Genomic DNA, 47,593 nt, shown 5'->3' on the forward strand with positions numbered 1-47,593 from the left:
TCGCTCGAAGTCACCGCGCCGAACGAGATGACCGCCACCGTGGTCTTCAAGGTCGGCCCGGTGAAGGCGACGTTCAGTGGCAAGGTGACCCTGTCCGATCTCGATCCGCCCAACTCCTATCGCATCTCGGGCGAGGGCTCCGGCGGCGTCGCCGGCTTCGCCAAGGGCGGTGCGGTGGTGCGGCTGGAATCCGAGAGCGCGGAGATGACGGTGCTGCACTACGAGGTCGATGCGCAGATCGGCGGCAAGCTCGCGCAGTTGGGCGCGCGGCTGATCAACTCGACCGCGACGAAGCTTGCGGGGGAGTTCTTCAAGTCGTTTGCGGACGTGGTGAGCGCGAAGGCCGAGGCGGGCTGAAGCTCACGCTTCGGTCCGCTCCGGCTTGAGCAGCCGGTAGTGCAGCCGCGCATAGTTGCCCAGCCACCGGACGGCGGCATTGAGCCCGAGCGCCAACAACGCGCCGAAGCCTGCGCCTGTCGTCACCAGCGCGACGCCTGCCAGCCCGCGCACGATGAGCGCGACGAGATGTCCGTCGCCAACATGCTTGTAGACGCTGATCAGCAATCCGATGCCGACGATCCCGAGCACGCACATCACGAAAGCGATCACCAGCAGGATGAGCAGAACGGCGAGCAGCAGCGGCAGCAGCACGATGATGTCGACCACGGCGAGGCCGCTGAGCGCAAACAGCGCGGCTGTGGAGTTGCGGAAGGAGTGGTGGTTCTCCCACCGTCGCAATCCCGTCTCGGCGCGCAGTTCGCGCGCCAGCCGCCTGGGGTCCCCGAGCGCGGAGGCGACCTCTTGTTCGGTCCGCCCCGAGGCGCGGGCTTCTTCGAAATGGGCGGCGTAGTCGGCCAGAATGTCGTCGATCTCGGTCGCCGGTAGCCCCGCGAGCCCATCGCCGAGGATATGAAGGAAGTCGGCGCGGTTCATTTGGCGTCTCCGAGCAGCCTGTCCACGGCATCCGAAAAACTTCGCCATTCGCGCTTCTGCGCGGTGAAGGCGGCGCGGCCGGCCGGCGTCAGCCGGTAGTATTTGCGCGGCGGACCGCTGCTGGATTCCTCGAGGCGGGTGTCGACCAGCCCGTCATCCTGCATCCGCCGCATCAAGGGATAGATCGTTCCTTCACCCATGCCGACGCCGGCCGACAGCGTGCTCGCGATCTCATAGGCATAGCTCTCGCCGCGCGCGAGCAGAGCGAGCACGCAGAGCTCCAGCGCGCCCTTCTTGAGCTGAACCTGATTCGTCGAGTCGGCCATTTCCTCCTTGACTACACCGCTTTCAAGGGAGCTTATATAGCAAGGTACTGTGTATTGCAAGGTACAGAGTATTGCAAGGTAACTCGAATATCCCATCCCGGAGGAAACGAGCCATGGCTTCTCTCAACCGTCGTCATCTGCTGGCTGGACTTGGTGCTGGACTTGGCGCGAGCGTGGCTCTGCCATGTGCGTTCCCTTGGACCATGCCTGCCGTCGCCGCATCGTCTGATGCCGCCGAGCGTCTCGCCGGACTGGAGCGGGCCGGCAAGCTGCCCGGCCTTCATGCGTTCCTGGTGAGCCAGGGCGGCAAGCTCGTACTCGAGCATTACGGGGAGGGCGCAGACCAGGGGTGGGACCGGCCGCTCGGCCATCTCGTGTTCGGCCCTGACGTGCTGCACGATCTGCGCTCGGTCTCGAAGAGCCTCGTCGGTCTCGCCTATGGCATTGCGCTCGCGGAGGGCAAGGTGCCGCCACCGGACGCAAAGCTCTACGCGCAGTTTCCGGAATATGCCGATCTCGCCGCGCAGCCCGGCCGCGACAGGATCACGATCCATCATGTGCTGTCGATGACGCTCGGCCTCGAATGGGATGAGCTCACTATTCCCTACGGCGATCCGCGCAACAGCGAGATGGCCATGGAAGCCGCGCCCGATCGCTATCGCTTCGTCCTGGAGCGCCCGATTGTCGGCGAGCCTGGCGTGAAGTGGACCTATTGCGGCGGTGCCACGGCGCTGCTTGGCCGGCTCATTGCCAAAGGCACTGGCGAGGCTCTGCCGGCCTATTGCCGCCGCGTGCTGTTCGACCCCCTCGGCTTCGGCCCATCCGGCTGGAGCATCGGCCGCGACGGCGAACCGCGCGCGGCATCAGGCGCGCGTCTGCTGCCACGCGATCTCGTCAAGATCGGCCAGCTCATGCTCGCGGGCGGCAGCTGGAATGGAAAGGCCATCGTTCCGGCCGACTGGGTCAAGCATGTGACCACGCCGGTCGTCCAGATCAGAGTTGGCCGCGACTACGGCTATCAATGGTACATGGGCGACTTCGCCACTGCGCAGCCGCTGCATTGGTTTGGCGGCATCGGCTGGGGTGGCCAGTATCTGTACGTGATTCCGGCGCGTGATCTCGTCTTCGTGATCCACTGCGGAAATTATGGACGATCAGGGCAGGAGCAGGCCGCCGTGCTGATCGCACTCCTGAATGACGTGGTGCTGCCGAGCTTTGGCTGAATTCACTCTCACCCCAGCGACACGCCCGCCTTCGCCCGGCTGATCCCGAGCGTCAGGATGCGGTGCAGGAGCTCCTTGTATTTGAGCCCGTCATGTTGAGCCGCCGTGGCGAACTCCTGGCTCTTGGCGATTTCCGGATTGGGGTTGGCTTCGATGAAATACGGCGTGCCGTCGGCGGCGAGACGAAAATCGATGCGCGCGTAGCCGTCGAGGCCAAGCGCCCGGTAGATGCGCTTCGCGGCGCGCTGGATGCGCGCGGTGACTTCGGGTGCGAGGTCTTTCGCCGGCCCGTCGACGATGCCGACGCGCTCCTGATAGTCGGTGTCGTGCTTGGCCTTTTCGGTCGCGATGTGGCGTGAGCTGCGTCCGCCCATGCTGCCGAATTTCAATTCCCACACCGGCAGCACGCGCAGCCGGTTGTTGCCGAGCACGCCGACATAGAGCTCGCGCCCCTCGATGAACTGCTCGGCGATGGCGGCGGTCTCGACGCGATCGTGGATGAAGGCGACCCGTTCGACCAGCTTCTCGTCGGTATCGACGATGGAGGCCTGCGAGATGCCGAACGACCCGTCCATGTTGAGGGCCTTGACGATCAGCGGCAACGCAAGGCGCGTCGGCCGTTTTACCTTGCGGCGCATCGGGAAGACGGCAAAAGCGGGCGCCGCGATGCGGCGGTGATGCACCAGCGTCTTGGACAGGTCCTTGCCGCGCGCCAGGATCAGGCCGCGCGGATTGCAGCCGGTATAAGGCACCTTCATCAGCTCGAGATAGCTGGCGATGTGCTGGTCATAGGCGACGTTGTTGTGGAATTCCTCCAGCAGCGTGAAAACCACGTGCGGCTTGAACTCCTCGATCGCTTCGCGGATCGGCCTGATTTCCTCCTGCGCGCCGAGCGGGCGGACCTCATGGCCGGCCGCACGCAAGGTGCTGACGACGTCGTATTCCGTCTTCCAGTTGTTGATCTCCTGGGGCGTGTATCCGTCGGTCGAATCCGGCGGCAGGAAGTCCGGATGCATCAGCACGAGAATACGGAGTCGTCTCATAGCGCGATCCATTTGCGCCGAGACGGGCCGAACAGCGCGTGCATCGTCTTGGCGGTCACGAGGACAGTGAAATCGAGAACGAGCTTTTGCTCCGGGCCGACCGCGCGCAAATCGAGCTCGCGGCAGCGGGAGATCATCTCGTCGAGCACGGCATCGAGCGTGAGCTGGTTTTCGCCCGTCCACCGCGCGACCAGTTGCCTGATCTGGGCGCGATGCCGCCTGATCAGGCTCGAAGCGGGTTTGAAGCGATGATGCCGTGGATCGGCGGAAAACAGCCGGGAGAGGTCGCGGTCGTAGGTCTTCGGCGGCGTGAAGGCGTAGAAGGCCTGCTTCTTCTTGTAGTGGTCTTCGAGCGTCTGGCTGAGCTTGCTCAGGGGATCGACACGCTCTCGCGTCGTGATCAGCGGCCGCTTTCCCGCGATCTCGCCCATCAGCTCGTCGACATATTCGAGCTTCTTCAGTGCCGGCCAGCCGGCATATCGGGTCCGCCAGTTCGAGCGCGGCCGCAGCCACACCGCGAAGGTCTCGGCAAAATCCTCGTCCGGGTGGCTCTGCGCGTACCAGAGCCGGAGATGCTGGACGTAACGCCGGCTCGCCGGGTTGGGCCGGTAGTAGCGCGGATAGTGCTTTGACGACGGACCGAACAGCTGCTGCCAGCGCCGGCGGCGCTGCAGCTGGTAGCCGTGCTGCAGCGCATGGCCGGCCTCGTGACGGAGGATGGCCATGCACTCGCGCCAGGTTCCGCCCTCGACGTCGAACATCATCTTCTTCTCGAGCTTCATCAGGCGGGGATGGGCGAGATAGAAGGGCAGCGCGATGCCGGGCACGTCTCCCGGACTGAACCATTCGCTCGAGATCCAGGTGTGCGGCCGCAGCCGGATGCCCCGCTCTTCGAGCTCCTCGTGGAGCGTGGCAACGCAGTCTTCGAGCCAGGTGCCTTCGACCGTGACCTTCAGGCTACTCAGGCGCTGCTGGAGCAGTTGCTCGTCCGACAGCTTTTCCCAAGCGAATTTCCGGCGCGGCATCAGGCATCCCGGTGGTGACTCGATATCCGGATGATGTCATGGGCGGCGGCGGGCAACAACCCACGGGGCCTGTGAGGCGTGCTGCGGCGCGTCGGAGTGAGGGATGGGAGACGCGCGCACTCCCTCGCCCCGCTTGCGGGGAGAGGCGAAGAAATCAGTCGAACAGGCTCGACACCGACTCTTCCGCGGCGGTGCGCGCGATCGCGTCCGAGATCAGGCTGCCGATCGGCAGCGTGCGGATGTTCGGGGCCTTTGTCACCGCCTCTGTCGGCAGGATCGAGTCGGTGATGACGAGCTCTTTCAGCTTCGAGCCGGCGATGCGGGCAGCCGCGCCGCCGGAGAGCACGCCGTGGGTGATGTAGGCGTAGACGTCCTTGGCACCCTTGGCGATCAACGCGTCGGCCGCGTTCACCAGCGTGCCGCCGGAGTCCACGATGTCGTCGACCAGGATACAGCTGTAGCCGGAGACGTCGCCGATCACGTTCATGACTTCGGATTCACCCGGACGCTCGCGGCGTTTGTCGACGATCGCGAGCGGGGTGTTGATGCGCTTGGCGAGGCCGCGGGCGCGGGCCACGCCGCCGACGTCGGGCGAGACCACCATCACCTTGCCGAGGTCGAAACGTTCGCGGATGTCGCGCACCATCAGGGGGGCCGCGAACAGATTGTCGGTCGGGATGTCGAAGAAGCCCTGGATCTGGCCGGCATGCAGGTCGAGCGTCATGACGCGGTCGACGCCGGCATGGCTGATCAGATTGGCGACGAGCTTGGCCGAGATCGGCGTGCGCGAGCCGGAGCGGCGGTCCTGCCTGGCATAGCCGAAATAGGGGATCACTGCGGTGATGCGGCGCGCCGAGGAGCGGCGAAGCGCGTCGGTGATGATCAGCAGCTCCATCAGATTGTCGTTCGCCGGAAACGAGGTCGACTGGATGATGAAGGCATCCGATCCGCGGATATTCTCCTGGACCTCGACGAAGATTTCCATGTCGGCGAAACGCCGGACCACCGCTTTGGTCAGCGGCATGTCGAGGCCCTGCGCGATGGCTTGGGCGAGAGCCGGATTGGAGTTGCCGGCGACAAGCTTGATGGAGCCGTTCTTGGCCGACATGGACGCTTCCTCCCGCGCTTTGCTGGATACGACGTTCAACATCAGAAAATACCCACTGACAGCACGGTTACGACGGCCGAGCAAATATCAGGCCGGGGGGCGCAATGGCAACCCGGGATGCTACGTTTTCCCTTTGAAAATCCTGAGTCGGGCCAACGGCTTGGCCGCAACTTGAGGCCGTGGTTGAGCGGAGGTTAGCGCTCGGCATAGCCAAGCGCGGAGGCCGGCAAGTCCGACGCCGGCGCCTCCGGGATCACGCTTGCCACCGCCGGTCCCCGCAGGCCCGGAACCGTGCCCGGGGCCTCCGGCGTTCCGTTGATCATGTTGGAAAGTCCGCTGAATCCGGCCTGGGCGATCTTCCGCAGCACGAGGTCGTCGGCCGCTTGCCAGGGATCACGCGCGGCATCGCGGCCACCCTTGGCGGTGGTCGGTTCCTCGCCGGAGAGGCGCAGCGCCCGCTGCTGGTTGGCGTCGTAGACGTCCCACACCCAGGCGATCACGGTCTTGCCCCGCACGACCTGGGCGGAGAGGTAGCTGCGCACGCGATAGGCGGCCGTTCCCTCGCGGGAGACGACGGACAGGCTGCGGAGCTTGGATTCACTGTCGAGCACGCCGACCATGCGGTCGAACACCTGCGGCGGCGGTCCGTCGATCGATTCGAAGGCGACGGTCGCGCCGGAGCCGGCACTCGGCGCCATCGCATAGGAGTTGGCGGCGTTACCGCCGCCTCCGGCGCAGCCGCCAAGCGCGGCCGCCGCTGCCAGCAGCATGACCGCCAGCACGCGCGAACCCGCGCGGCACAGGATGGATGACGCTTCCCTCATTGAGGGCAGCGATATCGTTAAAATCGATTAAGGTCTAGGGCAGGCGCGACACAGATCCGGGGCATTACGGGCACGATATTTATGCATCGCCCCGGAATGAGACGGCGTTGCCGGTGTGTTCACGCCTCCAGCGCAATCGCGTGAACGTGCCGGCCGTAATCCGGCTCCTTGCGATGCACCGAGCGGCGATAGCTGAAGAAGCGTTCGTCGGCGTAGGTGTCGAGGCCAAGGTCGTCGATCATCAGGATGCCGGCGGCCTCGAGCCGCTTGCGGATGAAGCCGGCGAGATCGAACATCGCGTGGCCCTCTCGCACCGACGGGATGAAGAACATCGCATTGTCCGCATCCGCCTCCATGAAGCGCGCCACGAACTCGTTGCCGACCTCGTAGCTCTCCTGGCGGATCAGCGGGCCGATCGCGGCGATGATGCCGCTGCGGGTGGCGCCGAGCTTTTCCATCGCCGCGATGGTGGATTCCAGCACGCCCGTGAGCGCACCCTTCCAGCCGGCATGGGCGCCGCCGATGACGCGCGCGTTGGGATCGACGAACAGCACCGGACCGCAATCGGCGGTGGAGACGCCGAGCGCGATGCCGGGTGTCTTCGTCACCAGCGCATCGCCCTTCGGCCGCGGACCGCTCGGCCACGGCGTCTCGGCGACGAGCACGTCCGGCGAATGGATCTGGTGCAGGCTGACGAAATGGTCCGGTGCGACGCCGACATGCTCGGCCATGCGGCGGCGGTTCTCCGCGACCAGGGTCTGGTCGTCGTTGGAGCCGAGCCCGCCGTTCAGCGCGGCATAGATGCCGCCGGAGACGCCGCCCTCGCGCGTGAAGAAGGCATGGCGCAGGCCGGGCACACCCGACAGCAGCGATGAAGCTATAGTCATCAATTGCCTCCGGAATGTTCGAGATCGCTGAGGCCGGCGATGCCCGACAATCGCGGCTCGGAAATGCAGAGCACCTTGAACATCGAGCCCATGCCGCTGCGTCCCGTCTCGGTCAGGCGCTTCAGTGCCACCGAAATGTCGGTGGCGACCTCCGGCGTTGCCTTCTGCATCAAGGCGGCGGCGCGGGTGTCGATCCCGACGCGCTTGAGGAAGTCGCCCTGCGTCACCGGCCCGTGCACGCGCGCGCCGACATCCTCCGCCGCGCGTGCGAGCGCCTGGAAGTCGACATGGGCGGTGACGTCGGCCTGGCCCGGCGCTTTCAGGGGATCGGTGAAGGTGTGGCGCGCGATCGCCTGGAAGGTGTCGCCGGCATCGCTGCGCAGATGGCCGTAGTCGATGATCAGCGCCGCGCCGTCCTGGTCGCGCACGCGCGTGGCGAGCTTCATGACCTCGCCGTCGGGGCGCCATTCGAACACGGCGCCGACGGGCGCGGCGCGCACCAAGGGCGGCAGCAGCACGTCGAAGCGCGGCGTCGGCTCGGGTGCCGCGCCGAATTGAAGCCTGCCGTTGGGATCGATCTCGATCACGCGCTCGTGCCAGCCGTGCTCGCGCTTCACCATCTGGTGGATCGGCAGCACGTCGAAATATTCGTTGGCGAGGATGATGCTCGGTCCTTCCGGCACGTCGTCGATGCTGTCGTGCCAGGCGACGTTGCGCACGCCCGACAGTGTCGCACTCTGCCGGTCGCGCAGCACCGGGTTGACCTCGACCATGTGGATCTGGAGCGCCTGGTAGAGCGGCGGCAGCACGCGGAGCGCGCGCAGCGCATCCGCCATCATGGTGCCGCGGCCGGGGCCGAGCTCGATCAGCCGCAGGAATTGCGGCGAGCCCATCTGCTTCCACACCGAAGCCGTCCACAGGCCCAGGAGTTCGCCGAACATCTGGCTGACCTCGGGCGCGGTGGTGAAATCGCCCTCCCGTCCGAGCGGGTCGCGCGAGACGTAATAGCCGTAGCGCGGATGCATCAGGCACAGTTCCATGTACCGCCAGACCGGCATGGGGCCCGAGGATTTGATCAGCGCCTTGATCTCGTTGAGTAGCGGCTGGTCGGTCACGGCGTGCTTTCTCGAAATGAATTAACGAACGGCCTCGATCGGCTTCGGCGCCCCGCGCCTCACTGCCAATACAATAAGTATGAGGCCTACGATAAGCATCGGGATCGACAACAGCATGCCCATGGTTAACCCGCCCCAGAGGTAGCCGAGCTGGACGTCCGGCTCGCGGAAATGCTCGCCGACGATGCGGGTCAGGCCGTAGATCAGGATGAAGCTGCCGAGGATGAGCCCCGGCCGCTTCAAGGCCCCCATCCGGATCATCACGGCCAGCACGATGAACAGCAGGATGCCCTCCATGCCCGCTTCGTAAAGCTGGCTCGGATGGCGCGGCACGTCACCGCCGGTCGGGAAAATCATGGCCCAGGGCAGGCTCGGGTCGGCTGCGCGGCCCCACAGCTCCCCGTTGATGAAGTTGGTCAGCCGCACCAGGAAGATCCCGATCGGGGCAACGCCGCAGGTGATGTCGCCGAGCGACAGGATCGAGATGCCGTTCCTCCGGGCGAACCACATCACCGCCACGACGCAACCGAGAAAGCCGCCGTGGAAGGACATGCCGCCTTCCCACAATTTGAAGATGGCAGAAGGATGCTCGATGAAGAACGGCAAATTGTAGAACAGGACGTACCCGGTGCGGCCACCGAGAATGATGCCGAGCGTGACCCACAGGATGAAATCGTCGATCTGCACCAGACTGATCGGCGATGCCCCGCCCCATAGCCTGTCTTTCTTGATCAGCGAGCGCGCATAGAGCCAGCCGAACGTGATCCCGCAGATATAGCCGAGCGCGTACCAGCGGATCGCGAACGGTCCGATCGCGACTGCGATCGGACTGAACGATGGAAAGTCGATGAGCAGGAACGGCATCAGGCCTTCTATGTCTAGACGAGGTTGCGGCGATAGAGCGCCAGCAGCCGCTCCCAATGCCGCTCGGCGGCGTCGCGGTCATAGACCGGGCGCTTGGGGAAGGCGAAGCCGTGATGCGTGCCGGGATAGATCTCGACCTCGGCCTTGGCGCCGCTCATGCCCTGCCTGACCTTCTCGATGATCTCGGCCGGCGCATAGATGTCGGTCTCGGCGCAGGCGAAATAGAGCTCGGCCCTGGTCTTGTTCGCGGCAAGATGCGGGCTGTCGTCCTGGTCGGTCGCAAGCTGCGTGCCGTAGATCGAGGCGGCGGCCTTGACGCGATCGGGGAAATGCGTGGCGGCGTTGACGGCGTAGCGGCCGCTCATGCAGTAGCCGACGGTGCCGACGATTTTCGTGTTCGCGGCGGCCTGGCCCTCGGCATAGGTGAGCAGCGCCCGCGTGTCCTCCATGATCATGGGGATGGTGAGCGAGCCCATCAGCGCGAACATGCGCTTGCGCTCCGGTGCGTTCGGATCGGCCGGCAGCGCGCCGAGCTCCATCACGCCGGAACGGTAATAGAGGTTCGGCAGCATCACGTAATAGCCTGACGTCGCGAGGCGGCGCGCCATGTCGCGCAGCTCCTCGCGGATCGCCGGCGCATCCATGTAGAACAGGATGACCGGAAACGGCCCGCCACGTTCGGGATGGGTGATGAAGGTTGCGGTATGGCCGTCCTTGGTGGGGATCGCAATCTGCTGGTCGATCATCTCGTGCGCCTTGTGATTCTTCTTATGCAGGGACGTTGAATACGATTGCAAGGAAACCGGGGCATGACAAGGATACCACCGATCAGCCCTTGAACCGTTCCGCGCGGATTGCCATTGTCTTTTCGAGCGTTCGCGCAAAGTTTATCGGAAGCCGCCAGGAGACCGATGAGGAGACCGAGATGACCCAGACCAACAACCGGTTTTTCGACGAGATCGGCCGCCTGATGAACGACGCCGCCGGTGCCGCCCAGGGCGTCAAGCGCGAGTTCGACACCGTGATGCGCACCCAGGCCGAAAAATTCCTGCGCGACATGGACCTCGTCAAGCGCGAGGAGTTCGAGGCGGTCAAGGACATGGCCCGCCTGGCGCGCGAGGAGAACGAGGTCCTGAAGGCGCGCATCGCGGCGCTGGAGGCGAAGGTTGGCGGGTAACGCCGGCGCCCCGTAGCCCGGATGAAGCGGAGCGCAATCCGGGAGCCGCACCCCAGGACCTCCCCGGATTTCGCTCCGCTCCATCCGGGCTACAGGGGATCACCCGGGTCCGCCCGGCAGCCCATTCTCCTTGTCATTTCCGCGTCTTCCGGGTAAAAGCCCGCCACGTTCACGGCCCCCGCACCCCTGGAGGCTTGCTGTGGACTATGCCATGGGCCGCGCTGCGGCCCATTAACTTTTGCAAAAACAAGGACTTAGACAATGGCGACGACCGTCAAGGAATTGAAGGCGACCGCACGTCCGAAGAGCGGCAAGGGGGCCGCCCGGGCTGAGCGTCGCGCCGGCAGAGTGCCCGGAGTGATCTATGGTAACAACCAGCCCCCCGTCACGATCTCGATCGAAGATCGTGAACTGCGCCAGCGCATCCTCGCCGGCCGGTTCCTGACCACGCTGGTCGACATCGACCTCGAGGGCAAGAAGCACCGCGTGATTCCGCGCGACTACCACCTCGATCCGGTCAAGGACTTCCCGATCCATGTCGACTTCATGCGGCTCGGCGAAGGCGCCACCATCCGCATCAGCGTCCCGCTGCATGTCGTGAAGGCTGAAGGTTCGCCCGGCGTGAAGCGCGGCGGCACCGTCAACATCGTCGCCCACGCGATCGAGCTCGAATGCGGTGTCGAGAGCATTCCGCAGTACATCGAGGCCGACGTCGGCTCGCTGGAAATCGGTCACTCGCTGCATCTGTCGGACGTCAAGCTTCCGGCCGGCGTGAAGGCGCTGACCCGCGAGGACGCGACCCTCGTCACCATCGTGCCGCCGTCCGGCTACGCCGAAGAGCAGAAGGCCGCGGCTGCGGCTGCTGCTGGCGCGGCTCCGGGCGCTGCCGCTGCTCCGGCGGCTGGTGCTGCGGCTCCGGCTGCGGGTGCTGCTGCGCCTGCCGCTGCTGCCAAGGCTCCCGCCGGCGGCGACAAGAAGAAGTAATCTCTCAAAGCTGGCGCGCGGTCCCTGACCGCGCGCCGAGCGAGGGGCGCGCCGCGTCATGCGACTCTTTGTTGGGCTCGGCAATCCCGGCGCGAAATACGCACGCAACCGGCACAATATCGGTTTCATGGCCGTCGACGAGATCGCGCGGCGTCATGGCTTTGCGCCGTGGCGTCGCAGGTTTCAGGGCGAGACCTCGGAAGGCACGCTCGGCACTGAGCGCGTGATCCTGCTCAAGCCGACGACCTATATGAACGATTCCGGTCGCAGCGTTCAGGAGGCCGCGAGCTTCTTCAAGATCGCGCCGGGCGACACCACGGTGTTTCACGACGAGCTCGAACTGCCGCCGGGCAAGGTTCGGGTGAAGATCGGCGGCGGTATCGCCGGCCACAACGGCCTGCGCTCGATCTCGGCGCATATCGGCAACGACTATCGCCGGGTCCGGCTCGGCATCGGTCATCCCGGCGTCAAGGAGATGGTGCACGGCCATGTGCTGTCGGACTTCGCCAAGGCCGACAACGACTGGGTGACGACGCTCTGCGACGCGGTTGCCGAGCACGCCGCACTGATCGTCAAAGGCACCGACGCGACCTTTGCCAACAGGGTGCATCTTGCGATGCAGGCGAAGGGATTTTTGACCAAGGACGAGAACGGCAAGGAATAACGCTCGTGGGATTCAAATGCGGAATCGTCGGATTGCCCAATGTCGGCAAGTCGACCTTGTTCAACGCGCTGACCGAGACGGCCGCGGCGCAGGCTGCGAACTATCCGTTCTGCACCATCGAGCCGAATGTCGGCGAAGTGGCCGTGCCCGATCCGCGGCTCGACAAGCTGTCGGCGATCGCCAAGTCGGCGCAGATCATCCCGACCCGGCTGACCTTCGTCGACATCGCCGGCCTGGTGCGCGGCGCCTCCAAGGGTGAAGGCCTCGGCAACCAGTTTCTTGCCAACATCCGCGAAGTCGACGCCATCGCGCATGTCGTGCGCTGCTTCGAGGACTCCGACATCACCCATGTCGAGGGCAAGATCGCCCCGCTCGCCGACATCGAGACCATCGAGACCGAGCTGATGCTCGCCGACCTCGACAGCCTCGAGAAGCGCGTCGACAACCTCTCCAAGAAGGCCAAGGGCAACGACAAGGACGCCAAGGAGCAGCTCGACCTCGTCAACCGTACGCTGGTGCTGCTGCGCGACGGCAAGCCCGCGCGGCTCGTCGAGCGCAAGGCGGAGGAGGAGCGGGCGTTCGCCATGCTCGGCCTGCTCTCGTCAAAGCCCGTGCTCTATGTCTGCAACGTCGAGGAAGGCTCGGCTGCCACCGGCAATGCCTTCTCCAAGGCGGTCGAGGAGCAGGCGGCGAAGGAAGGTGCCGTTGCCGTCGTCATCTCCGCCAAGATCGAATCCGAGATTGCCACCATCTCGCGCGAGGAGCGCGCCGACTTCCTGGAGACGCTGGGCCTCGAAGAGGCCGGCCTCGATCGCCTGATCCGCGCCGGCTACTCGCTGCTCCAGCTCATCACCTATTTCACGGTGGGCCCGAAGGAGGCGCGCGCCTGGACCATCCATCGCGGCACCAAGGCGCCGGGCGCGGCCGGTGTGATCCACACCGACTTCGAGAAAGGCTTCATCCGCGCCGAGACCATCGCGTATGAGGATTACGTCGCGCTGAACGGCGAAGCCGGCGCCCGCGATGCCGGCAAGCTCCGCCTCGAGGGCAAGGAATACGTCGTCGCCGACGGCGACGTGATGCATTTCAGGTTTAATACGTAAGGGTCTCGTGCCCCGGACGCAGCGCAGCGCTCTTGCGGTGCGCTGCAGAGCCGGGGCCCAGAAGTCTTGACTGCAGACGCATGGGTCCCGGCTCTGCGTCGGGTCATTTCATGCCGCGCCGCGTCCGGGACACGAGAGCCTCACTTCATCCCGCTGCCCTGGTCCCTGATCGCGCCGAGATGCTCGTTGATACGGAAGACGATCAGGATCAGCTCCGCGGCGATGCGCGAGAACACGATCCCGACGACGACGCTCGCAATCGACGACAGCAGCACCAGGAAGCCGCCGAACGGGCTGATCGCCATCGCCGCGAGGCCGGAGAAGATGCCGGAGAGGCCGAACAGGCAGATCAGCGCGATCACCAGCCAGTAGAAGGTCTTGATGATGGTGGGCGTGATGAAGCGGTCCCACTGAAACAGGTCGCTGAATGAAAACATTGCTCTCCCCAGGGCAAATCGGGACTTCAATTCGGGCCGTAATAGCGGGATCCTGGCCCCCGGTCGATCCGACTCGGACCACGCCGATACCGCGTATGTAGCACGAGCCATGCGGGCCGGCGGGTTGAGATTGCCGCAAAGTGCGGCCACAATCTGTCATTCCCGCTAGCCAATCCCAAGATGACCCTGACCTTCGAAGATTTCCCGCCCGGCCGGTTCGGAACATTCGGCCCGCGCCATGTCACCCGCGACGAGATCCTGGCCTTTGCCGCCGAGTTCGATCCGCAGCCCATGCATCTGGACGAGGAGGCTGCCAGCAAGAGCATGCTGCGCGGCCTGTCCGGCTCGGGCTGGCACCTCTGTTCGCTGATGATGCGGATGATGGCCGACGGCTTCATCACCCGCGCCGCGTCGCTGGGCTCTCCCGGCGTCGACGAGGTGCGCTGGCTGTCGCCGCTCCGGCCCGGTGACGATCTAACCCTCGATGTCGATGTGCTCGAGGCGCGTCCCTCGAAGAGCCGGCCTGAGCTCGGCATCGTCAAGTTCAAATGCACCGTGCGCAACGCGGCGGGGCAGGCGCTGTGCGAGATGACCTCGCCGATCCTGATCAAGCGGCGCGAAGGAGCGGTCTGATGCGGTTCTTCGACGACATCGCGATCGGCCAATGCCGCGAGATCGGCGCCTATACGTTCACCACCGAAGCCATCAAGGAATTCGCCGCCAAGTTCGATCCGCAGCGCTTCCACCTCGACGAGGAGGAAGGTAAGAACTCGCTGTTCGGCGGGCTCGCGGCGTCCGGCTGGCATGTCGGCTCGGCCTGCATGAGCCTGCTTGTCGCGGACGGCCAACGCCTGGCGCGTGAGGCCGCAGCGCGCGGCGAGGAGGTTGCGGTGTGGGGCCCGTCGCCGGGCTTTCGCGATCTGCGCTGGATCAGGCCGGTGCTCGCCGGCGACACCGTCTCCTACGTCAACGTCGTCATCGACAAGCGCACCTCCGCCTCGCGCCCCGGCTGGGGCATCCTGACGGCCCGCACCACCGGCACCAACCAGCGCGGCGAAGAGGTGTATTCCATCACCGCCAGCGCCTTCGTGCCGACGCGCGTGAAGGCTTAGACCTGTTCCAGGATGAACAGCCCAAATCAGTGGCGAGTGTTGCCCGCGCGCTATGGACGCGTTTCGGGGCGGCTGCCATAAGCCTGCGCAACATGGTTAGCCTGCGAAGCCGTCGGCGGAACCATCGAGTTGCTAACCAATTATGAACCTGTCGCTGCCTATTTGAAACGAACTGGGCAGAGTACAGGGGAATGAGGACCATGGCAGACCGCGGCGCACTCAAGCTGGTCGGATTTATCTTTGCTACCGCGACGCTGGCCGTGATGCTGGTTGCCGGCATGGTCGTGAAGGGTTACGCCGACGGCGCCTACACCCTGGAAGCCTCGAGCTTCGACGCGACCCGGTAAGGGTTCGTTAACTCCTGGGGCCGCGGTGCGGCCTCCACCCTCAGCGGCTATAGACGAACGCCAGCACCGCGATCGCAACCGCCAGCAATCCGACAAAGCGCAGCATGATCGTGCCGAACTGGTTCGGCGCAGGCCGCAGCGGTATGGGGTCCGTGGTGTCGGGCCGAATGCTTTCCATCTGAAATGTCCCCAAGCCTTGCCGTGGGCGGCAAGGACGCTAGGCATTGGTCGCAGCGGAGGAGGGGAGGGTTCAAAGCGCACCCTTCGCTGTCACGTCCCCGTGCCGCGCAAACTCCGCTGTCATGCCCCGCGAAGGCGGGGCATCCAGTACGCCGCGGCCTCTCGGTTCTAGCCCCGCTGTCTCTGGAATACTGGATCACCCGCTTCGCGGGTGATGACGCCTGCTTTGGAGAGACAGAGTGCCCCGTCACCCCCACAATCAAAACCGCCGCGCCCCTTTCGGGACGCGGCGGTTCGGTGATGCCTGGCGTCGGTGCTTAGCTGTTGCGCAGGCCGTCGGCGGCGCGCTTCCACTGGGCGACGTTGTCGGCGATCATGCGGGTCGACTTCATCGCGGCCTGGCTGAGTTGGGCGTAGCCGGAGATCTCGCGCTGGACGCGCTGGCCTTCGGCATGGAGCAGGTCGCGCAGGCTCTCGAGCTCGGAGATCAGATTCTCGATCTCGGCGAGCGAGGTGCCGGCGACGCGCTGGATCAGCGAGTTGACGTTGTTGACGGTGGCTTCCGCGTTCGGATCGAGCGGCGGCGTGTCGGTGGTGCTGGTCGCCGCCGGACGGCGCAGATAGGCGATGTCGTTGCGGACGAAATCACGGATGCCGGCTTCGACCTCGGTGACCGCGGCGAGGTTGCTGTCCACGGTTTCGGTCTCGGCGGCTTCGATCTTTTCCGGACGAATGGCGTTCATCGGTGTTCCCCTGTTCGCGTTGAGCGCAGCGCGAGTGTCCCCCGCACGACGGCGTCGGTCATCCGACTAGGGCGTCGGATTTTGACCGCAACTTGGCCGAGATACGGCAAGGGCAGACGATTCGGGGGCTTTGCCGTGGCGTATGGTTAGGAGAGTATGAACGCTGCTGTGAAGATGATCCTATCCCCGCATGGGGGGCGCATACTCGCCGCCAGCAGCATGGCCTCGATCCTTCGAGACACGCTCCTTCGGAGCGCTCCTCAGGATGAGGGGAGAGAGGGGAGCGTTGGACTGCTACCAGCTCTTCTTGAAGCCGGCCGTGACGCTCTTGTTGATCGCGCCCTGCGAGGTCTCGCCGACCGAGCCGGAGACGGTGACGTTGTCGAACAGCTTCTGCTCGGCGCCGACCTTGCGCAGCCATTTGTCGTCGGTGGTCGACAGCGTCTGGCCGGCGGTGACGCTGGTGCCGGTGTCGGTGATCGTGACCTTGGCGCTCTGGTCGGTCTCGTAATTGCGCGTGATGTGCCCGCCGATGCCGGGGACGGCGGTGGTGCCCTGCTGGTTGACGCTGTAGCCGTTCTGCAGCGTCAGCGACGTGTCGCCCGACAGCGGCACCGACTTGGTCAGCGAGGCCCCGAGCTTGCTCTGCTCGGAGCCGGGATCGACGCGGGCTTCCAGCGCGGTCTTGTCCCAGATCTGGCCCGCGCCCGGCGCGGTCGCGGTTGCCCAGGCGCTGCCGGAGGATTGCGGCAGGCTGCCGCCATTGGCCGCCTTCTGCGCCATCAGCTCGGACATCGTCCGCGGCTCGTTCGCGACCGTCATGTCGGCGCCGATCCGCGTGTCCCAGAACTCGAACACCGATTGTTTCACGGTCACGGCCGAGGAGCCGTTGGTGTTGGCGTTCGACGACCAGTTCAGCCCGTTGTTGGCCGCGGCCTGCGCCCGCTTCTTGGCGGCGATGATGTCGTTGAGCGTGCCGGCATCGATGGCGAGCTGGCCCCAGTCGAGCTTGTCGACGTCGATGCCCTTCATCACGTCGGGATCGTTGACGTCAGGAGCCTCCGCCGTCTCGGCCTCCTCGTCGGCCGCGGCCGGGCCGGGAGAGAAGGGCGGAATGATCTGCGCCGAGGCCGTCAGCACCGAGCCCAAGATGAACGCGGCCGCCAGCACCGGCAGCCTGGTCCAGCCAAAACCTGTCGAGAATTCCATCGTCCTGCCCGCGAAGCCCTGCGCATGCCGGCCGATAATATATATCGGCCATCGGTGATGACCATGCGCCATTCCGCGCTCAGAATGCTGATCTATCGTTGCGAAATTGTGGCGGCTCGCCCTCCGACTTTGGACGTGAACCAACGGGCCGCGCGAAAGGTGCGCGCCCGATGACGGCTTTGCCTGCAACGGCATCCGGCGGGGCTGGAGGCCAGGACGTCACAGCAGCCTTTGTCACCGGTCCCGAAAGCGGGACCCGTTGGCGTCCCCCTCAGCCGACGCTGGTCATCTTCGGCAGATGAATGGCGCGGCCGAGTGCCTGCTCAACCAGATCAAAGGTGTCGATCAGCACGCGCATGCTGATCAGCTTGCCGGCCCTGAACTGGGCGAACTGCGCCACCCGCAAGGAAATCGGCTTGTTGGAATCCAGCGCCGTCAGCGAATAGCGCAGCATCGAGGCGGCGGAATCGACGCCCAGCATGATGCTCTCGCGGTCGAAGCGGCGGACCTGGAAATTGTCGGCGAGCTGGTGGATGACGTCGAGCACGGCGTCCTTGCCCTGGCGCGCTCCGAGGAACGGAAACATGTCGATCGGGCCGTAGAGCGCCCACTCGACATCCTCGTCGATCAGGGCCTCGATGTCCTCGAAATGCCGGTCGTTGATCGCGCTGTGCAATGCGCGCGAGAAACGCCAGAGGCTGTGCTCTGTCATTTTGGGCAGTCCTGAAGCTGGCTTTACGGATAAAACGGAAAGCAACCCCATGCACTGCAATGTGCCCCGGGCCGCTCAACTCATTCGTATACAAACAAAATAGGATCTTTCGGCCAAAACGCAATTCACGTTTTTGCAATGCACAATTGATGGCTCTTTGTGAGATTTACAACAGAACCCCGTAATCTACCGGTCTCTCTTGGCTGCGGGTTCCCGTTCGATCGCGATCGCGTCGTCCCGCAGCGCCAGCAGGCCGAACGTCACCGCGCCGCCGATCCCGCCGATCGCAGCCCCGAGCGGCATGAAGGTGAAGAACACCAGCATGCCGCTATAGCCTTCGAAGCTCGTGGTGTGGGCGATCTCGACAAAGGCGAGCCCGGCCCCGACGCCCAGCGCCGCCCCGCCGAGCTCACCCAAAAACAGCCCCAGCAATGCAAGCAACACGACTTTCATCGACAAACCCCAGCCGGCGTGCACAACGCCCAGCGGATGGGTCTGGCACGCGGGGAGGGAGGTTCAAATCGGGGCGCTACACCCCGTCCACCCGCGCTCCCGTGATCAACGGCCCGATCTCGCGCTCCAGCACCTGCTGCACCAGATCGTAGGAATCGATGATCTCGCGAATCTGCGCCACCAGTCCGCCGCGGAAGGTGTAGAACACCGCCATGTCGAACTGCACGATGCGGTCGTTGCTGCGCTTCCTGAAATAGGTGTGCATGTAGGTCGCGACCTCGTCGCCGTCGGCGAGGATGTGCGGCGCCTTGTAGCGGACTTCCGAATAGCGCGACCAGATCGTCTCCCAGAGCGCGCGCAATTCGGCCTTGCCGTGGCGCGGCACCATGTGCGGCAGCGCGTCGATCGGCGCGTGGGTGAGGAAATCGACGTCGTCGGTGCAGCACGACAGCGCGGCCTCGATATCGCCGCGCGCAAAGCCGTCGAGCAGATGCAGCACCCGTTGCCTGTTCAGCTTTTCAACCGTCATGCCGCTCCCGCCCTCATTGGCCGTGGATTGCAAACGCTATCGTGCGGCTCGAGGGTCCATCAATCCGCAAGAACACAGGGCTCATTGCAGCTTGAGACGCGCGAGCACAATGCCCGGTTCATGGGGGTGCAATTGCGGGTTGCGAGCATATTCGCGTGCAAGAATTCGTGCGGCGTTCGCGCATCGCGATGACGCCGTGCGCATATCGTCTGACGCGCCCCGCCATGCCGCGCGCTAGGGAACCTGGACCTGTCGGCGTTCGTTGATGCGAAGACACGTATTGGACACCGCATCCGGAGACATCGACCCATGGAATCCAAGCTTCTCACTGCGGCCGCCGCGCTCCTCATGCTCGGCGCAAGCTCCGCCGCCAACGCCAAGGGCTGCATCAAGGGCGCCGTCGTCGGTGGCGTCGCCGGCCACTATGCCGGCCATCACGGCGTACTTGGCGCCGCCGCCGGCTGCCTCTACGGCCGCCATCACGCCAAGGAGCAGGAGAAGCAGCAGCAACAGCAGGGCCAGGTGAGCGGGCAGGGCAAGCTGTAGCTTCCCGTCATTCCGGGGCGCGCGTCAGCGCGAACCCGGAATCCATCCCACCTCCTTGTTCCGGCGCCGAAAAAGCGCGTGACCCGCCTCACATCGCGCCCCTCCCGCCGCGGCTAACGTCATGTCCATGTCATCTGGGAGACGTGCCATGGCCGCCATCGCCGCCGCGAGAAAGTCCCGCCTGCACAACACGCTGGAAGGCCTCGCGCTGACCGCGATCCTGCAGAGCTTCCCGACCTTCGCCGCCGCTGCCTTCCTGCTCAAGCTGGTCGGCAACCACGACCTCGTCGGCGACCCCGGCGTCGCCATCTTCGTCGCAATGGCATCGCTGATGCACGCGCTGTTTGCTGTGACCCTGGGCCCGAGCTTCCCCGCCTTCTTCAAGACCGTCTACGAACCAAAATTCTTCGAGGCTCACCTGTCGCTGTCCGACAAGATCACGGCATGGCGCACCCAGCCGGTCGCCTCGCTCCAGCTCGTGACCATCGTGCTGCTGCTGTCGGTGATGGCGGTGGTGACGGCGAGCGTGGGGTGAGCGCCATGCCCTTCATCACCGCGTCGAAATCCGCACCCCTCAATTGGCTCGAAGGCTTTGCGCTCACCACGATCCTTCAGGGCTTCCCGATCTTCGCCGCCGCGTCGCTGATGGTGAAACTGCTGGGAGACACTCACGGAGGCAGCCACGTCCTCACCATCGCGCTGGCGTCGATCTTCTACAGCATCTTCGTCGTCGCGATCGGGGCTGCACTTCCAGGGATCAAGAGCGGCTACGAAGCCCAGTTCTTCGACGCCAGCCTGTCCTTCTCCGAAAAGATCGCCCGCTGGCGCGCCAAGCCCGCGACGTCGCTGGAGCTCATGGCGTCGGTGCTGCTGCTGTCGTTGCTTGCGACGATCGCAGGGTGAGGAGCCGAGATCTCTCCGCCCGTCATTCCGGGGCGCCGCGAAGCGGCGAGCTATGGTGCGCAATTGCGCATTTGAGAATCCATAAGCACGACAAGCGCTGATGCGCTGCCCTACCTCTTCTTCCACCCACCCCGTCGCCCCGGCTGCCCACCCGTCGACTTCGGCGCGGGCCCGAACTCCGGGCCTGACTGCCGCGAATCCGTCGGCTGGATGATCCGGCTGGTGCTGCCGAACGGCTTTGACGGCAGACTCGGGTTCTCACGATAGGGCAGGGATTCCGGGCCGTGCATCTCGTCGAGATGCGGCTTGTGGACCTTTGAGCCACTGCCGCCGCCGCTGGCTTTCAGCGCCGAGCTCACGGTCTTTTTCTTCATGGCGCTGACGGGAAGGTTCGCGGCGTCGCCGTATTTCTTCGCGCCCGCATAGGCGCCGGCCTTGCCCGCAACGACGCGCTGCTTCGCGGTGGGATCGTCGACGACCGCAAGCTCGGTGGCGCGCAGACGCTTGACCTCGTCGCGCAGGCGGGCGGCTTCCTCGAAGTTCAGATCGGCGGCGGCCTCGCGCATGCGCGTTTCCAGATCGGCGAGCACGGCTTCGAAATTGTGGCCGATCGAGATGACGTCGTCGGTCATGTCGTGACCGCCGACCTCGACCAGCACGTGGTCGCGCTCGTAGACGGAGTTGAGGATGTCGCCGATCTGCTTCTTCACGCTCTCCGGCGTGATGCCGTTGGCGGTGTTGTACTCGACCTGCTTTTCACGGCGCCGGTTGGTCTCGGCGATGGCGCGCTCCATCGAGCCCGTCATGCTGTCGGCATAGAGGATCACCTTGCCGTCGACGTTGCGCGCGGCGCGGCCGATGGTCTGGATCAGCGAGGTCTCACTGCGCAAAAAGCCTTCCTTGTCGGCGTCGAGAATGGCGACCAGCGCGCATTCGGGGATGTCGAGGCCTTCGCGGAGCAGGTTGATGCCGACCAGCGCATCGAACGCGCCCAGACGAAGGTCCCGGATGATCTCGATGCGCTCGATGGTGTCGATGTCGCTGTGCATGTAACGGACGCGAATGCCCTGCTCATGCAGATATTCGGTGAGGTCCTCCGCCATGCGCTTTGTGAGCACGGTGATCAGCGAGCGGTAGCCGGCCTGCGCGGTGGCGCGGACCTCGCCGACGAGATCGTCGACCTGGGTGCGGGCGGGGCGGATGTCGACCGGAGGATCAATAAGTCCGGTCGGGCGGATGACTTGCTCGACGAACACGCCGCCGCTCTCGTTCAGCTCCCAGCCGCCGGGTGTCGCCGACACCGCAACCGTCTGCGGCCGCATCATGTCCCATTCCTCGAAGCGGAGCGGCCGATTGTCCATGCACGAGGGCAGGCGGAAGCCGTATTCGGCCAGCGTCGCCTTGCGACGGAAGTCGCCGCGGAACATGCCGCCGATCTGCGGCACGGTGACGTGGCTCTCGTCGGCGAAGACCAGCGCGTTGTCGGGCACGTATTCGAACAGTGTCGGCGGCGGCTCGCCGGGCAGGCGCCCGGTGAGATAGCGCGAATAGTTCTCGATGCCGGCGCAGCTTCCCGTCGCCTCCATCATCTCGAGATCGAAGGTGGTGCGCTGCTCCAGCCGCTGTGCTTCCAGCAGGCGGCCCTGGTTGTTCAACTGGTCGAGCCGCATCTTCAGCTCGGACTTGATCGACTTGATCGCCTGCACCAGCGTCGGGCGCGGCGTCACATAGTGCGAGTTGGCGTACATCTTGATGAATTCGAGCTCGTCCTGCTTGTGGCCGGTGAGCGGATCGAACTCCTCGATGGTCTCGATGGTGTCGCCGAACAAATTCACGCGCCAGGCGCGGTCTTCATAGTGCGCCGGGAAGATGTCGATGACGTCGCCGCGGACGCGAAACGTGCCGCGGGTAAAATCGGCCTGGGTGCGCTTGTACTGGAGCGCGACGAGGTCGGCGATGAGCTGGCGCTGGTCGATGCGCTCGCCCTTCTTCAGCGCAAAGGTCATCGCGGTGTAGGTCTCGACCGAGCCGATACCGTAGATGCAGGACACCGACGCCACGATGATGACGTCGTCGCGTTCGAGCAGCGCGCGCGTCGCCGAGTGGCGCATGCGGTCGATCTGCTCGTTGATCGAGGAGTCCTTCTCGATATAGGTGTCGGTGCGCGGAACGTAGGCCTCGGGCTGGTAGTAGTCGTAATACGAGACGAAGTACTCGACCGCGTTGTCCGGGAAGAAATTCTTGAACTCGCCATAGAGCTGGGCGGCGAGCGTCTTGTTCGGCGCCAGGATGATGGCGGGGCGCTGCGTCGCCTCGATCACCTTGGCCATGGTGTAGGTCTTGCCGGAGCCGGTGACGCCGAGCAGCACCTGGGAGCGGTCGTTGCGCTGGATGCCCTCGACCAGCTCGGCGATCGCGGTCGGCTGGTCGCCGCGCGGCTCGTAGGACGACTTGATTTCGAAGCGCACGCCGCCTTCGGACTTTTCCGGCCGCGGCGGCCGATGCGGGGTCCACACCTTGGTGGAGCCGTCGTCCTTGCGGAACTCCGGCCGGCCCTCGCGGATCAGCGATTCCAGCGCGTCGGCGGTGGCCTTGACGCCGAGCGCCTCCATCTTGGAGCGCGGCGGCCGCGCCAGCGCCTCGGCATCGTCCTCTTCGGTGGGAAGGCCGAGCTGCCGCGCCAGTTCCGGATCCAGCGTCGGGATCGTGGCCGCGGTGCCGTAATTGGCCTGCGGCGCCTCGTCGAAGCCTTCGCTGGACGCGCGCGCCCCCGCCGGCTGCGGATTGGGCCGCAGCGGCATCGGTTTGGCATTGTCCTGCGGAAACTCCTTCGGCGTCGAGGCCCGGGCGCGATGGGCGGCGGCCTCGCCCCCGGCGCGGCGGTCGCGCGAATTGTCCGGCGGCGGCTGCAGGCCCGTGCCGGATCCCAGCCCGGCATCGCCGCGATTGATCGCGGGATTGAGCAGTTCGGCCAGCGCCGGCCCGATCGGCTGCACGTCGGGCCGGTGCGCCTTCGAATTCGGGGCCTTGGTTTTGGGGGATTTTGGGGGAGCAGGTTTCTTCGCCATGCCCCGAATATGGGACGAGTCCGCCGCTCAGAAAAGGGCGAATGCCCGTCCGTGCTCAGGCTGCTGACAGCAGGTTGGCAGCAGGGGCGATTACGCCGCCACCCCGATCTTTTGCGCGATCAGCTTCGGCGCGTCCGACCAAGAGGTGAAGTCGACGCCGAATTGCAGGGTCTTCATGTGGAGGTCGTCGCGGCACACCTTGATATGCTCTGCATTCTCCGTGATGAAGAGCGTCTCGCGCAGGGTGCCATGGATCCCGGCTCGCTTGAGTGCGGTCTTGAACACTTCGGCGGCGGGCTTGAGCTTGCCGGCGTGGGTTGACAGCGTCACGCGTTCGTTGACCGGCTCGAAGAAACCCCGCAGGTGGGTTTTGTCCAGCACCTGGAGGTATTCGGCGAACGCCGCCGCGATAGCGTCCGGGGTTCGCGGTTTCGGCATCGTGTAGTCGGAGACCAGGCACATGACCAGCGGCTTGTGGTCCGCCGTCTTCAGGGCCTTGAGCGCGCCAAGGGCTTTCTCGACCCCGGGATACGGTGCTTGAGGCACCTTGTGGGTGTCGATGAGCGTGTCGCCGAGGTCAAGCAGCAGAGCCTTGATCATCGTCGTGCCTCGCTCGTCGGTGAGCTGCCCCTCACGCCGCCGGGAGCGGCCCCTCGTCATCCCCGGCCGTGCGGTGCGGCTTGAGGATGTCGAGATGAATGCCGCCGCAATCGGTGCAGCGCATGGTCCAGTACTCGCACCCGGCGCGGCCGCCGATCACACGGAGCACCGTGAGATCGCCGTCGCATTCGGGGCAATTCGACAACACCGACCGTGCGTAGGATATGGCCAGCGGCTGGGTCTCTTCGATCTCGAATTGCGACATCGCCGGTTCCTCTATTGCGCCGCGCTATGATGGGATGCTGGCCTATTGGTCGTCGGTTCGCCGGCGGAAGCGATCGATGTGATGCTTGGCATCGCGGATCGCCGCGTCGCGGTCGGGCCAGGCGAAGCCGACTTCCATGGCCGGAAACAGCACGCCGTCGATGGCAAGCGGGCTGAAATCGGCACGGCGAATACGGGCATGCCAGAGGCCCTTGCCGGCCTCGAAGGATTCGATGTCAAAGCCGTCGTAGAGAGTCGTCATATGTAGTCCCCAGAGAGTCTTGTTCGAGCGTCTTATTGGAGGGTCAGGGGACCACGTTTGCGGATTTTGGGATGTGAAGCGGTTCACAAGCGGCCGGCTTTTTTGCCCGCCAAGGAACCATCAAGGGAACTGTCGAGCGTCAGTTCCGCGCGGCGGTACGGCCGATCCGCTTGATGGGCCGGGCCGCGGGCTCGGAGGCTGCGCGCATGATCCAGCGGCGGAACGCGGCGAAATCGCGCTGTTCGGTCTGGAAACTGCGATAGAGCAGGTACCATCGCATGCCCTTGGGCACCGAGAGATCGAACGGCGCGACCAGCCGGCCGGCGGCGAGGTCGTCGTCGATATAGGGCCGGATGCCCATGGCGATGCCGAGCCCGTCGGCGGCGGCCTGGAGCGCCTGGCCGTAGAACTGGAACTCCGGCCCACGCGCGTTGATGCGGGAAAGGTTCGCGGCCTTCAGCCAGATCGGCCAGTCCTCGGGCGAATGCGCGACGCGGATCAGGCTCGGTCCCTTCAGATCGGCCGGACGCTTCAGGCCGCTCGCCAGGCGAGGCACGCAGACCGGCGTGAGGTCGCCGGCGAACAGCGGCTCCGCCACCAGCCCGGGCCAGTCGCCGGTGCCGAGCTTGATGCCGCAGTTCCAGTCCTCGCCGAACGGCACCAGCGCGCCGCCGGTGGTGAAGCGCACCTCGATGTCGGGCTCCTCGCTGCGAAACTCCGACAGGCGCGGGATCAGCCAGCGCATCGCAAAGGTGTGGCCGACCCCGATGGTGAGCACGCGCACGCTGGAGGGCGCGGTCACCTGCGCGGTGAGGCTTGCGAGCGCATCGAAGATCGGCGTCAGCCCGCTTTGATAGGCACGGCCGGCCTGCGTCAGAACCAGCTTGTTGGCCTTGCGTTCGAACAGCGCGACGCCGAGCCGCTCTTCCAAGAGATGCACCATGCGGCTGACGGCGGCCGCGGACACGCTGAGCTCGAGCCCCGCCGCAGCAAAGCTGCCGGTCCGCGCCGCCGCCTCGAATGCCTTGATGCCGTTGAGAAACAGCAGCCGCCGCAAATGATCCACCCTCAGGAAAGCTGATGCCAGGGCAAGATAACTCAGTTTGCGCAGAAGGGGCAAGCGGGGCACGTTCCCCTTCGCCTCTCCCCGCAAGCGGGGCGAGGGAGTGAAACAGTTTGCGTCCCTTACGTGCCCACCACAGGAGAATCCCTTCGTGACGCCCATCATGATCGCTGCCCTTGGATTGCTGATGGTCGCCACCGCGTTCCTGTCGGGGCTGTTCGGCATGGCGGGCGGGCTGATCCTGATCGGCGTGCTGCTGGCCCTGATGCCGCTGCCGACCGCGATGGTGCTGCATGCGATCACGCAGATGGCCTCGAACGGCTGGCGCGCGTTTCTGTGGCGGGCGCATATCCGCTGGCGGCCGGTGGCGAACTATATGGTCGGTGCTGCCGTCGCGCTCGCGGCCTGGTCGCTGACCCGCTACGTGCCGGACAAGCCGATGGCGCTGCTGCTGCTCGGCGTCACCCCGTTCATGGCGCGCCTGGCGCCGTCGAACATCAAGCCGGACCCTGATCGCCTCTGGCAGGGCACGGTCTACGGCACGATCTGCATGGGCCTGATGCTGATGACCGGCGTGTCGGGCCCGCTGCTCGACACCTTCTTTCTCGGCGGCGATTTCGGCCGTCGCGAGAAGGTGGCGACCAAGGCGATGTGCCAGCTCGTCAGCCATTTCACAAAACTGATCTATTTCGGCGGCGTCATCGACCAGGCCGCGAGCCTCGATCCCGTGCTCGCCGGCGTTGCGATCGCAGCCTCGATGCTCGGCACCACGCTGGCGCGGCGCATCCTCGAAGCCATGACCGACCAGCAATTCATCGCGTGGTCGAACAAGCTGATCACCACCATCGCCTGCTACTACGTCGCCCATGGCGGCTGGCTCCTGCTGCGTACGCCGGTGCTGGCCGCCCTTGCCAAAGGTGGCTTCCAATAAAGGGAGGTTTGCAATGAGCGAGACCGCCGATCCGCTGGTGCTGGACTTCGTCGAATGGATCGCGCGCGAGCCGCGCGCCTATGCCGAGGTGATCTCGACCTGGAAGACCTCGTGCCCGCGCCTCACCATCTGGGAAGACGCCGCCGAGCGCGGCTACGTCGCGCGCGAGACGATCGCAGGCCTCGGTCTGGTCATCGCGGTGACGGAAGGCGGCGAGAGGTTTTTGCGGATCAACGGGCGCTGAGCACGTCGCTTCGACTTGCTCTCGCCGGAGTGCTAAAGCATGATCCGGAAAAGTGCGCAGCGGTTTTCCGAAAAGATCATGCTCAGACAACGACCTAAAGCGCGATGACGATTCATCCAAATCTCATCGCGCTTTAGCGCGAAGGCGCCGCGAGCCGTGGCCGGATGATCTCGACCATGCGTTCAGCCGAGGTGCCCGGCGGAAAGAAGCCGAGATATTTTCCGTCGCGATCCATGAGATAGATGAAGGACGTGTGGTCGACCGTATAGCCGCCCGCGTCCTTGCCGATCGGGATCTTGGCAAAATAGACCTTGTAGGCCTCTGCCGCTGCTCCGATGGCGTCGAGGCTACCGGTGAGTCCGAGCAGCCGCGGATGAAACATCGGCACGTATTCGGCAAGATGCTCAGCCGTATCGCGTTCGGGATCGAGGGTGATGAAGACCGGTTGCACGGCGTCGCTGTCCGGGCCGAGCTGCTCGAGCGCCTGTCCGATCGCCATGAGGTCGGTCGGACAGACGTCGGGGCAATAGGTGAAGCCGAAATAAACCAGCATCAGCCGCCCGCGAAAGTCGCGGTCGCTGCGCGGCTTGCCGGTCTGGTCGATCAGTTCGAACGGCCCGCCGACCGGCTCCCGATTCCACATCAGGATGTCCATGGTCTCCGCGGCCGAGCGCGCCTGCGCCACTCCCGCGCAGGCCAGCGCCAGTATCACGCAAAGCCAGGCGCCTCGCATCACAGCCCGAAGGTGAGGCGGCTGCCCGTCGTCGTCACGATCACCTTGCCTTCCATCTGGGCATTGGCTTCCTGTGCGAAGTTGAGGCCACTGCAATGCATGGGCACCACGACGTCAGGATCGAGCGCCTTGATCTCGCTCACGACCTGCGTCAGATAGTCCTTGGGCGCCGGGCCGAGATGGAAGCCGCCGACGACGGCGTGCACCTTCTGGATGCCCGACACTTCCTGCGCCTGCCTCACCGAATTGACGATGCCGACATGGCCGCAGGACGAGATCACGACGAGGCCGAGATCCCGCACGTTGAAGCAGGTGGCGTGCTCGTGGATGTGCTCGTCCGGCACGATCTTGCCGTCCATCTCCGCCGGCAAATAATGGCCGACATTGCAGCCCAGCCCGTCTTTGATGCCGAACTCGACCAGGGTGTTCGGCAGCACGCGCTCGCTGCTGCGGCGGGTGATCTTGCCGGTGGTGAAGGCATGGTCCGCGATCACGGTCGGGGTTTCGCACAGCACGGTCGTCACCTTCTGAGCCGCGAGCTGCCGGCGGTCGAGGGTGCCGAAATCGGCGAACTGCCCCTGCGTCGGCGTCGGGTTGACGCGGTGGCAGAAATTATCCTCGCCACCTGCATAGAGCTTGAGGTCGGCGGGCAGCTTGTCGCGGAACTTGTCGAGGAAGCCGTTCAGGCCGCCGAAATGATCGTAATGGCCGTGGCTGACGATCAGCGCATTGAGCTTGGCCGGATCGACGCCGATCAGCGCCATGTTGTTGAGCAGAACCTCGGGCGTGTAGCCGTAGTCCAGCATCAGCGTGCGCTGATTGCCGCCGCCCTCGGATTCCAGCCAGAGCGACAGCCCCCATTCATTGTGCAGCGACTTGCGGAAGTCGCCGCCGCGCGCAGCCGGTGCGATCGAGACGCCATTGATCTGCTTGGGGCGAAAGAACAGATCGAAACTCGAATCCACGAGAACGCGGATCGAGAGCTTGTCGACGGTCGGAACGGCGATCGGCGCGGCGTTCGCGATCTCGACACAGGTGAAGGCATTTGCGGCCGCTGCTCCGGCCAATGCCGCCGAGCCGAGAAGGAAGTCGCGCCGTGGAATGGTCCTCGTCATTGCAATGCCTCCCGATGTTTGAAATGCCCTGAGCTTAGGTCCAATCCGGGGCCGGCTCAACAAGGCGCGGCCGGTCCGGCGCGAGGGCCAGCGAGGCTGTCGGGTCACACCCCGACACCGGCGACAGGACGGCTTTCTTGCGCTCCCTGTCATGAAGGCTACTCTGTTCGGCAGTTGCAGCAATGGGAATTGATCATGTCACTTAAACTCTACGAGCTCGTCGGCACCGACGCCTCGCGTCCCTTCAGCCCGTATTGCTGGCGCACGCGGATGGCGCTGGCGCACAAGGGGCTGGCGGCGGAGACGCTGCCCTGGCGCTTCACCGAGAAGAGCGCGATCGCGCCGCACGGCTCGGAGAAAGTTCCGGTGCTGCTGCATCACGACAAGCCGGTGGTGGATTCCTGGGCGATCGCGAACTACCTGGAGGACAATTTTCCAAACCAGCCGTCACTGTTCGGCGGCGAGGGCGGCCGCGCCATGGCGCGCATGATCAATGCGTGGGGCGACATTGCCATTGTCGGCGGCATCTTTCCGCTGATCATCGCCGACATCCCGAAGAACCTCGCCGAGGTCGATGCCGCCTATTTCCGCCAGTCGCGCGAGGCGCGTTTCGGCGGCAAGAGTCTCGAAGAGACCATGGCCAGCCGCGATACCGGCGTGATCGCGTTCCGCAAATCGCTGGAGGTGCTGCGGCAGACGTTGAAGAAGCAGCCCTTCATCGGCGGCAGCGCGCCGAACTATGCCGACTACATCGTGTTCGGCGGCTTCCAGTGGGCGCGCGCGGTGAGCCCGTTCAAGCTGCTGGAAGCCGACGATCCGGTCTACGGCTGGCGCGAGAAGCTGCTCGACGCGTTCGACGGCATGGCGCGGACATCGCCGGGACATCAAGTGTAGGCTTCGTAGCCCGGATGGAGGGTAGCGCAATCCGGGGCCGGTGCCTGCCGAGCGAATCCCGGATTACGCTTGCGCTCCATCCGAGCTACGCACCTCCGCCGCTGCTTTCCGCAAACACTCCCGGCACAGACAATCCTCGCCCTTGACCGGCATCGGCAGCCGCGCCGTCTCCTCCGCGCACCAGCACTTGCCCGAGAGATCGCAGCCGAACTCGGTGCCGCAGCGGGAGCAGGCGAGGCGGCGTGGTTCCGGCAGGGGGAAATCTTTCGCAATTGTCATGATTTACCCAAAAGCTGCGCCGTCATTTTCATGTCGGGTTCATCTGTCGCTGCGGTATATTACGCGTTGCGCTGGGACTCGGAAAGCGGTTGGCAAGGCGCGAAGGACAAATCGATGGCCCGCGATTCGCAAGCTGCCCTCGTTGCGCTGAACCGCTTCGGCTTCGGGGCCCGCGGCGGAGCGTCCGGCGATCTCATCAACGCGGCCTCCGATCCGCGCGGCTTCGTGAAGGCGGAACTGGCGCGCCCCAACGGCGTGCTGTTGGAGGCGCCGGGCCTGCAATCGACGCCGCAGCTCGGCCAGGCCGTGTTCGCCTATCAGGACCAGGTCAAGCAGGCGCGCGAGGCCGCAGCGAAGGCCGGCACGCCGCCCGAAGCGCCGCAGGCACCGGCGGATCAGAAGCCCGCCCTGCGCCGCAATCTCTCGCTGAACACGGTCGCAACCGAGATCGCCGGCCAGATGGCCGAGGCCAAACAGGCTGACAACAAGCTGACTGACAATTCGGCGAAGCCCGAAACCATGCAGCCCAGCATGACCGCGCCGCAGCCCGCAAAGCCCGCGCCGCAGCCGCTCAATGTGATCCAGAAAACCTTCCGCGCCGAGGCGCTGGCGCGGCTGCAGCGTGCGACGCTGGTCGAGTGCGGCTTCACCGAACGTCTCGTCGTGTTCTGGTCCAACCATTTCTGCATCTCCGCCAGCAAGGGCGAGCTGGCGCGGATCTGGGCCGGCGCGTTCGAGCGCGAGGCCATCCGCCCGCACGTGCTCGGCCGTTTCGCCGACATGCTCAAAGCGGTCGAGCAGCATCCGGCGATGCTGTTCTTCCTCGACAACCAGCAATCGCTCGGGCCGGATTCGCGCGCAGGGCAGAACCGCAAGCGTGGGCTGAACGAAAATCTCGCGCGCGAGATCATGGAGCTGCATACGCTCGGCGTCGGCGGCGGCTACACGCAGGAGGACGTCACCTCGCTCGCGCGCATCATCACCGGCTGGACCTTTGCCGGACGGCAGGGGCAGCTCGGCACGCCCGGCTCCTTCGTCTTCAACGCCAATGCGCATCAGCCGGGCCCGCAAATGCTGCTCGGCAAGAGCTATGAGCCGACCGGCCTTGCGCAGGGCGAGGCGGCGCTCGCCGACATCGCGCGCCATCCGTCGACGGCGAATTTCATCGCGACCAAATTCGTCCGCCACTTCGTCGCCGACGATCCGCCGCCGGCGCTCGTGGCGCGGTTGCGCGATGTCTTCGTCAAGACCGATGGTGACCTCAAGGCGCTTGCCGCGGCGCTGGTCGATTCCGACGAGGCCTGGAAGGCGCCGCTGACGAAGATGCGCTCGCCTTACGACTTCGTGGTCGCAAGCGGCCGGCTGCTTGCGCGCGTGCCGGAGGACCCGGGCGGCTATCTCAACAATCTGAATCTGCTGGGCCAGCCGCTGTGGTCGCCGGCGGGGCCGAACGGTTTCCCCGATACCAGCGCGGCCTGGGCCGCGCCCGAAGGCATGATGCTCAGGCTCGACATCGCCGCGCAGATGGGCGCGCGGCTCGGCAACAACATCGATCCGCTCGATCTCCTGGAATTCGCCGCTGCCGATGCGGCATCCATCGAAACGCGCAAGACGATCGAACGCGCGGAGTCGCGCCAGCAGGCGCTGGCGCTCTTGCTGATGTCGCCGGAAATGCAGAGGAGATGAAGATGATCGACTGCGTCGAGAACCGCCTCCTCACCTCGCGCCGTGGCCTTTTGCTCGGCGGCGCCTCCTTCGCGGCCTGGGCCTATTTGCCGAAATTCGCCCGCGCAGCGGACGGGCGCGATCCCAGATTGATCGTGGTGATCCTGCGCGGCGCGCTCGACGGGCTCTCGACCGTGGCCCCGGTCGGCGATCCCGATTATGCCGGCCTGCACGGCTCGATCGCGCTCACATCGGATGGCGCGCATCCCGCGATCATGCTCGATACTTTCTTCGCGCTGCATCCGGCGATGCCGGAATTCGCGCGCATGTACCGCGACATGCATGCCGCGGTGATTCACGCGGTGGCGACGCCCTATCGCGACCGCTCGCATTTCGACGGCCAGGACGTGCTCGAAAGCGGCTATGCCGGTCCGGGCCGCGTGCAGTCCGGCTGGCTCAACCGTGCGCTCGAAGCGCTGCCGCGCGGCGAACGCGTGTCGAGCGGCCTTGCGGTCGGCCCGACCACGCCGCTGGTGCTGCGCGGCAATGCACCGACCGTCGGCTGGGCGCCGGTCGCGCTGCCGCAGGCCGATGACGACACCGCGATGCGGCTGGTCGATCTCTACCGCCACCGCGATCCCGCGCTGGCCGCGGCGCTGTCGCAAGGCCTCCAGCTCGAGAAGGCCGCGAGCGGTGACGACATGAAGCCGAAACCCGGCAATCAGGTTGCGCAGATGCGGCAGGTGGCGCGCGGCGCGGCAAAGTTGATGGCGGCCGATGACGGCCCGCGCATCGCCGCGCTCGCTTTCGACGGCTGGGACACCCATGCCAATGAGGGCGGCCCGGTCGGTCGCCTCGCCTTCCTGCTCGGCGGTCTCGACGGCGCGCTCGCTGAATTCGAGAGCGGCCTGAGCGATCGCTGGCGCGACACCGTCGTCGTCGTCGCCACCGAATTCGGCCGCACCGCGCGCATCAACGGCACCGACGGCACCGACCACGGCACCGGCACCATCGCTTTGCTCGCCGGCGGCGCCGTGAAAGGCGGCCGCGTCATCTCCGACTGGCCCGGCCTCAAGCTCGCCAACCTCTACGAAGGTCGCGACCTCAAGCCGACGACGGACCTGCGCTCGGTGATCAAGGGCGTGCTGCAGGGACAGTTCGGTCTGTCGGATCGCGTGCTGGCTGAGACGGTGTTTCCGGACAGTGCAAGCGTAAGGCCGATGAAGGGGCTGGTGACTTAATAACAGCCGTCGTCATTCCGGGCCCGCGCCTTGCGGCGCGTCCCGGAATGACGACATGATGAGGCGAGCATCAGGAGAAATCACCCATGTACATCGCCATGAACCGCTTCCGCGTCGCCAAGGGCTCCGAGTCAGCCTTCGAGCAGGTCTGGCTGACGCGCGACACGCATCTGGACAAGGTACCGGGCTTTGTCGAATTCCATCTGCTGCGCGGTCCCGAGCTCGAGGACCACACGCTTTATGCCTCGCACACGGTGTGGGCGAACCATGCCGCGTTCGAGGCCTGGACCAAGTCGGACGCGTTCCGCGCGGCCCATCACAAGGCCGGCGACAACAAGCCGCTCTATCTCGGCCATCCCCAGTTCGAGGGCTTTGAGGTGATGCAGACGGTCGGACGCGGCGTCAAATAGCGCCGCGCCGCGGGGATCGGCGCCGTAAAATCAGCCCAGCGTGATCTTGTCGATCTCGGCCATCTCCTCGGCGCTGAGCTTCCAGGCGATCGCCTTGACGTTCTGCTCGATCTGCTCGACGCGGGTGGCGCCGGCGATCACGCTCGACACTTGCGGGCGGGCCGCGAGCCACGAGAAGGCGAGCTCCAGCATCGAATGCCCGCGCGCCTGCGCGAAGGCCTGCAGCTTCTCGACGATGTCCTCGTTGCGCGGCGTGACGTAGCGGTCGCGCAGCCGTTCCACCTTGCCGAAGCGGGTGTCGCCGGGCGCGGCCTCGCCCTTCTTGTATTTGCCGGTGAGGAGTCCGCTTGCGAGCGGGAAGAACGGCAGCAGGCCGAGCTTGTACTCCTGCGCCGCGGGCAGCAGGTCCTTCTCGATGTCGCGTACGACGAGGGAATATTCGTCCTGGCAGGAGACGAAGCGGCTGACGTTCATCGCGCGCGCGACGTACTCGGCCTCGGCGATCCGCCAGGCCGGAAAGTTCGAATTGCCGATGTAGCGGACCTTGCCCTGGCGGACGAGATCGTCGAGCGCGCGCAGGCTCTCCTCGATCGGCGTCAGCGGGTCGTAATCGTGCTGCTGGTAGAGATCGATATAGTCGGTCTTGAGCCGCTTCAGGCTCGCTTCCACGGCCTCCATGATGTAGCGGCGCGAGGCGCCCTGCTTGGTGCCGTCCTCCGCCATCGGCTTGGAATATTTGGTCGCCAGCACGATGTCCTTGCGGCGATCGCCCAGCACGGCGCCGAGCACGTTTTCCGAGCCGCCCATGTTCGAATAGATGTCGGCGGTGTCGAACAGCGTGATGCCGAGATCGAGTGCGCGATGGATCACCTTGCGCGAGGTCTCCAGGTCGGTGCGCTGGCCAAAATTGTTGCAGCCGAGCCCGACTGCGGACACGCGAAGGCCGGAGGCGCCGAGATTGCGAATTTCCATGGGAGATCCCTGTCAGAGATGAGCAGCGGTGCATTGTGGCCGCGGCGCGCGCGACCGGCAAGAAGCCCGCTTGCGCTGCTGCCATGCGGGCAAAAAAAAGTGCGGCCCCTGCCAGACGCGGCGACTGACGGGGACCGCTTGGGGCGTTTGATCGGTGACGGGGGGCCTGATCAGACGCAACTGCAACTTAGTCCCGGTGTGTTACGCGCCGGTGACAGGCCGAGTTATCCACAGGCCCGATGCCGCTGGGTCAGAAGATCTTGCGATAGACGATGAAGCCGGAGCGCTCGGCGACCTTGTCATACAGGCTCTGCGCGGTGACGTTGGTCTCGTGCGTCTGCCAGTAGACCCGCGGAGATCCCGCAAGCTTGGCTCGCTCGTACACGCCGTAGATCAATGCCGATGCGACGCCCTTGCCGCGCGAGGCCTCGAGCGTGAACAGGTCCTGCAGATAGCAGGACGGCTCGATCGCGGTGGTGCTGCGATGGAACAGATAGTTCGTCATGCCGAGCAGCTTGCCGTCGCTCTCGGCGACCAATCCGTGCACCGGCTCATAGGCATCGAAGAAGCGCTGCCATGTCACCTTGGTAATCTCAGGCGCGAGCGCGGTCGGGCCCGAACGGCCGTAGAAGGCGTTGTAGCCGTCCCATAGCGGCAGCCATTGATCGTAGTCCTGCCGTGCGACGGAGCGAATGGTGAGCGACATGTGGAAATCCCGCGTTCGATGAAGTGTCCTTCATACGGGATGATGGGAGCTGCGATCAATCGCGCAGTCGCTCACTCCGCGACGCGCAGATACCGGATCAGCTTGCGCCCCGTGGGATCGCGCAGCGAGCGGTAGTAGTCGGCGCTGGCCGGCGCGTCGGTGTGGCGCACGAGGTCGGTCACCGGCGTGTAGCTCAGCATGCGCCCGCCGTCGGGCAGCACGGTGCAGACGAAGCGCAGCACCTCGCCGGTGCGCAAGGCGATGTTGATCGGCGTGGCATCGCCGATCCGTACGGCCTCCATGCGCTGCGCGATGAAGGTGGCGAGTTCGTCCTCGGGCAGCTCGAACGCGCCGGTGTCGCGGCCGTGATACATCAGCGCGATGAAAGGCGGCTTGCCGTCGGCCATTTCGTCCGGCAACGCAAAGTAGTCGCGGAACGCGCGATTGATGAATTCGGCGCGCGTCTCGGCGTCGAGCAACACGATGCCGATGTCGACTTGGTCGAGCGCAGCCGACAGCCGCGCGGCAATGGCGTGGTTCTTGCGCTCGGCGGCAAACGCCGCGAGCAGGCGCTCGCGCATCAGGCCGGTGATGCCTGCGGTGCCGAAGGCCGTCACCGCGAGCAGGCCAACCAGATCCGCACTGGCATGGAAGGGCGCGGCGCGATGGCCGGCGAAGAACAGCGCCGCGCCGGCAACCGCGAGCGCCGCGCTGGCCATGGCCGAGGCGAAACCCGACAGCGCGCCGGCGAGCGCGACGACGCAGACGAACAGGGGGGCAGGCGAGGGAATGTGAACGGAGCGATCGAGCAGGATCGCCAGCAGCGTGATCGCTACCGTCAGTGCCGGACCGGAGATCGCACGCCATCCGAACCGCATCTCGTTCCTCCCTGAACGAGTAAGACGGTCAGACTGACCTACCGCCACGCGCGCGCAATCCGATTTCGTGCGGAGCGCTTAAGGGGCGCTTGCGACGGCGTGCAAAGCTTTCGGATGATTTTAGACCAAATGCACCGGCCTGAGATGGCGTTGCAGCACGGGCGCATTCTGCGTCGATGTGCCCGGGCTCTTGCGCATGCCGGTGAAGATCAGCAGCGAGGCTGCGACCAGGATGGCCGCAGTGAGGGTGAGTGCAACGATGACCACAGGCGATTTCATCGACGTCCTGTCGCAATGCCGGTCGGCGCGGGGCCGCGCGGCACCTTGAAGGCTCTCCAGGATGAAACGGGGATCAGACCGGCAGACCCATCGCCATGGTCGCCTTGGTCGACAGCACTGTCAGGGTGACGATCAGGCACAGCGAGATCGCGGCGACGGCGAGCGAGGCCGCGACCGCATTGGTCAGCCGGGAAGACGAAACGGTATCGGTTTGGCCCTTGAAGCCTGCCGTGCCGGACGCCCGAATCATGGGTCCAAATCCTTCAACGTGCGAGCGAATCACCCGCGACGCCGAATAATTTCACCATTTCAACCGGCAATATTTGGGCGGCTTTCGCGCCGAAAAAGGCGGGATTGGGGCAAAGGTTAACGTTATGCCCGGTATTTCTTAACGCCGGGCCGTTTTCAGGCACCCGCCGCGATGCTGGCGGGGTCGTCGATGTCGGCCGGCCGCCAGTCCATCGAGACGAAACCGGGCGCGGCCTCGACGCGCTTCAGCCAGTCCCGGATCGCCGGGAAGGGCTCCAGGTCGAAGTCACAGCGGTCGGCGAGGTGGGTGTAACCGTACAGCGCGATGTCGGCGACGGTGAGCTGGCGGGCGGCGAAATAGGAACTGGTCTTGAGGTGATTCTCCATCACCTGCAGCGCGCCATAGCCGCGCTCCATCCAGTCCTCCAGCGCGTGGGTCTGCAGGTCGCGGCCGCCCTTCACCAGCGACAGCCAGAAATAGGCGGCGCCGATGTTCGGCTCGAGCGCGTGCTGCTCGAAGAACATCCATTGCAGCGCCTCGGCGCGATCGATCCGGTTCTCCGGCGCGAGCGGCGTGCCGACGGCGACGTACCAGAGGATGGCGTTGGACTCGGCGAGGAAGCGGTCGTCGCCGACCTCGAGCAGCGGCACCTGGCCCGACGGGTTCTTGGACAGGAAGTCCGGCGTGCGGCTTTCGCCGCGCAGAATGTCCACCTCGACCGCTTCGTAAGGCAGGTTCAATAGCGCCAGCGCAAGGCGGACCTTGTAGCTGTTGCCCGAGCGTTGCATCGAATAGAGCTTGTACATTCTGGAAGTTCTAAACCTGGGACGGGGAAGCGCAACGCATCCTGCCCACGCGCCGCGAACAAACAATGATGCCGATGCGAATCCGCCGCAAGGGCTGACCCATAGAAAAACTCGAAAACCCTACCGCACTGCAATGCCGAGGAAGATCATTTCCGTGCGACCATCCAACTCAGTTCACGCTTGCGTCAACGCGCGGACGTATTGCGCCGTGCATTGATGTGAATGGGGAGGAATCTGCGTTGGGGCGTTAATGTCTCCACGTCGTCATGCCCGGGCTTGTCCCTGGCATCCACGTTCTTCGTGCCGCGTGGCAAGGCGTGGATGGCCGGGACAAGCCCGGCCATGACGGTGGCGAAACATCGGCACGCAACCCCCAAAATTGCTCCGAGGACAAGCCTTGCCGGATATGAGGGGTTTGCGCGGCAAAGTTGCGGAAAATTGCGGGAAAACGTGCCTTGAACCGCTCCAGATCCGTAAACTTTTGCGAGATCGGGCCGAAGTTTCTTGCGGTGCAGCGGCACACGTTTTAGGGTGCCCCATTCCCACAATTGGAGTCGTGAGGCCAAAGGGTTCACGACGCTTGTCAGGAGATGACGATGTCCTTCCTTGCCGCTGCGCTCGACCGTGTGAAGCCGTCCGCGACCATCGCGGTCACGGATAAAGCACGCGCGCTGAAAGCGGCGGGCCGCAACGTCATCGGCCTCGGTGCCGGCGAGCCCGACTTCGACACGCCCGCCAACATCAAGCTGGCCGCGATCCACGCCATCGAAGCCGGCAAGACCAAGTACACCGCGGTCGACGGCATCCCCGAGCTGAAGGAAGCCATCATCGGCAAGTTTCAGCGCGAGAACGGCGTCGTCTACAAGCCGAACCAGATCATCGTCGGCACCGGCGGCAAGCAGGTGCTCTACAACGCGCTGATGGCGACCATCAATCCGGGCGACGAGGTGATCATCCCCGCGCCGTACTGGGTCAGCTATCCCGAGATGGTGGCGCTCGCCGGCGGCGAGCCGGTGCCGGTGGTCTGCACCGCCGCGACCGGCTTCAAGCTGCAGCCCGACGCGCTCGAGCGCGCGATCACGCCGAAGACCAAATGGGTCATCCTGTGCTCGCCGTCGAACCCGACCGGCGCGGCCTACACCCGTTCCGAGCTGAAGGCGCTCACCGACGTTCTGGTCAAGCATCCGCATGTGTGGGTGATGACCGACGACATGTACGAGCACCTCGTCTATGACGACTTCCAGTTCACCACCGTCGCGCAGGTCGAGCCGAAACTCTACGACCGCACGCTCACCGTGAACGGCGTGTCGAAGGCCTATTGCATGACCGGTTGGCGCATCGGCTACGCCGGTGGTCCCGCGCAGCTCATCAAGGCGATGTCGACGATCCAGTCGCAGTCGACCTCGAACCCGTCGTCGATCGCGCAGTGGGCGGCGGTGGAAGCGCTGAACGGTCCGCAGGACTTCATCCCCGCCAACAACAAGGTGTTCAAGGAGCGCCGCGACCTCGTCGTCTCCATGCTCAACCAGGCCAAGGGCATCGAGTGCCCGCGTCCCGAAGGCGCGTTCTACGTCTATCCGTCCTGCGCCGGCACGATCGGCAAGACCGCGCCGTCCGGCAAGGTGATCGACAACGACGAGACCTTCGTAACCGAGCTGCTCGAGACCGAAGGTGTCGCGGTGGTGCAGGGTTCGGCCTTCGGCCTCGGCCCGGCCTTCCGCATCTCCTACGCGACCAAGACCTCCGACCTCGAAGACGCCTGCAAGCGCATCCAGCGTTTCTGCGGCAATCTGCGCTAAGCCTGTCGCGACAGTGCAAATTGGAAAGGCCCGCTTCGGCGGGCCTTTTTATTGCCGGGTGCAATCTGGCACGCCCGCGAATGTTGTGGCATAGACCATCGCGCGCCGCTTGCAGCGCGCCCTCTCTGCTCGCTTCACATTCATCGCCGGAGACATTCATGCGCCGTTCGTTCATCTTCGCCGGGCTCATCGCCGCCGGCCTCGTTGCCTCTGTCGCAAACAGCGACGCGCAGCAGCAGCGGATGGTCCGCGTCGGCGTGCTCGAATGCCGCGGCGGCGCCAGCGTTGGCTTCATCGTGGGATCGGTGACCAATCTTGGCTGCGTGCTGCGCGCCGAAGGCGTGCCCGAAGACCGCTATGTCGCGACGATCCGTAAAGTCGGCCTCGACATCGGCATCACCCAGGAAACCACGCTGGCCTGGGGCGTGTTCGCGCCGGTCGATCGGCTCGGCCCCGGCGACCTCTCCGGCACTTACGCGGGCGCGCAGGGCAGCGCCTCGGTCGGCGTCGGCCTTGGCGGCAACGTGCTCGTCGGCGGCTCCAACAATTCGATCGCGCTCCAGCCGCTCAGCGTGCAAGGCCAGGTCGGCCTCAACGTAGCCGCCGGTCTCGAAAGCCTGGAACTCCGTCCGGGCCGTTGAGACGTTCGGTCATCGCGAGCGAGCCTCTTCACCTCTCCCCGCGGGGGAGAGGTGGAACACCAGTCGTAAAGCCTTGGTCTAACTGACGACGCACCGCAGCGACGTTTGACGCTTGCCAAATCTTGGGGACGGGCAGAGCATCTGCGTTTGCCGACCCAATCATGGGCCGAGCTCCACACCAAGGAGGCGGCGAATGGGACAAGACGTCAGAAGTCCCCGAGGTCCACGGTGCATTGCGCTGGTGGGCCCTTTCCAAAGCGGTAAAACCACACTTCTCGAAGCAATACTGGCGCGAACGGGCGCAATCCCGCGCGCTGGCAGCGTGGACGCCGGAACTTCCGTCGGCGACGCCACGCCGGAGGCCCGTCATCACAAGATGACCGTCGGCCTCACTGCCGCCACCACGAGTTTCATGGGCGACAGCTACACCTTCCTCGATTGTCCCGGTTCCGTTGAATTCGCCCACGACATGCGCGCCGCGCTCCCTGCGGTCGACGCCGCCATCGTGGTCTGCGAAGCCGACGAGAAGAAGCTGCCGCAGCTTCAGATCATCCTGCGCGAGCTGGAGGAGCTGAAGATCCCGCGCTTCGTGTTCCTCAACAAGATCGACCGCGCCAGCCAGCGCATCCGCGAGACGCTCGAGATGCTGCAGCCGGCCTCGCGCGTGCCGCTGGTGCTGCGCCAGATTCCGATCTGGAAGGGCGATTTGATCGAAGGGTTCGTCGATCTCGCCCTGGAGCGCGCGTTCATCTATCGCGAGCACAAGGCCTCCGAGGTGGTCGCACTCGAAGGCGGCAATCTCGATCGCGAGAAGGAGGCCCGCTTCTCGATGCTGGAGAAGCTCGCCGATCACGACGATGCGCTGATGGAGCAACTGCTCGAGGACATCCAGCCGCCGCGCGATGCCGTGTTCGACGATCTCGCGCGTGAACTGCGCGAGGGACTCATCTGCCCCGTGCTGCTGGGCGCCGCCGCGCGCGAGAACGGTGTGCTGCGTTTGATGAAGGCGCTGCGTCACGAGGCGCCCGGTGTCGCGGAGACCGCAAAACGTCTCGGCGTTCCCGACAGCAAGGACGCGCTCGGCTATGTCTTCAAGACGCTGCATTCCCAGCACGGCGGAAAGCTGTCGCTGACGCGGATGCTCACCGGCCATCTCGATGACGGCGCGACGCTGCAATCCTCCTCCGGCGGCGCCAGCCGCATCTCCGGCATCCTCGCCGTCAACGGCGCTTACGACACCAAGCGTAACGCGGCGGACGCGGGCGACACGGTGGCGCTCGCCAAGCTCGACCCGATCAAGACCGGTGATGCGGTCTCGAACGGCAAGACCCCGCCGGCTGCGCTCACGGCCGCGGAGCCGACGCCGCCGGTGCTCGCGATCTCGATCGCGTCCACCGACCGCAAGGACGATGTGAAGCTCGGCCAGGCGCTGGCCCGGCTGCACGAGGAGGATCCCTCGCTCGTCGTCGTGCAGAACCCCCAGACCCACGACACCGTGCTGTGGGGGCAGGGCGAAATGCATCTGCGCGTCGAGGTCGAGCGCTTGCGCGACCGCTTCGGCGTCAAGATCTCCTCGCATCCGCCCGCAATCGGCTATCAGGAGACCATCCGCAAGCCGATCACCCAGCGCGGCCGTCACAAGAAACAGTCCGGCGGCCACGGCCAGTTCGGCGATGTCGTGCTCGACATCAAGCCGCTGCCGCGAGGCGACGGCTTCAAGTTCACCGAGAAGGTGGTTGGCGGCGCGGTGCCGCGCAACTACATTCCGGCGGTGGAAGAAGGCGTCGTCGACGGATTGACGCGGGGCCCGCTCGGTTTCCCCGTCACCGACGTGCAGGTGACGCTGACCGACGGCTCCTACCACAGCGTCGATTCCTCCGATCTCGCCTTCCGCACGGCGGCGCGGATCGGATTGAACGAAGGCCTGCCGCAATGCCAGCCGGTGTTGCTGGAGCCGATCCACGTGGTCGAGATCGTCTGCCCGACCGACGCCACCGCCAAGATCAACGCGATCCTGTCGGCGCGGCGAGGCCAGATCCTCGGCTTCGACACGCGCGACGGCTGGAGCGGATGGGACTGCGTCCGCGCCATGATGCCGGAAGCGGAGATCGGCGAGCTGATCGTCGAGCTGCGCTCGGCCACGGCCGGCGCCGGCAGCTTCACCCGCACCTTCGACCACATGGCCGAAGTCACGGGACGCGCCGCCGACCAGATCATCGCCGCGCATGAGCACGCGGCGTGATCGGGCTCGCGCGGTAAGGGCGTAGTCGCTCCCTCTCTCCCGTTCTTCATGGGGGAGGGGCTTTCTCGACGCATGTGGCGTTTAATTTTCGCCGCGCTCTCTCCGCGCGTCATTGCGAGCGTAGCGAAGCAATCCAGACTGTCTCTGCAGAGGCAGCCTGGATTGCTTTGTCGCTGCGCTCCTCGCAATGACGATGTCGAAGGAGTGCTCCATCGCCGTCGCCCTGAGGTGCTCGCTCTGCGGCGCAACGCGCGGCAGAGCAAGCCTCGAAGGGCGACGGCCCGGCTGCAGCGTGGGCCGCCCATCCCTCGAAGCTCCCCATGAGACGCGTTGCGTCCCATGGCTCGCACCTCAGGATGACGGAACACAGAGCCGCAATGACGGAGGAGGCTCTTGCGCTTGCTCTCAGATGATGTATTTTACATCATTGTATATGTACCAGATATCACTTATAAGCTCTGATACGTGAGGCCAAGGTGATCACGTCGTTCCAGATGCGGGCGGCCCGCGCGCTGCTCGGCATCGACCAGAAAACCCTGGCCGAGCTCGCCGGCGTGTCGCTGCCGACCATCCAGCGGATGGAGGCCTCCACCGGCAATGTGCGCGGCGTGGTCGAGACCTTGATCAAGGTGGTCGAGGCGTTCGATCGGGCCGGCGTCGAGCTGATCGGTGAGCAGGCCCGCAGCGACAGCGGCGGGCGGGGCGTTCGCCTGAAGGAGCCGGGGCCGCCGCGCAGCGTCGGGGCATGATCGTGTTGGTCGTGTCCGGGATCAGGATCAGCTAACCGCACCGTCGCGTCCGAGATCGCGGCCGCACGATGCAGTGGAGCATTGTGGGGCTGCGGAGCATGAGCATCACCAGCGAGCGGGCAGGCGGGCTGCGTCACTTGCGTCAGCCGACCTTTGCCGAACTGTTTCTGCCAAAGCTCGTCACCATCTGGCGCGAAGGTTATGGGCTATCGGATTTCCGTGCCGACGTCTTCGCGGGCCTCACGGTCGCGATCGTCGCGCTGCCGCTGTCGATGGCGATCGCGATCGCCTCGGGCGTGACGCCGGACCGCGGGCTCTACACCGCCGTCGTCGGCGGCTTCATCGTATCGCTGCTCGGGGGCAGCCGGTTCCAGATCGGCGGGCCCGCAGGCGCCTTCATCGTGCTGGTCGCGGTGACCGCGGAGCGGCACGGCGTCGACGGCGTCATCCTTGCCACCATGATGGCGGGCGTGATCCTGATCGCCGCGGGCCTTTTGCGCATCGGCACTTATATCAAGTTCATTCCCTACCCCGTCACGGTCGGCTTCACCGCCGGCATCGCCGTGATCATCTTTGCGAGCCAGTTGCGCGATCTCTCGGGGATCACGCTGGCGGGCAAGGAGCCGAGCGAGTTCGTGCCGAAGCTCGTCGCGCTCGCCGGCGGCCTGCACACGATCAATCCGTCGGCGGTTGCCGTGGCACTCGTCAGCATCGCCACCATCGCCGGCTTAAGGATCTGGCGGCCGTCCTGGCCCGGCATCCTGATCGCCGTCGTGTTCGCGGCGGTCGTGTGCGCGGTGTTCGCGCTGCCGGTGGAAACCATCGGCTCGCGCTTCGGCGGCATCCCGCGCGAATTGCCGTCACCCGCGCTGCCGGCGTTCTCGCTCGCAAAGGCGAAAGCGGTGCTGCCCGATGCGATCTCGTTCGCGCTGCTGGCCGCGATCGAATCGCTGCTGTCGGCCGTGGTGGCCGACGGCATGACCGGCCGGCGTCACCGCTCCAATTGCGAGCTGGTGGCGCAGGGCGCGGCCAATATCGGCTCGGCGCTGTTCGGCGGCATCTGCGTCACCGGCCTGATCGCGCGCACCGCGACCAACATCCGCGCCGGCGGGCGCGGCCCGCTCGCGGGCATGCTGCATGCGGTGTTCCTGCTGTTGTTCATGCTGATCGCGGCGCCGCTGGCGAGCTACATCCCGCTGGCTGCGCTCGCCTCAGTGCTCGTCGTGGTGTCCTGGACCATGGCCGAGAAGCACGAATTCGCAACGCTGCTGCGCTCCTCCTGGGGCGACGCCGTCGTGCTGCTCGCAACCTTCCTGCTCACGATCTTCCGCGATCTGACCGAAGGCATCCTGGTCGGCTTCGCGCTCGGCGCGGTGCTGTTCATCCATCGCATGGCGGAGATGACCGGCATCGAGGAGCGCTCGCCGCTGGTGGCGGCCGACCGTCCCGACGACGGCAATGGCGAGCGCGTGCCTTACGATCCGACGCTCGCGGTCGACCGCGACGTGCTGGTCTATCGCATCACCGGCGCGTTCTTCTTCGGCGCGGCCTCCGCGATCGGAAACGTGCTCGACGGCGTCGCCGAGCACCGCAAGGGTTTTGTGGTCGATTTCGCCGCGGTGCCGTTCCTGGATTCGACGGCGGCGAACGTGCTCGGCCGCGTCGCCGCCAAGGCGCACCGTCAGGGCATCCCGCTGTACATCACCGGCGCCTCGCCCGCGGTTCGCAGGGCGCTCCTGACCCATGGCGTCACCAAGCCGAACGCGCGTTATCGCGAGACCATCGAGCGCGCGGTCGCCGACATCAAGGGCCGCTCAGCCGCAACTGCCGCAAGCTAGCCCCGCACTTCTCAAGCCGATTGATTTGATCGACACTGCCGCGTCACGGCGGTGGTGGATCGCAATGCTCAATTCGGGGCGCAATATCGCGCTGGCCTGCGCGCTCAGCATGCTCGCGGGCTATGTCGACGGCATCGGCTTCCTGCATCTCGGCGGCCTGTTCGTCTCCTTCATGAGCGGCAACTCCACCCGCCTCGGCGTCAGCCTTGCCGAAACCCAGTGGTGGCAGGCGGCCGGCGCGCTCGGCCTGATCGCGCTGTTCGTGGCGGGCGCGGCGATCGGCAGCCTCGTCGTGCTCGGCGGCGGTGTCGAGCGGCAGCCGTGGCTGCTGCTGATCGAAGCCCTGCTTCTGGCCGGCGCCGGACTGTGCCATGCCTACGGCCTGCCGAACCTTGCGATCGCGGGCATCGTGCTTGCGATGGGCCTGGAGAATGCCGTGTTCCAGATCGACGGCGGCGCCGGGCTCGGCCTCACCTATGTCACGGGCGCGCTGATCAAGGTCGGCCAGTTCCTCGCGGTGAGCCTCACCGGCGGGCCGCGCTGGGGCTGGGCGCCGAACCTGTTCTTGTGGGCGGCGCTCGTCGCTGGCTCGGCGGCCGGCGCGCTCGCCTATATCAGGATCAACCTTGCCGCGATCTGGTTCGCCGCGGGCGCGGCGCTGGTGCTGGCTGCGATCGTGGCCATGGCGATGCGACGCTCGCGCGCTTGACAGAGCCTGCGGGACGCGAAATGGATCGCCTCCAACGTGACGCCAGAGGACAAGATGACCGCGCCCAAGTCGCCCGCCGCCTGCTTGATCGGATGGCCGGCCGCGCATTCGCGCTCGCCGCTGATCCATCATTACTGGCTGCGCACGCTCGGGATCGAGGGCGGCTATGTCATCGAGGCGGTGCCGCCGGACGATCTGCGCGACTTCGTGCTGCGGCTGTCGCTGCGCGGCTTCGTCGGCGCCAACGTTACCATCCCGCACAAGGAAGCCGTGCTGGCGCTGTCGACACCCGACGCGCGCGCCAAGGCGGTCGGCGCTGCCAACACGCTGTGGTTCGCGAACGGCGAACTGCGCTCGACCAACACCGACGTCGAGGGCTTCATCGGCAATCTCGACGCCAGCGCGTCCGGCTGGGACAAGGCGGACGAAGCGCTGGTGCTGGGGGCCGGCGGTTCCTCGCGCGCGGTCGTGTTCGGCCTGCTCGAACGCGGGGTCAAGCGCATCCATCTCGCCAATCGCACCATCGCGCGGGCCGAGACTGTTGCAAGACAGTTCGGATCGAACGTGCATCCTGTTACGTGGGACGCGATCGCGGACGTGTTGCCGCGCGCAAAACTTCTCGTGAACACGACATCGCTCGGCATGCACGGCCAGCCGGCGCTCGATGTCGACGTCGCGCGCCTGCCCGAGGCCGCCGTCGTCGCCGATCTCGTCTACGTCCCGCTGGTGACGCCGCTGCTTGCGGCTGCAAAGGCGCGCGGCCTGAAGACCGCCGACGGGCTCGGCATGCTCCTGCACCAGGCGGTGCGCGGCTTCGAGCTGTGGTTCGGCCAGAGGCCGCAAGTCACGGCCGAGCTGCGCGCGCTGGTCGAGGCCGATCTCACAAAGACTTGAGAGAATAGTGTGCGATCTCCGGCGTTCTCCCTTCGTGGGGACAATCGGAGACCGTCTATGACTATTCAACGTGCAACTTTCACACGCCCGATCATCGCCGTCGTTCTGGTGGGCGCGTCCACCTTCGCGGCGCTCGCACAAAAGGCGCCGGTGCCTACGCGCGTGCGCGGCACGATCGAGAGCGTCAATGGCGACGCCATGCAGGTCAAGTCGCGCAGCGGCGAGGACGTCAAGCTGCGCATCGCCCCTGACGTCAGCGTGTCGGGCGTTACCAAAATTTCACTCGCCGACATCAAGGTCGGCTCCTTCGTGGGCGCCACCACGGTGCCGGGTCCGGATGGCGGCAACAACGCCGTCGAGGTCCACGTATTCCCGGAAAGCATGCGCGGCACCGGCGAGGGCTCGCGGCCCTACGACCTCAAGCCGAACTCCAGCATGACCAACGCCACGGTGTCCGAGAGCGTGGTCGGCAATGACGGCCACACGCTGCTGGTGAAATACAAGGACGGCGAGAAGAAGGTGTTCGTCCCCGACAGCACCCCTGTCGTGACCTTCGTGCCCGGCGACAAGTCCGAGCTCAAGGCCGGCGCCAAGGTCATCGCTTTCATGAAGCAACTGCCGGACGGCTCGTTCGAGACCAACCGGGTCAGTGTCGGCCGGGACGGTTTGACCCCGCCGATGTGATCGAGGGGCATGATCCGGAAAAGTGTGCAGCGGTTTTCCGAAAAGATCATGCTCAAAGATTTGAGGGAATAGCGGTGGTCAGGCGGGGTTGCCGTGTCTGACCACCGCAACGCCCTGGAGGGACAAGGCCATGTCGAAACTGAACATGTCGAAGCTGAACAACTGGATGCCACGCGCCGTCGTGGCAGCTTTCATGACCTGCATCGTGACGTCATCCGTCTCCGCGCAGCAGGCGCCGACGGTCCGCATCCGCGGCACCATCGAGAGCGTTGACGGCGACACGCTCGGCATCAAGACCCGCGAGGGCAGCGACGTGAAGGTGAAGATGACCGACAACGTCGCGGTCTTCGCCGTGGTGAAGACGCAGCTGTCGGAGATCAAGGAAGGCTCCTATATCGGCGTCACCGCCATGCCCGAGCCCGACGGCACCCAGAAAGCCATTGCCGTCCACATCTTCCCCGAAAACCAGCGCGGCGCCGCCGAAGGCTTCCGCCCCTGGGACGCCCGCGCCAACTCCACCATGACCAACGCCACCGTGGCGCAGACGGTGAAGGGCACCGACGGCCAGAACATCACGGTGAAGTACAAGGACGGCGAGAAGAAAGTCGTGGTGCCGCCGGAGACCCCGATCGTCACCTTCATCGCCAGCGACAAGTCGGAAGTGAAGCCGGGCGCCAAGCTGATCATCTTCGGCGCGGCGAAGAAGGAGGACGGCTCGCTGGAAGCGAACCGGGTGAATGTCGGCCGGGACGGAATTACGCCGCCGATGTGAGCGATTGAGCGCTCAACCCGTAGCAACCATTAAACGCCGAGGAGTTTTTCGGTCCACGGCGTGCCTCGTTGCAGGACGGTATTGGCATAGATCAGGAGCTTTCGCGCGCAGGCGATGAGAGCGGCGTTGTGGGCCTTTCCGGCTGCCGTGAGGCGTGC

Annotated in this window: 58 protein-coding genes (1 of these 58 only partly in view); 27 read left to right on the top strand and 31 right to left on the bottom strand. The window is 65.5% G+C overall.

Annotated features, from left to right (window positions below; all coding sequences use genetic code 11):
- Positions 1-357: the 3' portion of a carbon monoxide dehydrogenase subunit G gene (locus tag VGR99_RS07275; RefSeq protein ID WP_326897641.1), read on the top strand. The gene continues 102 nt to the left of window position 1, outside the view; 357 of the gene's 459 nt are visible here — the last part of the coding sequence; its start codon lies off the left edge, out of view; it ends in the stop codon at positions 355-357.
- A gap of 3 nt (positions 358-360) precedes the next feature.
- Here VGR99_RS07275 and VGR99_RS07280 read toward each other — a convergent pair whose 3' ends face one another.
- Together VGR99_RS07280 and VGR99_RS07285 are read right to left on the bottom strand one after the other, a co-directional pair.
- Complete coding sequence (locus VGR99_RS07280; RefSeq protein ID WP_326897642.1) at positions 361-933, bottom strand: DUF1700 domain-containing protein; 573 nt, start codon at positions 931-933, stop codon at positions 361-363.
- Positions 930-1,259: a PadR family transcriptional regulator gene (locus VGR99_RS07285; protein ID WP_326897643.1), complete on the bottom strand. Its 330-nt coding sequence runs from the start codon at positions 1,257-1,259 to the stop codon at positions 930-932. Before VGR99_RS07285 ends, VGR99_RS07280 begins: the two co-directional genes overlap by 4 nt.
- 113 nt (positions 1,260-1,372) lie before the next feature.
- On the opposite strand from VGR99_RS07285, the gene VGR99_RS07290 reads away from it, so the two are divergent.
- Entirely contained in the window at positions 1,373-2,482 is a 1,110-nt protein-coding gene (locus VGR99_RS07290) for a serine hydrolase (protein WP_326897644.1), read from the top strand.
- Between the two features lie 8 nt (positions 2,483-2,490).
- Here VGR99_RS07290 and VGR99_RS07295 read toward each other — a convergent pair whose 3' ends face one another.
- The 8 genes from VGR99_RS07295 to VGR99_RS07330 form a co-directional block, all read right to left on the bottom strand.
- Positions 2,491-3,525 carry a D-alanine--D-alanine ligase family protein gene (locus VGR99_RS07295; protein ID WP_326897645.1) on the bottom strand — a complete coding sequence of 345 codons (1,035 nt, stop codon included), beginning with the start codon at positions 3,523-3,525 and terminating at the stop codon, positions 2,491-2,493.
- The gene (locus VGR99_RS07300) at positions 3,522-4,550 is read right to left on the bottom strand and encodes a putative zinc-binding metallopeptidase (protein WP_326897647.1); all 1,029 of its coding nucleotides are present in this window, start codon (positions 4,548-4,550) and stop codon (positions 3,522-3,524) included. The genes VGR99_RS07295 and VGR99_RS07300 overlap by 4 nt, the downstream gene beginning before the upstream one ends.
- A gap of 154 nt (positions 4,551-4,704) precedes the next feature.
- Complete coding sequence (locus VGR99_RS07305; protein WP_326897648.1) at positions 4,705-5,658, bottom strand: ribose-phosphate pyrophosphokinase; 954 nt, start codon at positions 5,656-5,658, stop codon at positions 4,705-4,707.
- Between the two features lie 194 nt (positions 5,659-5,852).
- Entirely contained in the window at positions 5,853-6,482 is a 630-nt protein-coding gene (locus tag VGR99_RS07310; RefSeq protein ID WP_326897649.1) for a hypothetical protein, read from the bottom strand.
- Positions 6,483-6,601: 119 nt separating this feature from the next.
- Positions 6,602-7,369, bottom strand: coding sequence for a peptidoglycan editing factor PgeF (pgeF, locus tag VGR99_RS07315; protein WP_326897650.1), 768 nt, complete (start codon positions 7,367-7,369; stop codon positions 6,602-6,604).
- Positions 7,369-8,484, bottom strand: coding sequence for a class I SAM-dependent methyltransferase (locus tag VGR99_RS07320; RefSeq protein WP_326897651.1), 1,116 nt, complete (start codon positions 8,482-8,484; stop codon positions 7,369-7,371). Before VGR99_RS07320 ends, pgeF begins: the two co-directional genes overlap by 1 nt.
- A 21-nt stretch (positions 8,485-8,505) precedes the next feature.
- Entirely contained in the window at positions 8,506-9,348 is an 843-nt protein-coding gene (gene lgt, locus VGR99_RS07325; RefSeq protein ID WP_326897652.1) for a prolipoprotein diacylglyceryl transferase, read from the bottom strand.
- A 14-nt stretch (positions 9,349-9,362) separates the two neighbouring features.
- Positions 9,363-10,094, bottom strand: a complete 732-nt coding sequence (locus VGR99_RS07330) for a dienelactone hydrolase family protein (RefSeq protein ID WP_326897654.1) — start codon at positions 10,092-10,094, stop codon at positions 9,363-9,365.
- 179 nt (positions 10,095-10,273) lie between these two features.
- On the opposite strand from VGR99_RS07330, the gene VGR99_RS07335 reads away from it, so the two are divergent.
- The 4 genes from VGR99_RS07335 (at position 10,274) to ychF (ending at position 13,276) form a co-directional block, all read left to right on the top strand.
- Entirely contained in the window at positions 10,274-10,525 is a 252-nt protein-coding gene (locus VGR99_RS07335; protein WP_326897655.1) for an accessory factor UbiK family protein, read from the top strand.
- A gap of 261 nt (positions 10,526-10,786) precedes the next feature.
- A complete protein-coding gene (locus VGR99_RS07340) occupies positions 10,787-11,509 on the top strand; it encodes a 50S ribosomal protein L25/general stress protein Ctc (protein WP_326897656.1) in 723 nt (240 codons plus the stop codon).
- Positions 11,510-11,567: 58 nt separating this feature from the next.
- The gene (gene pth, locus VGR99_RS07345; protein ID WP_326897657.1) at positions 11,568-12,173 is read left to right on the top strand and encodes an aminoacyl-tRNA hydrolase; all 606 of its coding nucleotides are present in this window, start codon (positions 11,568-11,570) and stop codon (positions 12,171-12,173) included.
- 5 nt (positions 12,174-12,178) lie between these two features.
- On the top strand, positions 12,179-13,276 hold the full coding sequence (ychF, locus tag VGR99_RS07350) for a redox-regulated ATPase YchF (protein ID WP_326897658.1): 1,098 nt from the start codon (positions 12,179-12,181) through the stop codon (positions 13,274-13,276).
- Positions 13,277-13,416: 140 nt separating this feature from the next.
- On the opposite strand, the gene VGR99_RS07355 is transcribed toward ychF, so the two are convergent.
- A complete protein-coding gene (locus VGR99_RS07355) occupies positions 13,417-13,713 on the bottom strand; it encodes a DUF4282 domain-containing protein (protein WP_091958499.1) in 297 nt (98 codons plus the stop codon).
- A 180-nt stretch (positions 13,714-13,893) separates the two neighbouring features.
- Here VGR99_RS07355 and VGR99_RS07360 point away from each other — a divergent pair, with 180 nt between their 5' ends.
- The 3 genes from VGR99_RS07360 to VGR99_RS07370 all read left to right on the top strand — a co-directional run bounded on the left by VGR99_RS07360 (position 13,894) and on the right by VGR99_RS07370 (position 15,172).
- Complete coding sequence (locus VGR99_RS07360; protein WP_326897660.1) at positions 13,894-14,346, top strand: MaoC family dehydratase; 453 nt, start codon at positions 13,894-13,896, stop codon at positions 14,344-14,346.
- Positions 14,346-14,825: a MaoC family dehydratase gene (locus VGR99_RS07365; RefSeq protein WP_326897661.1), complete on the top strand. Its 480-nt coding sequence runs from the start codon at positions 14,346-14,348 to the stop codon at positions 14,823-14,825. The genes VGR99_RS07360 and VGR99_RS07365 overlap by 1 nt, the downstream gene beginning before the upstream one ends.
- A gap of 200 nt (positions 14,826-15,025) precedes the next feature.
- Positions 15,026-15,172, top strand: coding sequence for a hypothetical protein (locus tag VGR99_RS07370; RefSeq protein WP_326897662.1), 147 nt, complete (start codon positions 15,026-15,028; stop codon positions 15,170-15,172).
- Positions 15,173-15,212: 40 nt separating this feature from the next.
- On the opposite strand, the gene VGR99_RS07375 is transcribed toward VGR99_RS07370, so the two are convergent.
- From VGR99_RS07375 to VGR99_RS07400, 6 genes are all read right to left on the bottom strand, one after another.
- On the bottom strand, positions 15,213-15,350 hold the full coding sequence (locus VGR99_RS07375; protein WP_018648329.1) for a hypothetical protein: 138 nt from the start codon (positions 15,348-15,350) through the stop codon (positions 15,213-15,215).
- Between the two features lie 319 nt (positions 15,351-15,669).
- On the bottom strand, positions 15,670-16,095 hold the full coding sequence (locus tag VGR99_RS07380; protein ID WP_326897663.1) for a hypothetical protein: 426 nt from the start codon (positions 16,093-16,095) through the stop codon (positions 15,670-15,672).
- 294 nt (positions 16,096-16,389) lie between these two features.
- A complete protein-coding gene (locus VGR99_RS07385) occupies positions 16,390-17,304 on the bottom strand; it encodes a hypothetical protein (protein WP_326897664.1) in 915 nt (304 codons plus the stop codon).
- Positions 17,305-17,575: 271 nt separating this feature from the next.
- Positions 17,576-18,016: a nuclear transport factor 2 family protein gene (locus tag VGR99_RS07390; RefSeq protein ID WP_326897665.1), complete on the bottom strand. Its 441-nt coding sequence runs from the start codon at positions 18,014-18,016 to the stop codon at positions 17,576-17,578.
- Between the two features lie 186 nt (positions 18,017-18,202).
- Positions 18,203-18,469: a hypothetical protein gene (locus VGR99_RS07395; RefSeq protein WP_326897666.1), complete on the bottom strand. Its 267-nt coding sequence runs from the start codon at positions 18,467-18,469 to the stop codon at positions 18,203-18,205.
- A 76-nt stretch (positions 18,470-18,545) separates the two neighbouring features.
- Positions 18,546-18,998, bottom strand: a complete 453-nt coding sequence (locus VGR99_RS07400; protein ID WP_326897667.1) for a nuclear transport factor 2 family protein — start codon at positions 18,996-18,998, stop codon at positions 18,546-18,548.
- 309 nt (positions 18,999-19,307) lie between these two features.
- Here VGR99_RS07400 and VGR99_RS07405 point away from each other — a divergent pair, with 309 nt between their 5' ends.
- From VGR99_RS07405 to VGR99_RS07415, 3 genes are all read left to right on the top strand, one after another.
- Positions 19,308-19,544 (top strand): hypothetical protein, encoded by a 237-nt coding sequence (locus VGR99_RS07405; protein WP_326897668.1) that lies wholly within the window; start codon positions 19,308-19,310, stop codon positions 19,542-19,544.
- 148 nt (positions 19,545-19,692) lie between these two features.
- On the top strand, positions 19,693-20,079 hold the full coding sequence (locus tag VGR99_RS07410; protein ID WP_326897669.1) for a hypothetical protein: 387 nt from the start codon (positions 19,693-19,695) through the stop codon (positions 20,077-20,079).
- A 5-nt stretch (positions 20,080-20,084) separates the two neighbouring features.
- The gene (locus tag VGR99_RS07415) at positions 20,085-20,447 is read left to right on the top strand and encodes a hypothetical protein (RefSeq protein WP_326897670.1); all 363 of its coding nucleotides are present in this window, start codon (positions 20,085-20,087) and stop codon (positions 20,445-20,447) included.
- A gap of 110 nt (positions 20,448-20,557) precedes the next feature.
- On the opposite strand, the gene uvrB is transcribed toward VGR99_RS07415, so the two are convergent.
- The 5 genes from uvrB to VGR99_RS07440 all read right to left on the bottom strand — a co-directional run bounded on the left by uvrB (position 20,558) and on the right by VGR99_RS07440 (position 25,698).
- Positions 20,558-23,515, bottom strand: coding sequence for an excinuclease ABC subunit UvrB (uvrB, locus tag VGR99_RS07420; RefSeq protein ID WP_326897671.1), 2,958 nt, complete (start codon positions 23,513-23,515; stop codon positions 20,558-20,560).
- A gap of 90 nt (positions 23,516-23,605) precedes the next feature.
- On the bottom strand, positions 23,606-24,115 hold the full coding sequence (locus tag VGR99_RS07425; RefSeq protein WP_326897672.1) for a hypothetical protein: 510 nt from the start codon (positions 24,113-24,115) through the stop codon (positions 23,606-23,608).
- A 31-nt stretch (positions 24,116-24,146) separates the two neighbouring features.
- Positions 24,147-24,380, bottom strand: coding sequence for a hypothetical protein (locus VGR99_RS07430; RefSeq protein WP_326897673.1), 234 nt, complete (start codon positions 24,378-24,380; stop codon positions 24,147-24,149).
- 42 nt (positions 24,381-24,422) lie between these two features.
- Positions 24,423-24,641 (bottom strand): hypothetical protein, encoded by a 219-nt coding sequence (locus VGR99_RS07435; RefSeq protein WP_326897674.1) that lies wholly within the window; start codon positions 24,639-24,641, stop codon positions 24,423-24,425.
- 139 nt (positions 24,642-24,780) lie between these two features.
- Positions 24,781-25,698: a LysR substrate-binding domain-containing protein gene (locus VGR99_RS07440; RefSeq protein WP_326897713.1), complete on the bottom strand. Its 918-nt coding sequence runs from the start codon at positions 25,696-25,698 to the stop codon at positions 24,781-24,783.
- Between the two features lie 157 nt (positions 25,699-25,855).
- Here VGR99_RS07440 and VGR99_RS07445 point away from each other — a divergent pair, with 157 nt between their 5' ends.
- Both VGR99_RS07445 and VGR99_RS07450 read left to right on the top strand, forming a co-directional pair.
- The gene (locus VGR99_RS07445; protein WP_326897675.1) at positions 25,856-26,635 is read left to right on the top strand and encodes a sulfite exporter TauE/SafE family protein; all 780 of its coding nucleotides are present in this window, start codon (positions 25,856-25,858) and stop codon (positions 26,633-26,635) included.
- Positions 26,636-26,648: 13 nt separating this feature from the next.
- Complete coding sequence (locus VGR99_RS07450; RefSeq protein WP_326897676.1) at positions 26,649-26,879, top strand: hypothetical protein; 231 nt, start codon at positions 26,649-26,651, stop codon at positions 26,877-26,879.
- A gap of 133 nt (positions 26,880-27,012) precedes the next feature.
- Here the strand turns inward: VGR99_RS07450 and VGR99_RS07455 are convergent, their stop codons facing one another.
- Positions 27,013-27,612 carry an SCO family protein gene (locus VGR99_RS07455; protein WP_326897677.1) on the bottom strand — a complete coding sequence of 200 codons (600 nt, stop codon included), beginning with the start codon at positions 27,610-27,612 and terminating at the stop codon, positions 27,013-27,015.
- Entirely contained in the window at positions 27,612-28,727 is a 1,116-nt protein-coding gene (locus VGR99_RS07460; protein ID WP_326897678.1) for an MBL fold metallo-hydrolase, read from the bottom strand. The genes VGR99_RS07455 and VGR99_RS07460 overlap by 1 nt, the downstream gene beginning before the upstream one ends.
- A gap of 195 nt (positions 28,728-28,922) precedes the next feature.
- On the opposite strand from VGR99_RS07460, the gene VGR99_RS07465 reads away from it, so the two are divergent.
- Positions 28,923-29,621, top strand: a complete 699-nt coding sequence (locus tag VGR99_RS07465) for a glutathione S-transferase family protein (RefSeq protein ID WP_326897679.1) — start codon at positions 28,923-28,925, stop codon at positions 29,619-29,621.
- A gap of 63 nt (positions 29,622-29,684) precedes the next feature.
- Here the strand turns inward: VGR99_RS07465 and VGR99_RS07470 are convergent, their stop codons facing one another.
- The gene (locus VGR99_RS07470) at positions 29,685-29,900 is read right to left on the bottom strand and encodes a cysteine-rich CWC family protein (protein WP_326897680.1); all 216 of its coding nucleotides are present in this window, start codon (positions 29,898-29,900) and stop codon (positions 29,685-29,687) included.
- 114 nt (positions 29,901-30,014) lie between these two features.
- On the opposite strand from VGR99_RS07470, the gene VGR99_RS07475 reads away from it, so the two are divergent.
- The 3 genes from VGR99_RS07475 to VGR99_RS07485 all read left to right on the top strand — a co-directional run bounded on the left by VGR99_RS07475 (position 30,015) and on the right by VGR99_RS07485 (position 33,216).
- Positions 30,015-31,586 carry a DUF1800 domain-containing protein gene (locus tag VGR99_RS07475; RefSeq protein ID WP_326897681.1) on the top strand — a complete coding sequence of 524 codons (1,572 nt, stop codon included), beginning with the start codon at positions 30,015-30,017 and terminating at the stop codon, positions 31,584-31,586.
- Positions 31,587-31,588: 2 nt separating this feature from the next.
- Positions 31,589-32,806, top strand: coding sequence for a DUF1501 domain-containing protein (locus VGR99_RS07480; RefSeq protein WP_326897682.1), 1,218 nt, complete (start codon positions 31,589-31,591; stop codon positions 32,804-32,806).
- Positions 32,807-32,892: 86 nt separating this feature from the next.
- Positions 32,893-33,216 carry an antibiotic biosynthesis monooxygenase gene (locus VGR99_RS07485; RefSeq protein WP_326897683.1) on the top strand — a complete coding sequence of 108 codons (324 nt, stop codon included), beginning with the start codon at positions 32,893-32,895 and terminating at the stop codon, positions 33,214-33,216.
- 30 nt (positions 33,217-33,246) lie between these two features.
- On the opposite strand, the gene VGR99_RS07490 is transcribed toward VGR99_RS07485, so the two are convergent.
- The 6 genes from VGR99_RS07490 to VGR99_RS07515 all read right to left on the bottom strand — a co-directional run bounded on the left by VGR99_RS07490 (position 33,247) and on the right by VGR99_RS07515 (position 37,107).
- Positions 33,247-34,188, bottom strand: a complete 942-nt coding sequence (locus tag VGR99_RS07490; RefSeq protein ID WP_326897684.1) for an aldo/keto reductase — start codon at positions 34,186-34,188, stop codon at positions 33,247-33,249.
- Positions 34,189-34,438: 250 nt separating this feature from the next.
- Positions 34,439-34,894: a GNAT family N-acetyltransferase gene (locus VGR99_RS07495; protein ID WP_326897685.1), complete on the bottom strand. Its 456-nt coding sequence runs from the start codon at positions 34,892-34,894 to the stop codon at positions 34,439-34,441.
- 71 nt (positions 34,895-34,965) lie between these two features.
- Entirely contained in the window at positions 34,966-35,772 is an 807-nt protein-coding gene (locus VGR99_RS07500; RefSeq protein ID WP_326897686.1) for a PAS-domain containing protein, read from the bottom strand.
- A gap of 120 nt (positions 35,773-35,892) precedes the next feature.
- Complete coding sequence (locus VGR99_RS07505) at positions 35,893-36,051, bottom strand: hypothetical protein (RefSeq protein ID WP_326897687.1); 159 nt, start codon at positions 36,049-36,051, stop codon at positions 35,893-35,895.
- A gap of 73 nt (positions 36,052-36,124) precedes the next feature.
- Complete coding sequence (locus tag VGR99_RS07510) at positions 36,125-36,301, bottom strand: hypothetical protein (protein ID WP_326897688.1); 177 nt, start codon at positions 36,299-36,301, stop codon at positions 36,125-36,127.
- Positions 36,302-36,456: 155 nt separating this feature from the next.
- Positions 36,457-37,107, bottom strand: a complete 651-nt coding sequence (locus VGR99_RS07515; RefSeq protein ID WP_326897689.1) for a glutathione S-transferase family protein — start codon at positions 37,105-37,107, stop codon at positions 36,457-36,459.
- 596 nt (positions 37,108-37,703) lie between these two features.
- Here VGR99_RS07515 and VGR99_RS07520 point away from each other — a divergent pair.
- The 9 genes from VGR99_RS07520 (at position 37,704) to VGR99_RS07560 (ending at position 47,435) form a co-directional block, all read left to right on the top strand.
- A complete protein-coding gene (locus VGR99_RS07520; protein WP_326897690.1) occupies positions 37,704-38,906 on the top strand; it encodes a pyridoxal phosphate-dependent aminotransferase in 1,203 nt (400 codons plus the stop codon).
- 158 nt (positions 38,907-39,064) lie between these two features.
- Positions 39,065-39,547, top strand: coding sequence for a DUF992 domain-containing protein (locus VGR99_RS07525; RefSeq protein ID WP_326897691.1), 483 nt, complete (start codon positions 39,065-39,067; stop codon positions 39,545-39,547).
- 193 nt (positions 39,548-39,740) lie between these two features.
- Positions 39,741-41,789, top strand: coding sequence for an elongation factor G (locus VGR99_RS07530; protein WP_326897692.1), 2,049 nt, complete (start codon positions 39,741-39,743; stop codon positions 41,787-41,789).
- A 476-nt stretch (positions 41,790-42,265) separates the two neighbouring features.
- On the top strand, positions 42,266-42,538 hold the full coding sequence (locus VGR99_RS07535; RefSeq protein WP_326897693.1) for a helix-turn-helix transcriptional regulator: 273 nt from the start codon (positions 42,266-42,268) through the stop codon (positions 42,536-42,538).
- 98 nt (positions 42,539-42,636) lie between these two features.
- Entirely contained in the window at positions 42,637-44,376 is a 1,740-nt protein-coding gene (locus VGR99_RS07540; RefSeq protein ID WP_326897694.1) for a SulP family inorganic anion transporter, read from the top strand.
- Between the two features lie 64 nt (positions 44,377-44,440).
- Positions 44,441-45,085, top strand: coding sequence for a YoaK family protein (locus VGR99_RS07545; RefSeq protein WP_326897695.1), 645 nt, complete (start codon positions 44,441-44,443; stop codon positions 45,083-45,085).
- Positions 45,086-45,139: 54 nt separating this feature from the next.
- A complete protein-coding gene (locus tag VGR99_RS07550; RefSeq protein WP_326897696.1) occupies positions 45,140-45,979 on the top strand; it encodes a shikimate dehydrogenase in 840 nt (279 codons plus the stop codon).
- 57 nt (positions 45,980-46,036) lie between these two features.
- Entirely contained in the window at positions 46,037-46,663 is a 627-nt protein-coding gene (locus VGR99_RS07555; protein ID WP_326897697.1) for a hypothetical protein, read from the top strand.
- Positions 46,664-46,793: 130 nt separating this feature from the next.
- The gene (locus VGR99_RS07560; RefSeq protein ID WP_414645097.1) at positions 46,794-47,435 is read left to right on the top strand and encodes a hypothetical protein; all 642 of its coding nucleotides are present in this window, start codon (positions 46,794-46,796) and stop codon (positions 47,433-47,435) included.
- Positions 47,436-47,593: the final 158 nt, after the last annotated feature.

Source organism: Bradyrhizobium sp. (genome assembly GCF_035935975.1).
GTDB lineage: Bacteria > Pseudomonadota > Alphaproteobacteria > Rhizobiales > Xanthobacteraceae > Bradyrhizobium.

Coding starts and splice junctions, on each gene's coding strand:
- VGR99_RS07390 (WP_326897665.1), bottom strand. CDS start 18,016: ATGACAGAGCACAGCCTCTGGCGTTTCTCGCGCGCATTGCACAGCGCG.
- VGR99_RS07560 (WP_414645097.1), top strand. CDS start 46,794: ATGTCGAAACTGAACATGTCGAAGCTGAACAACTGGATGCCACGCGCC.
- VGR99_RS07520 (WP_326897690.1), top strand. CDS start 37,704: ATGTCCTTCCTTGCCGCTGCGCTCGACCGTGTGAAGCCGTCCGCGACC.
- VGR99_RS07340 (WP_326897656.1), top strand. CDS start 10,787: ATGGCGACGACCGTCAAGGAATTGAAGGCGACCGCACGTCCGAAGAGC.
- VGR99_RS07405 (WP_326897668.1), top strand. CDS start 19,308: ATGGAATCCAAGCTTCTCACTGCGGCCGCCGCGCTCCTCATGCTCGGC.
- VGR99_RS07480 (WP_326897682.1), top strand. CDS start 31,589: ATGATCGACTGCGTCGAGAACCGCCTCCTCACCTCGCGCCGTGGCCTT.
- VGR99_RS07450 (WP_326897676.1), top strand. CDS start 26,649: ATGAGCGAGACCGCCGATCCGCTGGTGCTGGACTTCGTCGAATGGATC.
- VGR99_RS07380 (WP_326897663.1), bottom strand. CDS start 16,095: ATGAACGCCATTCGTCCGGAAAAGATCGAAGCCGCCGAGACCGAAACC.
- VGR99_RS07400 (WP_326897667.1), bottom strand. CDS start 18,998: ATGACGGTTGAAAAGCTGAACAGGCAACGGGTGCTGCATCTGCTCGAC.
- VGR99_RS07465 (WP_326897679.1), top strand. CDS start 28,923: ATGTCACTTAAACTCTACGAGCTCGTCGGCACCGACGCCTCGCGTCCC.
- VGR99_RS07335 (WP_326897655.1), top strand. CDS start 10,274: ATGACCCAGACCAACAACCGGTTTTTCGACGAGATCGGCCGCCTGATG.
- VGR99_RS07370 (WP_326897662.1), top strand. CDS start 15,026: ATGGCAGACCGCGGCGCACTCAAGCTGGTCGGATTTATCTTTGCTACC.
- VGR99_RS07460 (WP_326897678.1), bottom strand. CDS start 28,727: ATGACGAGGACCATTCCACGGCGCGACTTCCTTCTCGGCTCGGCGGCA.
- VGR99_RS07485 (WP_326897683.1), top strand. CDS start 32,893: ATGTACATCGCCATGAACCGCTTCCGCGTCGCCAAGGGCTCCGAGTCA.
- VGR99_RS07505 (WP_326897687.1), bottom strand. CDS start 36,051: ATGAAATCGCCTGTGGTCATCGTTGCACTCACCCTCACTGCGGCCATC.
- VGR99_RS07470 (WP_326897680.1), bottom strand. CDS start 29,900: ATGACAATTGCGAAAGATTTCCCCCTGCCGGAACCACGCCGCCTCGCC.
- VGR99_RS07530 (WP_326897692.1), top strand. CDS start 39,741: ATGGGACAAGACGTCAGAAGTCCCCGAGGTCCACGGTGCATTGCGCTG.
- VGR99_RS07500 (WP_326897686.1), bottom strand. CDS start 35,772: ATGCGGTTCGGATGGCGTGCGATCTCCGGTCCGGCACTGACGGTAGCG.
- VGR99_RS07455 (WP_326897677.1), bottom strand. CDS start 27,612: ATGCGAGGCGCCTGGCTTTGCGTGATACTGGCGCTGGCCTGCGCGGGA.
- VGR99_RS07495 (WP_326897685.1), bottom strand. CDS start 34,894: ATGTCGCTCACCATTCGCTCCGTCGCACGGCAGGACTACGATCAATGG.
- VGR99_RS07435 (WP_326897674.1), bottom strand. CDS start 24,641: ATGACGACTCTCTACGACGGCTTTGACATCGAATCCTTCGAGGCCGGC.
- uvrB (WP_326897671.1), bottom strand. CDS start 23,515: ATGGCGAAGAAACCTGCTCCCCCAAAATCCCCCAAAACCAAGGCCCCG.
- VGR99_RS07410 (WP_326897669.1), top strand. CDS start 19,693: ATGGCCGCCATCGCCGCCGCGAGAAAGTCCCGCCTGCACAACACGCTG.
- VGR99_RS07290 (WP_326897644.1), top strand. CDS start 1,373: ATGGCTTCTCTCAACCGTCGTCATCTGCTGGCTGGACTTGGTGCTGGA.
- VGR99_RS07300 (WP_326897647.1), bottom strand. CDS start 4,550: ATGCCGCGCCGGAAATTCGCTTGGGAAAAGCTGTCGGACGAGCAACTG.
- VGR99_RS07285 (WP_326897643.1), bottom strand. CDS start 1,259: ATGGCCGACTCGACGAATCAGGTTCAGCTCAAGAAGGGCGCGCTGGAG.
- VGR99_RS07425 (WP_326897672.1), bottom strand. CDS start 24,115: ATGATCAAGGCTCTGCTGCTTGACCTCGGCGACACGCTCATCGACACC.
- VGR99_RS07355 (WP_091958499.1), bottom strand. CDS start 13,713: ATGTTTTCATTCAGCGACCTGTTTCAGTGGGACCGCTTCATCACGCCC.
- VGR99_RS07555 (WP_326897697.1), top strand. CDS start 46,037: ATGACTATTCAACGTGCAACTTTCACACGCCCGATCATCGCCGTCGTT.
- VGR99_RS07385 (WP_326897664.1), bottom strand. CDS start 17,304: ATGGAATTCTCGACAGGTTTTGGCTGGACCAGGCTGCCGGTGCTGGCG.
- VGR99_RS07545 (WP_326897695.1), top strand. CDS start 44,441: ATGCTCAATTCGGGGCGCAATATCGCGCTGGCCTGCGCGCTCAGCATG.
- VGR99_RS07375 (WP_018648329.1), bottom strand. CDS start 15,350: ATGGAAAGCATTCGGCCCGACACCACGGACCCCATACCGCTGCGGCCT.
- VGR99_RS07490 (WP_326897684.1), bottom strand. CDS start 34,188: ATGGAAATTCGCAATCTCGGCGCCTCCGGCCTTCGCGTGTCCGCAGTC.
- pth (WP_326897657.1), top strand. CDS start 11,568: ATGCGACTCTTTGTTGGGCTCGGCAATCCCGGCGCGAAATACGCACGC.
- VGR99_RS07330 (WP_326897654.1), bottom strand. CDS start 10,094: ATGATCGACCAGCAGATTGCGATCCCCACCAAGGACGGCCATACCGCA.
- VGR99_RS07430 (WP_326897673.1), bottom strand. CDS start 24,380: ATGTCGCAATTCGAGATCGAAGAGACCCAGCCGCTGGCCATATCCTAC.
- VGR99_RS07415 (WP_326897670.1), top strand. CDS start 20,085: ATGCCCTTCATCACCGCGTCGAAATCCGCACCCCTCAATTGGCTCGAA.
- VGR99_RS07295 (WP_326897645.1), bottom strand. CDS start 3,525: ATGAGACGACTCCGTATTCTCGTGCTGATGCATCCGGACTTCCTGCCG.
- VGR99_RS07510 (WP_326897688.1), bottom strand. CDS start 36,301: ATGATTCGGGCGTCCGGCACGGCAGGCTTCAAGGGCCAAACCGATACC.
- VGR99_RS07525 (WP_326897691.1), top strand. CDS start 39,065: ATGCGCCGTTCGTTCATCTTCGCCGGGCTCATCGCCGCCGGCCTCGTT.
- VGR99_RS07550 (WP_326897696.1), top strand. CDS start 45,140: ATGACCGCGCCCAAGTCGCCCGCCGCCTGCTTGATCGGATGGCCGGCC.
- VGR99_RS07540 (WP_326897694.1), top strand. CDS start 42,637: ATGAGCATCACCAGCGAGCGGGCAGGCGGGCTGCGTCACTTGCGTCAG.
- VGR99_RS07475 (WP_326897681.1), top strand. CDS start 30,015: ATGGCCCGCGATTCGCAAGCTGCCCTCGTTGCGCTGAACCGCTTCGGC.
- VGR99_RS07365 (WP_326897661.1), top strand. CDS start 14,346: ATGCGGTTCTTCGACGACATCGCGATCGGCCAATGCCGCGAGATCGGC.
- VGR99_RS07515 (WP_326897689.1), bottom strand. CDS start 37,107: ATGTACAAGCTCTATTCGATGCAACGCTCGGGCAACAGCTACAAGGTC.
- lgt (WP_326897652.1), bottom strand. CDS start 9,348: ATGCCGTTCCTGCTCATCGACTTTCCATCGTTCAGTCCGATCGCAGTC.
- pgeF (WP_326897650.1), bottom strand. CDS start 7,369: ATGACTATAGCTTCATCGCTGCTGTCGGGTGTGCCCGGCCTGCGCCAT.
- VGR99_RS07305 (WP_326897648.1), bottom strand. CDS start 5,658: ATGTCGGCCAAGAACGGCTCCATCAAGCTTGTCGCCGGCAACTCCAAT.
- VGR99_RS07310 (WP_326897649.1), bottom strand. CDS start 6,482: ATGAGGGAAGCGTCATCCATCCTGTGCCGCGCGGGTTCGCGCGTGCTG.
- VGR99_RS07395 (WP_326897666.1), bottom strand. CDS start 18,469: ATGAAAGTCGTGTTGCTTGCATTGCTGGGGCTGTTTTTGGGTGAGCTC.
- VGR99_RS07360 (WP_326897660.1), top strand. CDS start 13,894: ATGACCCTGACCTTCGAAGATTTCCCGCCCGGCCGGTTCGGAACATTC.
- VGR99_RS07280 (WP_326897642.1), bottom strand. CDS start 933: ATGAACCGCGCCGACTTCCTTCATATCCTCGGCGATGGGCTCGCGGGG.